Annotated in this window: 38 protein-coding genes (1 of these 38 cut by a window edge); 10 read left to right on the top strand and 28 right to left on the bottom strand. The window is 62.9% G+C overall.

What is annotated here, in order from left to right; genetic code table 11:
* The 3 genes from DBV08_RS26990 to DBV08_RS26980 form a co-directional block, all read right to left on the bottom strand.
* Positions 1-18,298 (bottom strand): non-ribosomal peptide synthase/polyketide synthase (locus DBV08_RS26990; RefSeq protein WP_124569420.1); only part of this gene is annotated, 18,298 nt, incomplete at its 3' end.
* Positions 18,299-18,507: 209 nt separating this feature from the next.
* On the bottom strand, positions 18,508-19,557 hold the full coding sequence (locus tag DBV08_RS26985) for a cation diffusion facilitator family transporter (RefSeq protein WP_124569419.1): 1,050 nt from the start codon (positions 19,555-19,557) through the stop codon (positions 18,508-18,510).
* Positions 19,554-19,976 (bottom strand): metalloregulator ArsR/SmtB family transcription factor, encoded by a 423-nt coding sequence (locus tag DBV08_RS26980; protein WP_148090794.1) that lies wholly within the window; start codon positions 19,974-19,976, stop codon positions 19,554-19,556. Before DBV08_RS26980 ends, DBV08_RS26985 begins: the two co-directional genes overlap by 4 nt.
* A 109-nt stretch (positions 19,977-20,085) precedes the next feature.
* Between DBV08_RS26980 and DBV08_RS26975 the strand changes: the two genes are divergently transcribed.
* A complete protein-coding gene (locus DBV08_RS26975; protein WP_095969972.1) occupies positions 20,086-20,511 on the top strand; it encodes a nitroreductase/quinone reductase family protein in 426 nt (141 codons plus the stop codon).
* 76 nt (positions 20,512-20,587) lie between these two features.
* On the opposite strand, the gene DBV08_RS26970 is transcribed toward DBV08_RS26975, so the two are convergent.
* From DBV08_RS26970 to hisI, 4 genes are all read right to left on the bottom strand, one after another.
* The gene (locus tag DBV08_RS26970; protein ID WP_124569417.1) at positions 20,588-20,974 is read right to left on the bottom strand and encodes a DUF2784 domain-containing protein; all 387 of its coding nucleotides are present in this window, start codon (positions 20,972-20,974) and stop codon (positions 20,588-20,590) included.
* Between the two features lie 73 nt (positions 20,975-21,047).
* Complete coding sequence (locus tag DBV08_RS26965) at positions 21,048-21,674, bottom strand: SRPBCC family protein (protein ID WP_124569416.1); 627 nt, start codon at positions 21,672-21,674, stop codon at positions 21,048-21,050.
* Positions 21,675-21,697: 23 nt separating this feature from the next.
* The gene (locus tag DBV08_RS26960) at positions 21,698-21,991 is read right to left on the bottom strand and encodes a DUF1905 domain-containing protein (protein WP_095969969.1); all 294 of its coding nucleotides are present in this window, start codon (positions 21,989-21,991) and stop codon (positions 21,698-21,700) included.
* 6 nt (positions 21,992-21,997) lie between these two features.
* A complete protein-coding gene (hisI, locus tag DBV08_RS26955; protein WP_050655350.1) occupies positions 21,998-22,345 on the bottom strand; it encodes a phosphoribosyl-AMP cyclohydrolase in 348 nt (115 codons plus the stop codon).
* Between the two features lie 100 nt (positions 22,346-22,445).
* Between hisI and DBV08_RS26950 the strand changes: the two genes are divergently transcribed.
* The gene (locus DBV08_RS26950; RefSeq protein WP_124569415.1) at positions 22,446-22,967 is read left to right on the top strand and encodes a universal stress protein; all 522 of its coding nucleotides are present in this window, start codon (positions 22,446-22,448) and stop codon (positions 22,965-22,967) included.
* Positions 22,968-22,988: 21 nt separating this feature from the next.
* On the opposite strand, the gene DBV08_RS26945 is transcribed toward DBV08_RS26950, so the two are convergent.
* Positions 22,989-24,470: an NAD(P)/FAD-dependent oxidoreductase gene (locus tag DBV08_RS26945; RefSeq protein ID WP_124569414.1), complete on the bottom strand. Its 1,482-nt coding sequence runs from the start codon at positions 24,468-24,470 to the stop codon at positions 22,989-22,991.
* 133 nt (positions 24,471-24,603) lie between these two features.
* Between DBV08_RS26945 and DBV08_RS26940 the strand changes: the two genes are divergently transcribed.
* On the top strand, positions 24,604-25,221 hold the full coding sequence (locus DBV08_RS26940; protein ID WP_172436537.1) for a TetR/AcrR family transcriptional regulator: 618 nt from the start codon (positions 24,604-24,606) through the stop codon (positions 25,219-25,221).
* Here DBV08_RS26940 and hisF read toward each other — a convergent pair.
* From hisF to DBV08_RS26890, 11 genes are all read right to left on the bottom strand, one after another.
* Positions 25,218-25,991, bottom strand: coding sequence for an imidazole glycerol phosphate synthase subunit HisF (gene hisF / locus DBV08_RS26935; protein WP_095969965.1), 774 nt, complete (start codon positions 25,989-25,991; stop codon positions 25,218-25,220). The two genes, DBV08_RS26940 and hisF, sit on opposite strands and share 4 nt — an antisense overlap.
* Positions 25,988-26,821 (bottom strand): inositol monophosphatase family protein, encoded by an 834-nt coding sequence (locus tag DBV08_RS26930; RefSeq protein ID WP_095969964.1) that lies wholly within the window; start codon positions 26,819-26,821, stop codon positions 25,988-25,990. The genes hisF and DBV08_RS26930 overlap by 4 nt, the downstream gene beginning before the upstream one ends.
* A gap of 9 nt (positions 26,822-26,830) precedes the next feature.
* A complete protein-coding gene (gene priA, locus DBV08_RS26925; RefSeq protein WP_003942371.1) occupies positions 26,831-27,565 on the bottom strand; it encodes a bifunctional 1-(5-phosphoribosyl)-5-((5-phosphoribosylamino)methylideneamino)imidazole-4-carboxamide isomerase/phosphoribosylanthranilate isomerase PriA in 735 nt (244 codons plus the stop codon).
* A 19-nt stretch (positions 27,566-27,584) separates the two neighbouring features.
* On the bottom strand, positions 27,585-27,836 hold the full coding sequence (locus tag DBV08_RS26920) for a hypothetical protein (protein ID WP_095969963.1): 252 nt from the start codon (positions 27,834-27,836) through the stop codon (positions 27,585-27,587).
* Positions 27,833-28,468 carry an imidazole glycerol phosphate synthase subunit HisH gene (gene hisH / locus DBV08_RS26915; RefSeq protein ID WP_003942389.1) on the bottom strand — a complete coding sequence of 212 codons (636 nt, stop codon included), beginning with the start codon at positions 28,466-28,468 and terminating at the stop codon, positions 27,833-27,835. The genes DBV08_RS26920 and hisH overlap by 4 nt, the downstream gene beginning before the upstream one ends.
* Positions 28,465-29,598, bottom strand: coding sequence for an MFS transporter (locus DBV08_RS26910; RefSeq protein WP_124569451.1), 1,134 nt, complete (start codon positions 29,596-29,598; stop codon positions 28,465-28,467). The genes hisH and DBV08_RS26910 overlap by 4 nt, the downstream gene beginning before the upstream one ends.
* Before the next feature lie 89 nt (positions 29,599-29,687).
* A complete protein-coding gene (locus DBV08_RS32440) occupies positions 29,688-29,837 on the bottom strand; it encodes a hypothetical protein (protein ID WP_007732248.1) in 150 nt (49 codons plus the stop codon).
* Positions 29,834-30,448, bottom strand: coding sequence for an imidazoleglycerol-phosphate dehydratase HisB (gene hisB / locus DBV08_RS26905; RefSeq protein WP_003942383.1), 615 nt, complete (start codon positions 30,446-30,448; stop codon positions 29,834-29,836). Before hisB ends, DBV08_RS32440 begins: the two co-directional genes overlap by 4 nt.
* Positions 30,445-31,587 (bottom strand): histidinol-phosphate transaminase, encoded by a 1,143-nt coding sequence (locus DBV08_RS26900; RefSeq protein WP_124569450.1) that lies wholly within the window; start codon positions 31,585-31,587, stop codon positions 30,445-30,447. Before DBV08_RS26900 ends, hisB begins: the two co-directional genes overlap by 4 nt.
* 11 nt (positions 31,588-31,598) lie before the next feature.
* Complete coding sequence (gene hisD, locus DBV08_RS26895) at positions 31,599-32,921, bottom strand: histidinol dehydrogenase (protein ID WP_095969958.1); 1,323 nt, start codon at positions 32,919-32,921, stop codon at positions 31,599-31,601.
* A 152-nt stretch (positions 32,922-33,073) separates the two neighbouring features.
* Complete coding sequence (locus DBV08_RS26890; RefSeq protein WP_260395774.1) at positions 33,074-33,556, bottom strand: hypothetical protein; 483 nt, start codon at positions 33,554-33,556, stop codon at positions 33,074-33,076.
* Between the two features lie 132 nt (positions 33,557-33,688).
* Between DBV08_RS26890 and DBV08_RS26885 the strand changes: the two genes are divergently transcribed.
* The 3 genes from DBV08_RS26885 (at position 33,689) to DBV08_RS26875 (ending at position 38,819) form a co-directional block, all read left to right on the top strand.
* Positions 33,689-36,943 (top strand): arabinosyltransferase domain-containing protein, encoded by a 3,255-nt coding sequence (locus DBV08_RS26885; protein ID WP_124569449.1) that lies wholly within the window; start codon positions 33,689-33,691, stop codon positions 36,941-36,943.
* 126 nt (positions 36,944-37,069) lie between these two features.
* Positions 37,070-38,323: a glycoside hydrolase family 1 protein gene (locus tag DBV08_RS26880; RefSeq protein WP_124569448.1), complete on the top strand. Its 1,254-nt coding sequence runs from the start codon at positions 37,070-37,072 to the stop codon at positions 38,321-38,323.
* A gap of 46 nt (positions 38,324-38,369) precedes the next feature.
* Positions 38,370-38,819 carry a hypothetical protein gene (locus DBV08_RS26875; protein WP_124569413.1) on the top strand — a complete coding sequence of 150 codons (450 nt, stop codon included), beginning with the start codon at positions 38,370-38,372 and terminating at the stop codon, positions 38,817-38,819.
* On the opposite strand, the gene DBV08_RS26870 is transcribed toward DBV08_RS26875, so the two are convergent.
* Positions 38,797-39,600 (bottom strand): helix-turn-helix domain-containing protein, encoded by an 804-nt coding sequence (locus tag DBV08_RS26870; RefSeq protein ID WP_124569412.1) that lies wholly within the window; start codon positions 39,598-39,600, stop codon positions 38,797-38,799. The two genes, DBV08_RS26875 and DBV08_RS26870, sit on opposite strands and share 23 nt — an antisense overlap.
* Before the next feature lie 92 nt (positions 39,601-39,692).
* On the opposite strand from DBV08_RS26870, the gene DBV08_RS26865 reads away from it, so the two are divergent.
* Positions 39,693-40,496, top strand: coding sequence for a sulfite exporter TauE/SafE family protein (locus DBV08_RS26865; protein ID WP_260395773.1), 804 nt, complete (start codon positions 39,693-39,695; stop codon positions 40,494-40,496).
* Here the strand turns inward: DBV08_RS26865 and DBV08_RS26860 are convergent.
* Positions 40,493-41,098 (bottom strand): dihydrofolate reductase family protein, encoded by a 606-nt coding sequence (locus DBV08_RS26860; protein WP_124569411.1) that lies wholly within the window; start codon positions 41,096-41,098, stop codon positions 40,493-40,495. The genes DBV08_RS26865 and DBV08_RS26860 overlap by 4 nt on opposite strands.
* Positions 41,092-41,748: a nitroreductase family protein gene (locus DBV08_RS26855; protein ID WP_124569410.1), complete on the bottom strand. Its 657-nt coding sequence runs from the start codon at positions 41,746-41,748 to the stop codon at positions 41,092-41,094. The genes DBV08_RS26860 and DBV08_RS26855 overlap by 7 nt, the downstream gene beginning before the upstream one ends.
* A 110-nt stretch (positions 41,749-41,858) precedes the next feature.
* Between DBV08_RS26855 and DBV08_RS26850 the strand changes: the two genes are divergently transcribed.
* Complete coding sequence (locus DBV08_RS26850) at positions 41,859-42,488, top strand: LysE family transporter (protein WP_095969950.1); 630 nt, start codon at positions 41,859-41,861, stop codon at positions 42,486-42,488.
* A 21-nt stretch (positions 42,489-42,509) separates the two neighbouring features.
* Here the strand turns inward: DBV08_RS26850 and DBV08_RS26845 are convergent, their stop codons facing one another.
* The 5 genes from DBV08_RS26845 to DBV08_RS26825 all read right to left on the bottom strand — a co-directional run bounded on the left by DBV08_RS26845 (position 42,510) and on the right by DBV08_RS26825 (position 48,998).
* Positions 42,510-43,181 (bottom strand): DUF1345 domain-containing protein, encoded by a 672-nt coding sequence (locus tag DBV08_RS26845; protein ID WP_095969949.1) that lies wholly within the window; start codon positions 43,179-43,181, stop codon positions 42,510-42,512.
* A gap of 68 nt (positions 43,182-43,249) precedes the next feature.
* On the bottom strand, positions 43,250-44,569 hold the full coding sequence (locus tag DBV08_RS26840; RefSeq protein ID WP_095970018.1) for a lipase family protein: 1,320 nt from the start codon (positions 44,567-44,569) through the stop codon (positions 43,250-43,252).
* A 20-nt stretch (positions 44,570-44,589) separates the two neighbouring features.
* Positions 44,590-45,921, bottom strand: a complete 1,332-nt coding sequence (locus DBV08_RS26835; RefSeq protein ID WP_124569409.1) for a cyclopropane-fatty-acyl-phospholipid synthase family protein — start codon at positions 45,919-45,921, stop codon at positions 44,590-44,592.
* 117 nt (positions 45,922-46,038) lie between these two features.
* A complete protein-coding gene (locus DBV08_RS26830) occupies positions 46,039-47,604 on the bottom strand; it encodes an aminotransferase class V-fold PLP-dependent enzyme (RefSeq protein ID WP_124569408.1) in 1,566 nt (521 codons plus the stop codon).
* Positions 47,601-48,998, bottom strand: coding sequence for an MFS transporter (locus tag DBV08_RS26825; RefSeq protein ID WP_185564923.1), 1,398 nt, complete (start codon positions 48,996-48,998; stop codon positions 47,601-47,603). Before DBV08_RS26825 ends, DBV08_RS26830 begins: the two co-directional genes overlap by 4 nt.
* Before the next feature lie 123 nt (positions 48,999-49,121).
* Here DBV08_RS26825 and DBV08_RS26820 point away from each other — a divergent pair, with 123 nt between their 5' ends.
* Entirely contained in the window at positions 49,122-49,775 is a 654-nt protein-coding gene (locus DBV08_RS26820) for a GNAT family N-acetyltransferase (RefSeq protein WP_095969946.1), read from the top strand.
* A gap of 41 nt (positions 49,776-49,816) precedes the next feature.
* Positions 49,817-50,386, top strand: coding sequence for a DUF5655 domain-containing protein (locus DBV08_RS26815; protein ID WP_124569406.1), 570 nt, complete (start codon positions 49,817-49,819; stop codon positions 50,384-50,386).
* Between the two features lie 349 nt (positions 50,387-50,735).
* Here the strand turns inward: DBV08_RS26815 and DBV08_RS26810 are convergent, their stop codons facing one another.
* Positions 50,736-50,920: the 3' portion of a non-ribosomal peptide synthetase gene (locus DBV08_RS26810; protein ID WP_124569405.1), read on the bottom strand. 16,030 nt of this gene lie beyond the right edge of the window; only the last 185 of its 16,215 coding nucleotides appear in the window; its start codon lies beyond the right edge, outside the window — the gene reads right to left on this strand; its stop codon occupies positions 50,736-50,738.

The raw sequence follows: 50,920 nt of genomic DNA, 5'->3' as shown, positions 1-50,920 counted from the left end.
CCACAGACTCCACGGCGAAAAGTTCCACTCGCCGATCCGGTTCTGCTACAGCAGTAGTCAAGACCGACTCGAACGCGTACATCAGACGGGAGGCAGTGGATTCCTCGAAGAGATCCGTGGCGTACGTCAGCTGAACGACGAGCCCGGAAGGTCGACCGTCGTTGTCGAACTGTTCCGCCGCGACAAAATCGAGGTCGACCTGAGTGGTCACCACCGTAGGTTCGATGCTCTCGATATGCAGCCCGTTGAGAGTCAACCGTGAATCGAGATGGTTCTGCAGCGCGAGACCGACCTGGAAGAGCGGTGAATACGACTGCGAGCGAACCGGATCGAGCACCTCCACCAGACGCTCGAACGGCACGTCACTGTGAGCGAAAGCCTGGAGGTCGGCGTCGCGGAGGCGGGACAGCAGGTCGAGGAACTGCTCATCTGGATCGACGCTGGTGCGCAACACCACGGTCCCGACGAACATGCCGACCACATCGTCGAGCATGCGTTCTCCGCGCCCGGCCGTCGGCGTCCCGACGGCGAAGTCGTAACTGCCGGTGAACCGCGACAGTACAACAGCCAGAGCCGCATGCAGCACCATGAAAGGCGTCGCACGATACCGTCGGGCCAAATCGGAAATCGCCTGTTGCAGGACAGGTTCGAGATGAGCGTTCAGAACCGATCCACGACCGGAAGCCACCGCGGGGCGGGGACGATCCAACGGGAGTTCGAGGACGGAGGGCAAGCCGTCGAGCATGTCCGACCAGAACGCGAGCTGGCGCGAGATCAGCGAGGTCGACGATTCTTCCGAACCCAACATCTCGAGCTGCCACAACGCGTAATCCGCGTACTGTACCTCGAGCGGCGACCACGACGGCTCCACCCCTCGGGTCCGCGCCTCGTACGCCACCATCACATCACGCGTCAACGGCCCCATCGAGAAACCGTCACCCGCAATGTGATGCACCGACATCGCCAGCACGAACTCGAACTCGTCGAGCTGGAACAGATGAGCTCGCACGGGAATCTCGGACGTGACGTCGAACGACGCACCGAGCACCTCGACCAGCAGGTCGTGGAGCGAATTCTCTTCAATGGCAATGACATCGAGGATCTCGGGAACCTGAGGTGCCTCGACAATCTCTTGGTATCCCATCCCGTCGTACTCCGGGTACACGGTTCTCAAGATCTCGTGACGGGCGATCACGTCGGCGACACTCACGCGCAGCGCCTCGACATCCAGCGGACCTACGAATCGAAGAACCACCGGGATGCTGTACGCCGACGAACCGGGATCGAACCGGTTGAGGAACCACATACGAGTCTGCGCCGGTGAGAGCGGAATCCTCACCGGTCTCGGCTGCGAACCCAGCGCGGGTCGCCGCGAAAGCTCGGCAGTTTCCACTACTGCAGCCAACGCTGCGACGGTGGGCGACTCGAAGACCACACGCACGGGCAGGTCGGTGCCCACCGCGGCGTTGATCCGTCCGAGCAACCGAGTCGCACTGAGCGAATTGCCGCCGCGTTCGAAGAAGTCGTCGTCGACTCCCACTTCGTCGGTCTTCCCGTCACCGAGGATCTCGGCAAAAGCGGTGGCTACCGACAGTTCGGCAGGCGTGGTGGGTGCGCGGAATCGACGTGCCTCGAAGATCGGTTCCGGGAGCGCCTGTCGATCTACCTTGCCTGTACTCCCCAGGGGGAGGGCGTGGAGTGTCATCAGGACAGTCGGCACCATGTAGCCGGGCAGGGTGGCACGCAGTCGGGTCAGGATCACCGACTTCTCGACTGTCGAACCCTCGACCGCGGTAACGTAACCGACCAGGTGTTGCTCGCCGGTGGCTGACGTCGTGACCGTGACTACCGCATCCTGAATCGACGGCTCGGCGCGCAACGCTGTTTCGATCTCACCGAGTTCTATGCGGAAGCCTCGAACCTTGACCTGGAAATCTGCACGCTCGAGGTATTCGAGACTGCCCGCCGCATTCCACCGAACGAGATCGCCGGTTCGATAGAGGCGCTCTCCCGTTTCATTCGGATCGGCGACGAAACGAGTCGCGTTCTGCCCCGGATCCCCGATGTACCCACGGGCCAGCTGAACTCCGGCGAGATAGAGCTCACCTGCAACACCGACCGGAACCGGATGAAGGCGGTCGTCGAGTACATGCAATCGTGTGTTCCATGCGGGAGTTCCGATCGGAACAGTCGCCACGTCGACACCACTCGTTCGGTGTGCCGTGACGCTGACCGCGGCCTCCGTGGGGCCGTACAGGTTGTAGACCTGCGCCGAACTCTGATCTCGCACATCCTTGGCGGTCTGTACCGGCAGTGCCTCACCGATGCACAGGATCCGGGTCAGAGAACTCGGCAGCCGACGCGCGGATGCACTGAGCAGTGACAACATCGAGGGAACGGCATGCAGCGTTGTCACCTGCTCGCGCTCCATGAGCAACGTGAGGTAGTCACCGTCCTGCTGTGCTCCCGACTCGGCGAGAATCAGGCAGGCACCGGTCTGCAACGCCCACCAGTACTCCCAGACCGACAGGTCGAAGGTGGCTGCGGTTTTGACGAGCACACGGTCATCGACATCGAGAGGGAACTGAGCCTGCTTCCACAAGAGTTGATTGGTGATCGCTCGATGGGAGATCGCTACGCCCTTGGGCTTTCCGGTGGATCCGGAGGTGTAAATCGCATACGCGATGTTGTCCGTGTGCAGGGGTGCGAGGCGTTCTGTGTCCCGAACGGGCGACCCGTCGGTACCGTCCAGCTCGAGTGTGTCGACGTCCACGACGCGGTACGGCCCGCCGACTGAATCGTGAGAAGTGTTCAGAACAACGGCGGTCTCGGCGGATTCGAGTATGTGCGCCGTGCGTTCTGCCGCCTGATCCGGGTCGAGAGGAACGTAGGCTCCGCCCGCCTTCACCACCGCGTACATGCACACGACCAGTTCGACGGAACGCCGAAGATTGAGCGCAACAGTCACTTCCGGGCCGACACCGATGCCGATCAGATATCGCGCCAGGCGATTGCTTTCGGCGTCGAACTCGGCATAGGTCAGGCGACGGTCACCGAAAACCAGTGCTTCGGCGTTCGGTGTTCTGTGCACCTGGGCGTCGAACAGATCCGCGAGGGTTGTCTCCGGAACGACCGTGTCGGTGTCGTTCCACGTCTTGACGGTGGCCGCGATCTCTTCGTCGCCGAGCAGAGCGATGTCGCCTACCGTGACGTTCGGGTCATGACCGATCGAATCGAGCACGCGCAGGAGGCGATTGGCGAATGTCGCCACCGTGGATTGGTCGAACAGATCCGTCGCGTAGGTGAACGACGCCGACATCGCACCCGACTCCCCCGGGGTGACTGTCAGGTGGAGATCGAACTTCGCCGTCTCGACTGGGGCGCCAACTGCCGCAATCTGCAGTCCGGGTAGCCCGAACATCGTCGGCGTGAGGTTCTGGAAGGACAGTGCCACCTGGAACAACGGATGGCGTGCCGTCGATCTGACGGGATCGATGATCTCGACGAGCTTCTCGAACGGCAGGTCCGCATGCGCGAAGGCGGCGAGATCCTGATCGCGGGTGTGGTCGAGCAGTTCCGTGAACGGCGCCGCCGTGTTCACCTGGGTTCGAAGTGCCAAGGTGTTCACGAACATCCCCACGAGCGCGTCGAGCGACTCGTGTCCACGTCCCGCGATGGGCGAACCGATAGTGATGTCGGCGCTGTCTCCCAGCCTTGCAAGTAGTACGGCGAACGCGGCGTGGACGACCATGAACAGGCTCGAGCCTGATCCGGCGGCGAGATCACGCAGTCGATCGGCGGTGTCCGAGCCGATCGTGAAGTGAATCTCCTTGCCCCGATAGCTCTGACGGGCCGGACGCTGCCGGTCCGTCGGCAGATTCAACTGGTCCGGAATTCCGGCGAGCGTGGACGTCCAGAACTGTATTTGCGCCTGAGCAACACCTGAAGGTTCGGATTCGGTTCCGAGCAGATCATGTTGCCAGAGAGCGTAATCCGCGTACTGAACGGGCAACGGCTCCCACTGCGGAGCGTCACCCGTAGAACGCGAGACATAGGCGCCCATGACGTCGGCTGCCAAGGGCCCGAGTGACGATCCGTCCGATGCGATGTGATGCATCACGACTGCGAGCACATGCTCGGTCTCGGAGATTCGATACAAAGCGGTCCGCAGCGGAACAGCAGTCGTCACGTCGAATCCGGCGCCGGCCAGAGCGAAGAGCCGTTCCAGCGCTTCGGCTTCGGTGACGTCGTGCTGAACCAGATCGAGATCCACCGACGACGCGGACAGGATCTCCTGACGGGGTCCGTCCGCGGTATCGGGATAGTAGGTACGCAACGACTCGTGACGTTCGACGACGTCACGAAGCGCAAGCGCCAATACAGACGCGTCCAGGGTGCCGCTCAGACGAAGCGCGAGCGGTAGGTTGTCCGTGGCAGCCGCGGCGTCGAATCGATTGAGGAACCACATCCGAGTCTGCGCCGGCGAGAGCGGAATACGTTCGGGTCGCGGTCGCGCTTCCAATCGAGGCTGGTCATCGCGTTCTGCCGAGCCCGCCAGCAGAGCCAGTTCTGCGACAGAGGGTGCCTCGAACAGCGCACGAACACCGAGTTTGACCCCGAACGAAGCGTTGACGCGGGCAATCGCCCGTGTGGCACTGAGCGAGTTTCCACCCAGCTCGAAGAAACTGTCTTCTGCTCCGACGGTGTCGGTACCGAGAACGTCGGCGAAAGCACTCGCGACACGAATCTCCGCGAGTGTCGTCGGCGCCCTGAACGTCGCCGAGGCGATGAACGCCGGAACGGGAAGTGCTGCGCGATCGAGCTTCCCGGCCGGAGTCAGGGGTAGCGAATCCAGCAGGACGACAGCAGTGGGCACCGAGGCTCGGGGCAACACCGCTGCGACGGCGTCGAGGATGTGCTCCGCCGACACCGCACCTGTGACGGTGACATAACCGACGAGTTGATCGCCGAGAGAGTCATGTCGGTGAACGGTGGCAGCGGAGGCGATCACTCCGCGGACGGAGGCGAGAGCTGATTCGATCTCTCCCAGTTCGATGCGGAGCCCGCGAAGCTGAACCTGGGCGTCGGATCGTCCGCAGTAGGCCAGTTCGCCCTGGCCGGTCCAGGTGACCACGTCACCGGTCCGGTACATCCTCGCGCCCGGTGCCCCGAACGGGTTCGCGACGAAGCGTTCTGCGGTCAACCCCTCGCGTCGGTGATACCCGCGAGCCAGGCCTGGGCCCGACAGATACAGCTCACCCCTGACCCCGACGGGGACGGGATTGAGGGCGGAATCGAGGACCAGAACATGGGCGCCTTCGAGCGGTGTGCCGATCGTGACGGACGCGAGTGAACGGTCACCTCCTTGTACACCGTCACCGAACAGCGCCACAGTCTCGGGGAGAGCCCCGGTCTTGGTGATGACGATGGTGCTCTCAGTCGGTCCGTAGCTGTTGAAGAGTCGTGTCGTGTCGTGAAAACGGTCGAGCAGTTGTGGTGGGAAAACGTCGCCACCGAGCACCACGGTTTCGAGGTCGGCGAGCGTAGTCGCATCGACGGTCGTCATCGCCGCCGGCGCTGTCACCACGTGAGTGATGTGGTGACGCCGGATCACGTCGGTGAGTTCGTCACCGGCGATGACCGTCGGCGGAGCGACCACCATCGTCGCACCGGCAGTGAACGCGAGGATCATCTCGAACATCGAGGCGTCGAAACTCGCGGAAGACAGTCGTAATACCCGAGAGTCTCGCGATACCGCCAGATCGGTGCGGGTGCGGGCGGAGAACACGGACAGTCCGCGGTGAGGGACGGCGACCCCCTTGGGGAGACCGGTCGAGCCTGACGTGTAGATCAGGTAGGCAACCTGATCGACGTGCAGTGGACGGATCCGATCGACATCGGTGACCTTCCCTGCGAAATATCGATCGAGATCGAGATCGTCGACCTCGATCGTGTCGATTCCGTTCGGAAGTGTCGGCGCCGTCACGGAGTCGGTGACGACGGCTCGCGCACCGGAGTCTCTCAGCATGTGAGCGATACGCTCGTCGGGGTATGTCGGATCCACCGGAACGTACGTTGCGCCCGTCTTGGCCACGGCCCACAGCGCGAGAATGGATTCAGCCGATCGCGGAAGAGAAACTGCGACAGCCGTTTCGGGGCCTGCTCCGCGCTCGATGAGGAGACGAGCCAGCTGCGAGGATCGCAAATCCAGCTCGCTGTACGTCATCTCGACACACGACTCGGAGACGATAGCCACACTCTCGGATTCCGAATGCAGGGTCAGAAGATCCGCCAGGGTGCGAACTGTTGGCGCAGGCGGACCGAATACGGACGTGAGCCTGGTGTATTCGCCCTCGGCCAGTACGTCGATATCAGCGACGGCCGTGTCGGGAGCCTCCACAATCTGCGCGAGAATCCGGTAGAACCGCTCCGCAAATCCGTCCACGGACTCGCCGGCGAAGAGATCTGTGGCGTAGGTCCAGGTGAGATTCATCGAATCAGCGTGCTCGACCATCGTGACCTGGATGTCGAACTTCGAGGGCACGACTGCGTTGTCCACGGCCTCGATCTCGAGGCCGGGCAGCGCGAATGCCGCGGTTCCCTCCTGCTCTTGCGAGAGCGCCACCTGGAATATCGGCGCGTGGGCCTGGGATCGAGGGGGTTGCAGAATGTCGATCAGCCGCTCGAACGGTAGGTCCGCATTCTCGAATGCAGCGAGGTCGGTGGCTCGCACCTGGGCCAACAAATCCAGGAACGACATCGCCGGCGTGAGACGGCTACGCAGGGCCACCGTGCCGACGAACATTCCGACCACGTCGTCCAGCGCCGGTTCGCCGCGTCCGGAAATCGGTGTCCCGATCACCACGTCATCGGTCGCGGCGAGGTTGGACAGAAGAACCGCGAGGGCCGCATGAAGCACCATGAATGGCGTGGCTCCGTGCGTGCGGCCCACCTGCTTCACAGCGCCGGCCATCTCGGACGTCAGCACCAGTTCGGTGCTCGCTCCGCGCAACGACGCAATCGCCGGCCGCGGGAAATCGGTGGGCAGTTCGAGAAGCTCCGGCGCTCCGGCCAACTGGTCACGCCAGTACTCGGCCTGCCTCGAAGCAACACTGGTCCGGTCACTTTCCGAACCGAGGACCTGGTGCTGCCACACGCTGTAGTCGGGATACTGAACTACCAGGGGCGTCAGCGACGGCTCTGCTCCCGAACGGCGTGCCGAGTAGGCGAGAACCAGATCCCGAGCGAGCGGCGCCACTGACCCACCGTCCGCGGCGATGTGGTGAACCACGGCGGCCAGGATGTGTTCGTCGGCCGAGAGTTCGAACAGATTCACCCGCAACGGGATTTCCCGGGTGACGTCGAAGCCCTCGCTCAGAGCGCCGACAATCAGGTCGGCAGCCTGTTCGGGAGAAACCACCGTGTGACGGAAGGGTATGTCGGCATCTCCGAGAACGGACTGATAGGGCCCAGCTGCGTCTTCGGGGAAGATGGTTCGCAGGGATTCGTGACGAAGAAGGATGTCCGACAGCGCTTCTCGCAGAGCTGAGGAATCGAGCTGCCCGCGCAGGCGAAGGACGAGCGGGATGTTGTATGCGGGTGAGGTGGGATCGTATCGATTGAGAATCCACATTCGTGATTGCGCGGGCGAGAGGGGGATCCGATCCGGCCTGGGCCCGGCCGTCAGAGTGAGACGGGTACTACGGTGCGCTCCGTCGACTGCCGCAGCGAGCGCCGCGACTGTCCTGGCGTCGAAGAGGACCCGAACCGAGAGGGCAACCGAGAGTTCGGTGCCGACTCGTCCCATCACTCGGGTAGCGCTCAGCGAGTTTCCACCGAGGTCGAAGAAGTCGTCCACCACGCTCACCTGGTCGACATCCAGAACGTCGCCGAAGATCCGACTGATCAACGTCTCCGTCTTCGTAACCGGTGCGACGAACGCGTTCCGATGCATCGTCGGCGCGGGTAGTGCTCGGTAATTGACTTTGCCGGCCGGTGTCAGCGGAATCTCCTCGACGACGATCACGGAGCCCGGAATCATATGTGCGGGTAGCAGACTGGAGACGAAGGTGCGTACTTCCTCCGGGTCCAGATGCTCACCAACGACGTACGAGTGCAGCCCGTCGGTCTGGTGTGCGGTCGTCACCGCAGTTCGCACGCCCGCGTGCACGGCGAGCACTGCGTCGATCTCACCGAGTTCGATGCGGAACCCACGAATCTTGACCTGTGAATCGCTACGGCCGAGATACTCGAGTTCCGTTCCACGACGTCGCACGAGGTCGCCGGTGCGGTACATCCGCAGGCCCGAGCGTGCGGGATCGGCAACGAATCGCGCTGCCGTCAGGTCGCCGCGACGGTGGTAACCGCGGGCCAGTCCACGCCCGCTCAGATACAGCTCACCTGTAACACCGTCCGGAACGGGACGGAGGCGAGAGTCGAGAACATGTGCGACGGTCCCGACAACGGGACCACCGATGGTGATCCGATCGGTCGCCGACATGGGTCCCGCGAGGGTAGCCATGACGGTGGACTCGGTGGGACCGTACGCGTTGAACATCTTTCGTGTCGGTGCCCACAGCGCGGCCAACGCAGCGTCGCACGCTTCACCCCCGACGATCACGACACCCAGATCGGGAACGTCCGCCGGTTCGACCGTGGCCAGAGCTGCCGGGGTCACGAACGCATGGGTGATCTTCGACGCGCGCATGAGATCTGCCAGCTCGGCACCGCCGTAAACTCCGGTGGGAACAACAAGCATCGCGGCGCCCGCACCAACGCCCATTGCCAGTTCGAGCACCGAAGCATCGAAGCTCGGTGAGGCGAAATGCATGGTGCGACTGCGGTTGTCGAGTCCGTATCGTCGAACCTGTTCGCCGACCAACGCCGCCAGCCCCGCATGCGAGACGGCGACGCCCTTGGGAACGCCGGTCGATCCCGACGTGTAGATGACGTACGCGGTGTTGTCCATCCGAATCGGTGACGTGCGTTCGGAGTCGACGAGTCGAGCGTCGCCGACATCGGCGCGATCCAATGACACCGCCACGTCGTCGGTCAGCGTCAGGACTGCACCCGAATCGGTGAGCATGTGCTCGATACGCTCGGCCGGGTAACTCGGGTCGACGGGCACGAAAGCGGCTCCGGTCTTGGCGACGGCCCAGGTCGCGAGGACGGACGTCACAGATCGTGGAATGGCAATCGCCACTACCGATTCGGGACCGATTCCTTGCGCGACGAGTGCCCGCGCCCACCGATTGGTGCGCCGGTCTACGTCGTCGTACGAGAGTTCGAGGTCGCCGCACAGCAACGCCGAACCGCCGTTCGACCTGCTGACGCCGGCAGCAAGTATCTCCGGCAGCGTCAGTTCTGCCAGAGCGACCGTATCTGCAGCTTCCTGGCGTTCGATCTCTGGCATCGTCCGCAGATCGAGGTCGCCGACCACTGATTCCGGTTCAGCGACGGCAGTGTCGAGAACGGCGGCAAACCGAGCCGCGATCTCGCGCACGGTCGGTTCGTCGAAGATGTCGACTGCATAGGTCCACGTCGTGGTCACCGACCCGTCCGGGCCCGGAGACGACACATCCAGTTGGAGATCGAATTTCGAGATCCTCGCATCCAACGCGACCTGAGAGACGGTAAGGCCGGGAAGCTGCACGGATGGAGTCGGAATATCGCCGGTGGCGAGTACTACCTGGAAGAGGGGGTGGTGCGCCGACGAACGAGGCGGGTCGAGCACCTCCACCAGACGCTCGAAGGGAATGTCGGCGTGGGCAAATGCCGAGAGGTCGGCGTTGCGGGTCGTCTCGAGCAGTGCGCGGAAAGTTGCGGCCGGATCCACTTGTGTCCGAAGAACCACGGTCCCGACGAACATGCCGACGAGATTGTCGAGGGTCCGATCGCCGCGTCCGCTGACCGGGGTGCCGATCGCGATGTCGGTCTCCCCCGCCATCCGGGACAGCAGAACCGACAATGCGGAGTGCAGGACCATGAACGGTGTGGATCGAGTGCTGCGAGCCAGGGTTTCCACGGCGCTGTAGGTCTGAGCGGAAACTGCCGACGACACCGTCCCTCCGCGATACGAGGCGACGGGCGGATGCGTTCGGTCCGTGGGGAAATCGAGGCGAGTCGGCACGTTCGTCAATGCGCCGCGCCAGTAGTCGATCTGCCGTGACGCCTCCGACCGCGGATCGTCCTCGTCGCCGAGATAATCGATCTTCCAGAGCGTGTAGTCCGCGTAGTGGACACTCAACGGCGTCCACTGCGGCGCCTCGCCCGCCAACCTCGATGCGTATGCCGTCATCACGTCCGCGGCCAGTGGCTGCATCGACCACCCGTCGCCGCTGATGTGGTGAACGACCAGAACAAGAACGTGCTCCCGCCCAGAGGACCGCAGAAGCGCGACCCGCACGGGGACCTCAGTGGTGACGTCGAACCCGCTGCCGACCACTTCGCTGATCACCGCGACTGGGTCACTGACATCCACCGGTTCGAGATCGACCGGCACCTCGTCGAGAATGCGCTGGTACGGCCCCTGCTCCGAATCAGGATAGAGAGTTCGCAGCACCTCGTGCCGGTCGACGACGTCGCTGATCGCCTGGTGCAGAACCTGGACGTTCAGGTCGCCCGACAGCGAGAGTGCTGCCGCAATGTTGTATGCCCCGGATTCCGGATCGAAACGGTTGAGGAACCACATTCTCTGCTGGGCCGGTGAGAGCGGAATCCGTTCCGGTCGCTGCCGTGGAGCGAGCCCTGTGCCCGTGGGCCGATCACCGTCTGCGACAAGTTCAGCCAGCGCACCGACCGTCGGAGCATCGAACAGTTCTCGAACACCCAGCGAGGATCCCAGCGCCGAATTTATCCGCGCCACGGCCCGCGTAGCCGTGAGCGAGTTGCCACCGAGGACAAAGTAGTCGGCGGTGACGCCGATACGGTCCACTCCGAGGAGCTCGGAAAAGATTGCCGCAATGGCTTTTTCGGATTCGGAGGACGGAGCGACGTATTCTCCTGCAGCCACATCCGGTTCCGGCAGAGCTCGCCTGTCAAGTTTACCGTTCGGACCGAGCGGCATCGACGACAAGATCACGAAGACGGAGGGGACCATGTATGTGGGCAACTTCGCCCGCGCATGAGCGGCGAGAAGCGCAGTGTCGGTTGCCGATTCAGCAGTGACGTAAGCGACCAGGCGGTCCTCGTGTACGACGGTGACGGCGGCGAGAACACCCGTGAGTTCCACCAGGACGGCGTCGATCTCGCCGAGTTCCAAGCGCTGTCCGCGAAGCTTCACCTGAAAATCGGTACGCCCGAGATACTCGATCTCACCACGGGCATTCCACATGACGAGGTCACCGGTGCGGTACAAGCGCCCAGTGCCGAAAGGGTTGGCCACAAAGCGATCTGCAGTCAGATCAGGACGATCCACGTAGCCACGGGCGAGCTGCACTCCCGCGAGATACAGCTCTCCCGGAACTCCTATCGGGCTGGGCGTCAGGCGCTGATCCAGCACGTAGGTTCGAGTGTTCCAGACCGGAGCACCGATCGGCACCGGGCCCGTTGCCGCGGAATCCGTCTCGTGGAACGTCACGTCCACGGCAGCTTCGGTGGGACCGTAGAGATTGTGCAGATCTGCACCGATTCGTTCGTGGAAGCGACTCACCGTCGCACGCGGAAGTGCCTCACCGCTTGCGAACACCCTTCGAACGGACTCGAGTTGCGAGAGATCTCCGTCGACGAGAAAGACGTCGAGCATCGACGGGACGAAGTGCAAGGTGGTGACACCTTCGCGAGCGATCAACTCCGACAGGTAACGCGCATCGCGGTGTCCGTCGGGTTCGGCTACGACCAGCCTCGAACCGGTGACGAACGGCCAGAACAACTCCCACACCGAAACGTCGAAGGTGGCCGGCGTCTTGTGCAGCACGACATCCCGAGGCGAGAGCGGGTATTGATGTTGCATCCACAGCAGGCGATTGACTATCGCACGATGCGAGACTGCAACACCTTTGGGTTTCCCGGTGGACCCGGACGTGAACATCACGTAGGCAACGTGATCCGGAGATACGTGACCGGAACGCTCGACGTCCTCGATCCGGTCGGTGGAGTACCCCGAAAGATCGATCTCGTCGAGAAGCACCGGCTCGATCTCCGCAGGCAGAGATGCGGCATCGGCCGTCATCGACAGCACTACCGATGGTGCTCCTATGTCGAGCACATGCCGGATCCGCTCACCCGGGTGTTTCGGATCGATCGGAAGATACGCTCCACCTGCGGCGATGACGGCGTGGACCGCGACCACGTAATGCGCACTTCGTTGCAGCGCGATCGCAACGAGAGACTCGGGCCCGACCCCACAGTCGACGAGGTGGCGAGCAAGAGAGTTGACCTGGGCACGGAATTCACGGTAGCTGACCGTCGCGTCTCCGAAGGTCATTGCAGCACCGGACATGTCGGCGACGTCAGCGTCGGCGAAGATCAGATCGAGCAGCGTCGCATCGACCACAGGGTGGGAAGTGTTGTTCCACTCGTCGAGCACGAGCCGACGTTCGGCATCGTCGAGAGAGTCGATGTCCCGGATGCGGACACTCTCCTCGGTCATCGCAGCAAGTATCGATGCGAGACGTCCGCCCAGACGCACCGTGGCGTCGTGGTCCATTGCGTCGGGTGCGTACTCGATGGTGAGACGGAGGCTCGGTTCGAGGACGGTGACCAGCGCCAGCGGGTAATGAGTCGCGTCTGCGACCTCGATACCCGTGATGCGCATCCCGGCGATGTCCGTCGCGGATTCGAGCGCCGAACGATCCACGGGATACGACTCGAACACCGTCAACGTGTCGAACACCGCGCCGGCGCCCACCGCCGACTGCACCTCGGCAAGACCGACGTGATGGCTGTCGAGCAACCGGACCTGCTCGGACTGAACTTGTTCGAGCAGTTCGGAAACCGAACCGTCCGGGTCCACGCGGACGCGAACGGGGACGGTGTTGATGAACAGGCCGAGAATGTCTTCGACCCCGGTCAGCGACGCGGGTCGACCGGAGACGGTGGCGCCGAACACGACGTCGTCACGCCCGAGCATTCCACCCAGCAGCAGGCCCCATGCTGTCTGGACGACGGTGTTGACCGTGACCCCGGTGCGCTTGGCCAACGCGACGACGGCCTCGGTCGACGAGGCTTCCAGCGGGACGTCGACGTCCACGGGAACTGCGTGCACGGAGGATTCGGCGCGGTGCGGTGCGATCAGCGTCGGTTCGTCCGCCCCCGCCAGCGCGCCGGTCCACCGTTCCAATGCCTCGCCGTTGTCTTGTTCGGCCAGCCAGTCCAGATACGTGCGGTACGACCGAGCAGGAGCCGAGAGCGATGTGTCGGCGGCGTAGAGCGAAAGTAGATCGCGCACCAACAACGGCATCGACCAACCGTCGAAGAGAATGTGGTGATTGGTGACGATCAGGTGCGCGGAGGCCGAACCCTCGCGCACCAGAACTGCACGAAGCAGCGGAGGGGTTGTGAGATCGAAGGGCGTCGTACGCTCTCGTTCCGCGATGGCGTGCGGGTCACCCCCGAGCACCTCCCGCCACGGAGTTGTCACGGAATCGAGAACGAGCTGTGCTGCAACGCCGTTCGAGTCGTAGACGAAGGTGGTCCGAAGCGCGGCGTGACGCTCGAACAGTCTCGAGAGCGACCGGTGTAGTCGCTCGCTGTCGACGATTCCAGCCAGCGACAGAACGATCTGGCCGGTGTAGACATCGACTGTATCGGCGGTGAGGCCGGCGTGGAACTGGAATCCGGCTTGCAGCGGAGAGAGCGACCAGATGTCCTCCAGGTGGCCGAACCGCTTCTCCCACAGTTCTATTTCGTCCTGTGACGTCGAGACCAGAGGCACGTCGGACGGCGTGAGACCGGCATGATCACCGACGGAGGCGACAATCTTCTCCAGGGCATCGCGCCACGACTGTGCAAGCTCCTCGACTTCTCCGGGTTCGAAGATGCCTTCGGGGAAGGCAAATGTCGCCGAAAGGTATTCGCCGTGCGGTCCGTCCACGACCGCGGCGTTGATGTCGATCGCACGGCTGACAGCGAGATCGCTTCCACTGCCGTTGTTGAGATCGATTCCGGCATCGGGAATCCAGCCGGCGGAACGCAGTTCGTCGCTGAACTCCGCGGTGGACAGTTTGCCCAGGTAGTTGAAACCGATCTGTGGCTCCGGACCGGTCAGCATCCCGGCACGGCGTAGCAGCCCGTACCCGATGCCGGACCCGGGTGTAGCTCGCAGCTGTTCCTTGACGGATTTCACGACCGTAGGTACGTCCGCTCCGAGTCCGGTGAGATCCATTCGGACCGGGTACACCGCTGTGAACCAACCGACGGTCCGGGACAGGTCAGCGCCGGGCAGCACGTCTTCGTCACGTCCGTGACCTTCGAGCGCGACGAGCACGCGCTGCGATCCGCTCCAGGTGCGTATTGCCAGGGCAAGTGCGCTGAGCAATCCGTCGTTGACACCGCTCCGATAGTGCGACGGCACGGAGCGCAACAAGTGATCCGTCATGCCGTGGTCGATGTCGATCCGCACCCTACGGAGTGACGACCCTCGGTCCCGTTCCGCATCGAGTGGACGCGAACCACAGAGTGCAGCGGCGGAGTCGAGGACCTCTCGCCAGTACTCGAGTTCCGCCGACGGTGACACGTCGGCGAGTCCGTGCGACCAACGCCGCAGTGACGTACCGACGGGCATCAATACCGGTGTGCCACCGTCAATGATCTGTTGCCACGCAGCGGCGAAGTCGGGAAGCAGAATCCGCCAGGAGACACCGTCTACGACAAGGTGGTGGATGACGATGACCAAGCGGCCCGAACCGAGCACCGAATCGAGCCAGACCATCTGAACTGTGACGCCGCGGTACGGATCGAGCCTCGAGGCGGCGTCTGCGGTCGCCTCGGTGAGAGCGTCCTCGAACTCCGGGTTTCCGGGTGCCGCGTCGGTGACCGTTCGGCGAACCCATGTATCGACGGCACAGGTCGGGGCAATGTCGAGCCCGGAGTGGTCGGGCAGCAAGCGCGCACGGAGCGCGTCGTGCCGATCGACAACCACCTGTAGAGTCGCGACGAGACGCGAAAGATTCACTCCAGCAGGAACACTGACTGACACGGCTTGATAGAAGGCATCGATGCTGCCGGCCGTGCCCAGGATCTCGGTAGCGATCGGGGTCAGGGGGACAAACCCCACTCCCCCACCCGGCAATTCGTCGAGCACAACGGATTCATCTGCCGGACGCGCAATTTCGGCCAATCGAGCCACGGTCTTACGTTCGAACACATCGCGCGGGGTGAAGACGACGCCGGCTGATTTCGCTCGCGAGACGAGTGAGATGGCAACGATGCTGTCTCCGCCCAGTGCAAAGAACGAATCGTCGACGCCGACTCGCTCGATGCCGAGAACTGACGCAGCGGCGTCGGCGATGATGCGCTCGACCGGCCCGCTCGGTGCCCGGTAATTCTGGTCGGCCGACCGAAGTTCCGGTTCGGGTAACGCTTGGCGATCGATCTTTCCGGCCGGGGTCAATGGCACGTCGACCAGCGGCACCAACTGCGACGGAACCATGTGGGCGGGCAGGAATCGAGATGCGTGTGCGGTCAGAGCCTCTTCGTCGAGACTGTAGCCGGCCTTGATCTTCACGTACGAGTACACGGTGCCGCGAGCCAGCGTCACGACGACATCGACGGATTCATGCTGTGCGAGAACAGCGTCGATCTCACCGAGTTCGATCCGAAGTCCATTGACCTGCACCTGGAAATCGGAGCGGCCGACATACTCGAGCGAGAGCTCCGGAGTCCAACGCACTATGTCACCGGTGCGGTACAACCGAGTTCCGCCGCCGAGAGGGTCAGCGACAAAACTCGCAGCGGTCAGGGCCGAACGTGCGTGGTAGCCCTGAGCCAATCCGGGGCCACCGAGATACAGTTCACCGGCCACACCGACCGGCACTGGCCGCAACCAGCGGTCCAGAACCATCAGATGTGCGCCTTGAACGGGTGAACCGATCGTGATGGCGTCGTCGAGTGACAGCGGAGACGTCGTGGTGATGACGATCGTCGATTCGGTGGGGCCGTAGCTGTTGTAGAACCGGCAGATCGGGCCGAAGCGCCGAACCAGATCCGGCGGACACACGTCGCCACCGACAACGACGGCTTCGAGATCCGGGAGAACGGTGGCGTCCACAGTGCTCAGAATTGCCGGCGCACTGATGATGTGGGTGACTCGCTCGCTGCGCAGTAGTTCGGTGAGCTCGTCGCCGCCGAAGACATCGGACGGAGCGATGACCATCGTCGCACCGGCACTGAACGCCTGGACCATTTCGAAGACTGAAGCGTCGAAACTTGCCGACGAGAATCTCAGTACCCGCGAATGCACTCCGACACCGAGTTCAGGACGACCCCAGGCGGTGAAATCGACCAACGCGTTATGCGTGACGGCAACACCTTTCGGCGTACCGGTGGACCCGGACGTGTAGATCAGATACGCGGTGTGATCGCTTCGCAACGGCGCCGTGCGGTCGGCGTCGCCGACAACGGACTCGTCACCGACATAACTGAATCCGTCGATCGAGATCCAGTCCGGATCGCCGGGCAAGAACTGTCGGACAGTCGAATCGGTTAGTCCCACAACAGCATTACTGTCCCGAACCATGTGAGCGATTCGTTCGATCGGGTACGCGGGGTCCACCGGAACACAGGCAGCGCCGGTCTTGGCAACCGACCACCACGCGACGACGGCATCGATCGATCGGGGCAGCGCGATCGCCACACCGGCACCGGGTCCTACTCCGAGCCGGATGAGCATTCGAGCAAGAACGTTGGATCGTCGATCGAGTTCGCGGTAGGTGAGCTGCCGAGCTCCACATTGCAGTGCGATCCCCTCCGGCGACGCCGTGACGCCGGCCGAGAGAATCGAGGGCAATGTCATCGGCTTCAGCGCGGCAGGTCCGCGCGCCGGAACGAGTGACATCCGTTCCTCGTCGCTCAGGATCTCGAGATCGAGAACCCGGGTGTCCGGCAGCGCGTCACCGTAGCGAATCAACAGGTCGACGTACCGACGAACGTGGTCGCTGAGGGTATCCGCGTCGTACAGATCGGGATTGGCCTCGAAATCGATTCTCGGCGCCTCACCCGACGCACTCGGATAGATGTTGACCGACAGGTCTTCCACCGGCCCCGTCGACAGCACGTGGAATCGACCGGTCACCGAACCCAGGACCACTTCGGGGTGAAAGTTCATGATGTTGATCGCGGGACCGAAGAATCCACGCTCGGCGCCGAGGCCTCGATCGCGTCGCATGTCTTCGGTGCGGTATCGCTGATGTCTGAGCGCACCGGTCAATTCCAGCTGGACTGCCGCGCTCAATTCGGCGACGGTGGTCCTCGCAGTCACCGAGACTCGTACCGGAACGACATTGGAGATCATTCCACCCGAACCACGCAGAACTTTGTTCGTTCGAGCAGTCACCGGCAAACTCAGGACCACGTCTTCGGTGCCGGTCACACGGGCGAAATAGAGCGCAAAGGCCGCTACCGCCACCACAGAAGAGAATCCGTCCGCGTTGACCATCGCATTCGCGGCGTCGAGTGGTCGTCCGACAACGACAGCACCCGCTGTGGCGTCCATCCGCCTGCCGGCCAGGCTCGAGGCTGCGGGAAGCTCAGCCGTCTTGGCTGCCCAGTAGTCCCGATCCCTGGTGAATCGCGGCGAACGGCGGTATTCGGCCTCGGCCGCGTACACGGCACCAAGATCGTGGGCCGAGGATTCCGGGACTTCGAGACCGGCAACCTCCGCCGAGTACAACTCGGCGATGCGTGTCATGAAGTTCATGGCGCCGTAGCCGTCGAGTACCAGATGGTGGATCCGGCAGTACCAGTAATGACGGTTCGCGCCGACGCTCAGAACCGCAGATTTCACCAACCGATCAGTGAGTAGGTCGAAAGGGCGGGTGTACTCGTTCCGCATCCACTCGAGTGCGGCCGTCTCCGGCTCGAGTTCGCAGCTCAGATCGACGACCTCGACGCTCTGGCTGAGGTCGGAATCGATCTGCTGAAAAGGTTCGCCGTCCACCTCGAGGAGTTTCAGCATTCCGGAGCCGAACTCATGCGCTGCTGCGACGCAGGCCCTTTCGAGAACCGCAGCGTCGAGAGATCCGTCGACCACGACATACTGCGCGATCGTGATCGGCACATCGGTACGCAGTAGCTGGGCAAACCAGATTCCGCGTTGTGCGTTGGTCAGCGGAAAGGGCTCGAAACGTCGATCAGCATGCACAGCGTCGTTCTCTCATCTGCCGAAAAAAGTACCGACGGCCTGCATCGATTGCTGTGGGCTTGCGGCGCGAGATGACCGAACCGGCTACCACTCGACACAGTCCGCCGATTGATCAAAGATAGGGTTGCATAACCTTCCCATCTCGTCAAATGGCAAAACAAGTTCCGAACTGAACATTTGAAGGATTCCGCGAGGTCTGTTTCTGCAGATCAGGCCTGCGCTCCGACCGCTGCCTCCGAATTCGGCGCATCATGCGCCGGATACGCATGCACCAGGGCAGTGGCGAGCTTGGGCACCGCATGAGTGAGCGAATGCTCGGCGCTGTGCGCGATTGCGTGAGCTTCGGCAAGAGTTGCCCGTGGATCGATGTCGAGTTCCGCATCGGCGTGCAACCGGTGCCCGATCCATCGCATCTTCAGATCACGTACGCCGAGAACTCCAGGCTCGTGTTGCAGCGCATGTTCGGCATCGTCCACCAACTCCGGTTCGACGCCGTCCATCAACCGCCGGAAGACGTCTCGCGCTGCGGTCCTCAGCACTGCCACGATGGCCACGGTGATGACAAGGCCGATGATCGGGTCTGCCAACGGGAAACCCAGCGCAACTCCCCCCGCCCCCAGAAGGACTGCGAGCGAAGTGAATCCGTCTGTGCGAGCATGCAATCCATCGGCCACCAGAGCCGCGGAACCGATCTGCCGCCCCACTCTGATCCGATACAACGCCACGAGTTCGTTGCCGATGAAACCGATCAAACCTGCAGCCGCTACCCAACCGAGGTGCTCGATCTCCACCGGATTGATCAAACGCCGCACTGCCTCCACACCGGCAATCACCGCCGACAATGCGATCATCGCAAGCACGAACAATCCGGCCAGGTCCTCCGCACGGCCGAACCCGTAGGTGTAACGCCTGGTCGCCGCACGTCGGCCGAGCGCAAAGGCAATCCAGAGTGGGACTGCCGTGAGCGCGTCGGAGAAGTTGTGAATCGTGTCCGCCAGCAGCGCCACCGAACCCGAGATCGCCACGATCGCAACCTGAGCAACTGCGGTGACCCCGAGCGCGACAAGACTGATCTTGACCGCCCGGATGCCAATTACGCTCGATTCCAACGCGTCGTCGACACTGTCGGCAGCGTCGTGACTGTGCGGGGAGAACACTTCGCGAACTGCCGATCGAAATCCCTTCGGGCCGTGGCCATGACCGTGACCACGGCCATGACTGTGACCGTGTCCGTGGGTCGTCTTCGGCTCGTGTGTCATGACGCACCTTCTTCTTGATCGGCACGATCGACCTTCGCCGAGCGCTCCGGGTGAATCTCCCGAAGCTCACCTTCACTACGGTGATGCCCCGGCAATCCGGGTCCGGCATGTTCGGCATTGAAGACCGCATCCGTAACCAGTTGGCGCACATGGTCGTTCTCCAGGCGATAGAACACCGTCGTACCATCACGGCGCGTTCGCACCAACCTCGCCATACGCAGTTTCGCCAGGTGCTGTGACACCGAAGGCGCCGGCTTGCCGACACGTTCTGCCAGCTCGTTCACCGAGCACTCGCGGTCGACCAATGCCCACAACACCTGCACACGAGTTGCGTCGGCGAGCATGCGGAACACCTCGACCACAAGGTCGACTTGATCATCGGGAAGCTTGCGGCGACAAACACCACTATCTGCGTTCATACGTAGATAGTAGATCATGGTGGACGCCGAAGATGATCCCTCGTCGATTCACCAGTTGTGCAAAGCTTGGCACCAGAGCCTTTCGCCACTCGCAGACCGGGAGACAACGATGAGTACCGACGATTGGAACGCAGGCATCATTTCGGAGTTTCGGGAAAACGAGGGCAAGGTAGGTGGCCCCTTCGAAGGTGCACCCATGGTGTTGGTCCATCACACAGGACGTAAATCCGGGCGCGATTTCGTCAGTCCCATGATGTATCTGGCAGACGAGCGGGATCCTAAGACCATCTACGTTTTTGCATCCAAGGCCGGCGCCCCGACCAACCCCGACTGGTACTACAACCTCGTTGCCACCGACCAGGCAGAGGTCGAGGTCGGCACCGAAACATACCCGGTCTCCGTCAGCGAAGTAACCGGCGAGAAACGTGACCGCATCTACGACGAGCAGGCCAGTCGATACCCGGGATTTGCCGAATATGCGGAGAAGACAGCTGGGATCCGCACAATTCCGGTGGTGGCACTGACTCGCGCGTAATTCCTGACAGCGCCTCCCTGCCGTTTCCATCCAGAAACGGCAGGGATCGTCACCAAGGAATCATGACACTGAAGAATCATGACACTGACGACGCTTTGACCTCAGCCTTCGAATGCCGTGCGAGCAGCACGTATCCGACCCAGGATCCGACAACCACCGTCGCCGCGAGCGCCTGTACCAGGCCTTCGATACTCACCGGATAGAACACGCCGGTGATGTAGTGCGAGATGAATCCGGTGGACGGCAACTCCGCGATTCCGGCCATCCGGCGGGCCCAGTTCTCGAGATTGGTCAGCGGGCAGTCGTATCCGACCGCTATCGAACCGGCTCCCCAGACCACCGCAGCAAGATGGATTGCGATGGTACGACGCCACTTCCACGCGACAAATCCACCCAGCACCACATAGAGAACAAATCCGAAGTGAACGAACACCGTCACTACTTCGATGAGCCGATACACCATCGTCGTCTCCGCTCGTGGCGCGGAAGTCCCGCAACAACCAGACTATTCCGATGTTAGTCCCCGCAGCGACGATCTACCCGGTGTATGCAGCCGTCGTGCGAGCAGCGGCGGCTGCAGCCGCATCCGGGTCGTCGCCCGATACGATCGCAGCTTCGGCCCACAGTTCACTGCTTCCCGCGATGAACGCCTTGGCCTCGTCGCTCGCCGACCACTCGGGTGTCTCGAGTGGGGTCGCGATCCCCAGTTCCACATGTGTAGCCAGCCCGAGCAGTCCCATGTCCCACCCGATGCCGACGGCACCTGGACCGTACTCGGCCCACCGATCAGGCTCCACGTCCGCAGCGTGTTCGAAGTCGAACAGCGTTGCACCACTGCCTTTTTGGGCGAGATTCACAGCCACATAGCTCACATCGCCGTCATATTCCCAGGTGATGCGAAGAGCCCGAGGAGCATCGCACGCCAAAATCTCGCCGCCGGCGTTGCCCTCGAGCTGATAGTGGCCTCCGATCATGGCTTCTCCCGCGACCGGCATGAACCATTGGGGAATGCGGTCGAACTCGGTTATCGCCGCCCAGACCGTGCCTATGGGTGCCGCGAGAGTCCGCGACATGCGCAGCGTGCGTGTTTTCCCCTCGTCACCGCCGAACGGACTCAGCTCTCGCGCTACCATCTGCAACGAATCAACGGCTCTGTCGACCACAATTCTCCTCGGTTCGGGAAACTTCAGGTCAATCGCTGCTGTAGACGTACCGATACTTCTTCTCCAGCGAGGCTCTTGCCAATCGCCTTGCAGAGCGCCACGCGGAGCGGAAGCCAATGAGGTCCGTCGCCGGAGGGCATCAGCGTCGCCTCGAAGGGATGCTCGCCGTCGAGGATCCCGACCACCTTGACTGCGCGTCTGGTTCCCAGAAGTTCCGCCGAACCGGGCACGGTGAGAAACGTCGCGAACGCCCCGTCTTTCTCGATAGGAGCGGTGAAGGTGTAATCGAGCGGTTGTGGAGTCTTGTCAGCGGCCATGTCGCGTCACTGCTGAGCGGCGAGTAGGACGTCGGTGTCGAAACACGTGTGAGTGCCGGTGTGGCACGCCGCGCCCTCCTGGTCGACGATCAGCAAGACCGAATCGCCGTCGCAGTCGAGTCGCACTTCGTGGACGTACTGGGTGTGCCCCGACGTCTCACCCTTGACCCAGTACTGCTGCCGCGAGCGCGAATAGTACGTCCCCTTACGGGTTTCCAGTGTTCGCGCGAGCGCTTCGTCATCCATCCACGCGACCATCAGCACATCACCGGTCGACTTCTCCTGCGCAACCGCGCTGAACAGTCCGGCGTCGTTACGCTTCAGCTTCGCTGCGATTGCGGGATCAAGACTCATATGACGTTTATACCTTCCACCTGTGACTTCCGTGGAATTCCCCTGCGTGGCCGCCCTAGAATGGGAGTTACGTCGCCGTCGCTGCGGAAGAGGATCCGACATGAACCATCAGCATCATGACGGTCCACACCCGGAGTACACCTGCCACCTCGTGAACCCGAGTACCGATCGCGTCCCTACCCGCCACATAGTTCTCGGCATCGGCACAGGCCTGACCAGCAAGAATGTCGTCAGCTACGGATTGATGCTTGCCGCCAAGGAAGATTCGGCCCTCCACGTCGTTCACTGCATCACTTCCGAGGACTTGCCTGTCGAAATCGACTCACCACAATTCGACACGCGTCTGCACGACGAGATGGTGTCGCAACGCGAGCAGACGACCTCGGCGCTCGCCTCACACACCGATACGTGGACGTACGACTGCACCTACGGCGACCCGGCCGGTGTCATTCTCGCGACTGCCGACAAGTACGACGCCTTCACCATCGTGATCGGATCACCGCGAAAAGGTGCTGCCTCCGCGGTGAGCAAACTGATGCACAGTTCGGTCACGTCCCGACTGAAGCGGCAGAACCGTTATCCCGTGATATCGGTTCCGATCGGAGTCGGTTCGACACGTTAGCCGAACACGGGACAAGCGCGCCTAGATGATCGAATAGTCTTCGAGCGGAAAGCGTTTCGCTTCGACAAACGCGTTGCGCGTAGAGGTGGGCCGCAGGATCGCAGCCTCGCCGTGCTGATTGAAGTAGTAGCTCCGCGCAGTCTGGCAACTACCGCCGTAAAAGACGGAGTCCGCGAGGTTCTCCGTCATCCGGTCCAGGAACTTGGCGTTGGCGGTTTCGGTGACCTCGAAGGTGTCCGCGCCGCGCCGTTTCACCTCGCCGAACAGTCGATCCATGTGCTGCATCTGCGATTCGATCGTCGTGAAGTAGGACAAACCGCTGTACGAGTACGGACTGGCGAGCGTGAGGAAATTGGGAAAGTAAGGAACCGCAACTCCCTCGTAAGCCTGGAAACGGTTGTCGCGCCACCACTTGCCGAGGTTGCGGCCCTCACGGCCGATAACCTCGATGGCCGGAAAGTTCACGTCCCAGAGGTTGAAGCCGGTTGCCAGCACCAAGGTGTCGATCTCGGTCTTGCGTCCGTCAGCGGTGACGATGCCGTCGGCGGCGATATGGTCGATCGGCGTAGTTTCAAGGTGCACGTTCTCCTTGGTGAACGTACGGAAATAGCTGTTGGAGAACGTGGGTCGCTTGCACCCGAAGTCGTAGTCCGGTGTGAGTTGCTTGCGAAGGCCGGCATCGCGGACCTGCGACCGCAGAAACGCTCGCGATGCGGCTGCAGCGCCTTTGTTCAACAGTTTGACCTGCTTGTAGTGCAGGACCGCACTGACCATGATCATTTCGAGTATCGACGAACTGACAGCGCGAGCGATTCGCTGGGTGAGCGGAATGCGCGAGAACAGCCTCTGCACCGCGCTCGGAATGGGGACGTCGATCTTGGGAACTACCCAGATCGGTGTGCGTTGGTAGACGGTCAACTCTGCGGCCTGCCGCGCCACCTCGGGGATCAACTGCACGGCAGTGGCACCGGTTCCGATGATTGCGGTCTTGGTGCCCGACAAATCGTAGGAATCGTCCCAGGCGGTGGTGTGGATGATCTTGCCCGCAAATTCGTCGATGCCGGAGATGTCCGGGCGATGTGGCTGCGAGAGGAAGCCCGTCGCGGTCAGGAGGTATTTTGCGGTGATATCCGGAGATCCCTCGACGGATACGACCCAGTGCGAGGAATCCTCGTCCCAGCGGGCTCCGTTGACCACAGCACCGAACGTCATGTGCCTACGCAGGTCGTACTTGTCCGCGACATGATCGGCGTACTTCTTCAGTTCGGCACCAGGTGCGAAGAGCCTGGACCAGTTCGGATTGGGTTCGAACGAGTACGAGTACGTGACCGACGCGATGTCGACGGCCAAACCGGGATAGCGATTGACGTGCCAGGTCCCACCCAGATCGTCCTCACGCTCGAGGATCGCCAGGTTGTCCAGGCCCATCCGCTTGAGTTGAATGGCCGCACCCATTCCACCGAAGCCCGCCCCCACCACTACTGCGTCGTACTGCACTGCCATCGGAGAATCCCTCTCGTGAACTGCACACCATGAACCCGCGCATCTGTGAACCACGCACCCGTGAACTGCACATCAGAAACTGACATGTCATTCCGTTATTGAGAACGGTATCATTCCTGACGTGACGAAGGCCATGACCAGAGCAGAACGAAAAAAGGCGGAACTGCGCCGCGAGATCATCGACGCATCATTCGAGTGCTTCGCGAAACGCGGCTACCACGCGACCGGAATTGCCGATATCGCAACAACTCTCGGAATCGGTCACGGCACGTTCTACCGATACTTCGAGAACAAGCGCGACATCATCGACCACGTCATCGACGATCTGATCGCAAAAATAATCAGCGCACTCGCCGTCGAGAATGCCCCTGACGCAGCAAACACGTTGGACGAGTACCGCGCGCAGGTCGGTCGCATCGCCGAAGCACTCCCCCGCATCTTCTTCGACGACCCGCGTATTCCGCGGGTTCTCCTCTTCGAGACGACCGGCGTCGACGCCGATCTCACAGGCAGGATGCTCGATCTTCTCGATCAGTCGGCATCGTTGACCGCGGCGTATCTGCATCACGGAGTCGAATGCGGCTATCTACGCGCCGACCTCGACGTCGACAACACCGCGCAGGCCGTCAACGGCATGATGCTGGCAAGTGCAATTCAAGGATTGCGAGCCGATTCGTCCGTCGACTGCGCAGCACTGAACCAGGCCATCAGTCGCCTCATGTTCGACGGAATCCGCGCCGAGAACGCCTAGCGAACGACGATTCCCTCGGCGCGCATCGCATCCTTGACCTGCGGGATGCTCAAATCGCCGAAGTGGAAGACACTCGCTGCCAGAACTGCATCCGCGCCCGCTTCCACGGCAGGAGCGAAGTGTTCGACCAGGCCGGCACCGCCACTGGCGATCACCGGTACGTGGACCGCCGCCCGGACAGCACGGATCATCAGAAGGTCGAAGCCGGCCTTGGTGCCGTCGGCATCCATCGAGTTGAGCAGGATCTCCCCCACTCCCAACTCCGCGCCACGCTCGGCCCACTCGACCGCGTCGATACCCGTCCCGCGCTTGCCTCCGTGAGTGGTGACCTCCCACCCTGACGGTGTGTCCGGCTGCCCCTGTGGAACGGTGCGGGCGTCGACCGAGAGGACGATGCACTGCGAGCCGAAACGCTCACTCAGTTCCTTGAGTAGCTCCGGGCGCGCGATTGCCGCGGTGTTGACGCTGACCTTGTCGGCACCGGCACGCAGCAGACGATCGACGTCCGCCACCGTGCGCACTCCACCGCCGACAGTCAGAGGAATGAAAACCTGCTCGGCAGTACGACTTACGACGTCGAGCATCGTGCCACGATCCGACGTGGACGCGGTGACGTCCAGGAAGGTCAGTTCGTCAGCACCCTGAGCGTCGTACGCCGCCGCGAGTTCCACGGGATCTCCGGCGTCGCGAAGATTCTCGAAATTGACACCCTTGACCACTCGTCCGGCGTCGACGTCGAGGCACGGAATCACGCGAACTGCGAGGGTCATGACTGTGGTCCTCCTGAGGACGAAGCGCGCGGATCACCGAGCGCGTTGAGGATATCGAGAATCTCACCGTGGATGCCCGGGGCGGCGGCGAGCACCGACTCCGATTCTACGGTCCACGGGTTGCCGGCCAGATCGGTGACCACCCCGCCCGCTCCGCGAACGAGCGCGACACCGGCTGCGTTGTCCCACGCATTGCGGCCGTAGACGATCGCACCGCCCAGGATGCCCGCAGCGGTAAACGCCAGGTCGACTCCGGTGGAGCCGTGTATCCGGATCCGTGAGGACACCTTGCTGATCTCGGCGAGGAGGTCGAGCCGGAAACTGCCGGGGATCCGGCCGCGACTGTTGACGTTGAGCGCGCCCAAGCCGACGATCGACGACGCCAGATCGGTTGGCTCCAGCGGAGGTACGGCGATTCCGTTGACCAGCAACGGACCGCCGGCACGAGTCGCGTACGTGTGACCGATCAATGGCAGCCAGGTCAATCCGAGCACCGGGACACCGTCGTCGAGAAGCGCCAACAACGTTCCGGCAGTAGGCAATCCGGCCGAATAGTTGAAAGTTCCGTCGACGGGGTCGAGAACCCAGACAAGTCCCGAACCGACGTCGGGGCCACCGAATTCCTCGCCGTGCACCTCGATGCCGGTCTGCTCGAACAACTCCGCGGTCAACCGCTTCTCGAGCGCGAGATCGACCTCGGTGGCAAAATCGCCCCAACCCTTGCGGACCGCGCTCGGGGCACCGACACCGGAGACGAACTGATCGTGGACGCCGTCGAGAAGCCGACTCGCAATCGCGAGAAGTTCGTCGAGGTCACGCGTCGGAGTCATCTGGAAAATCTATCCGGAAACTGCTGCCAGTGCTTCGGGGAGTGTGAAGCGTCCGGCATAGAGCGCCTTGCCCACGATCGCGCCTTCGACACCCTGATCCACCAGGCTGGAAATGGCGAGCAGATCCTCGATGGTCGACACACCACCAGAGGCCACGACGTGCGCGTCGGTGACTGCGCAGACCTGACTGAGAAGTTCGAGGTTGGGACCGGTGAGGGTGCCGTCTTTGGAGACGTCGGTGACGACGTAACGGGTGCAGCCGTCGCGATCCAGACGCGCGAGGGTCTCCCACAGATCGCCGCCGTCGGTGACCCAGCCGCGACCACGGGTGCGGTACTGGCCGTCGACGAGACGAACGTCGAGGCCGACGGCGATCTTGTCGCCGTACTTGGCCAATGCACGCGCACACCACTCGGGATCTTCGATAGCTGCGGTACCGAGATTCACGCGAGCACAGCCGGTGGCCAGTGCGGCTTCCAGTGAAGCGTCGTCGCGGATTCCTCCCGAGAGTTCCACCTTGACCGTCAGGTCACCGATGACGCCGGCCAGCAGTTCGCTGTTGGACCCACGCCCGAAAGCGGCGTCGAGGTCGACCAGATGCACCCATTCGGCGCCGTCGTTCTGCCACGCAAGAGCAGCATCGCGGGGCGACCCGTAACCGGTCTCACTTCCCGCCTCTCCTTGCACGAGGCGAACAGCTTCACCGTTGACGACATCTACAGCAGGCAAAAGGACCAGGCTCACGTGCGGTAACCCTAGTAGGTCAGGACCTCGAACCGTCTTCCGGGTCACCGAACGCTTTTCGGGTCATCCGCTTGGATACGACGCCCATTGCCGCGATCGCAGCGACGACCCCCACGAGACCGATCGCGAGACCGACACCCGGAGAGGGTTCGAGCACGACGATGACGACGGTGGCGACCGCCAACGCAGCAACAGCGGCGCCGAGCGAGAACAACGCCAGACGAGCGAGGGAAAAGTCGTCGCCGCGGTTCGGGCCGGAACTCCCGGTCACAAACTCTGCACCCAGTTGCTCAGCAACTCGGCGCCTGCGTCGCCGGATTTCTCGGGGTGGAACTGCGTCGCGGACAACGCTCCGTTCTCCACGGCAGCGAGGAACTTTCCGCCGTGATCTGCCCACGTCAGCTTCGGAGGTGCGATGTGCTCGGACGGCGCGAGTTCCCAGCTCTGCACACCGTAGGAGTGGACGAAGTAGAAGCGGGTGTCGGCGTCGATGCCTTTGAACAAGGTGCTGGACTCCGGAGCCTCCACGGTGTTCCAGCCCATGTGCGGGAGAACTTCAGCTTGCAGCCTCTCGACGGTGCCAGGCCATTCGCCGCAGCCCTCCGCCTCGACACCGAATTCGACTCCCCGATCGAACAGAATCTGCATGCCGACGCAGATGCCCAGCACGGGCCGGCCACCGGCCAAGCGTCTGCCGATGATGCGGTCACCCTGGACTGCGCGCAGACCTTCCATGCAGGCCGCGAACGCGCCGACACCGGGTACCACGAGACCGTCTGCCGCCAGTGCAACCTTCATATCGTTGGTCACCTCCACCTGCGCCCCGGTGCGCGCCAGTGCGCGAGTAGCGGAATGCAGGTTGCCGGAGCCGTAATCGAGTACAGCAATCGTGGAAGCGCTCATGCCCCAACTCTATCGGCAACCCTGCTGCCGATCACTTTGCCGCCTGCGGCCAGTGCCGGGAGTAGAGCGACAACGACCGCGGAGACCGCGAACACCCACGCATAGCCGGCAGTCGTGGCCACGAATCCCAGAGCCAGTGCACCGATCCCGGTGCCGGCGTCATAGCCGATGTTCCAGATCGCGCTCGCGGATCCGAGTTGCCTCGGGCCGGCAGCCTGGAAAGCCATGACCAAGGACTCGTTCTGCACTGCACCGAACCCGAGCCCGAAAAGGACCGCCGCGCAGAACAAGACCAGTGTCGAACCGCCGTCGACGTTGACAGCGAAGAGCACCAATCCGATGGTCGACGACGCCAGCGCCGGCGCGAGAGTTCGGCCACTGCCGACACGATCGGCGATCAGCCCCGCCGAGAATCGACCGACCAACATCGACCCACTGGCAGTCGCCAACACCACACCTGCAACAGCCGCGCGCTTCGAAATGGCGATCGGCAGCAACGACGACAATCCGCCGAACGACGCGGACACGCACGCCAGAGCGAGCACCGGAACCAGGACGGCGAACACACTCAACCGGGCGGATTCCCCGGTCGGCTGGGCGAAAATCTTCGGCAACCCGGCAATGGCCACCAGCGCGAGCGCCGGGATCAGCGCACCGAGGACGAACACCGGTGTCGCCGACCACCGTTCCATGATCGCAAGCCCCAGCGGAAGCCCCGCCATTTGTGACGCAGCGATCGCAATTCCCTGAGCGCCGGTGGCACGGCCCAGAATTCGCTTGGGCGCCAACTCCGCCACCAGTGCGCTGCCGGCCACCGTCAGCATGCCGAAACCGATACCTCGCACCGCGGAAACCGCCAGGACAGGGCCGGCGTCGGCCGAGCTCAACAGCACCAACGACGGTGGACCGAGGAGCAGACATCCGACCGCCAACACGCGCCGGTAGCCCTGCGTCCGCAACAGCCGAGGCACGAGCAGTTGCGTCACGACCGTGGCCGCCATGAAGACACCGGTCACCGACCCGGCAAGCGCATCCGATCCGCCGGATTGCGCAACCAGCAACGGCACCACCGGCAACAGCAACGACCAGCCGCCGAAAGCTGCTGCTGCCATGATCAGGACACCGACCATGCCCGGAGTACGAAGCAACCCCGACCCCGCCTCTTTCCCCGTCACAGACGCCGTAACTTTTCGCGTCACAGACGCAGTAACCTTTCGCGTCACAGACGCAGTGCGCCCGCTACCGCCGCCAGAACCGCCAACGCCAGAAGGATTCCCGACGCCAGCTTGTTGACCTTGAACATCGAGTAAGCGCCGCCGACGGCAATTCCCGCACCGATGAACAGCAGATAGGTGAAGAGGACGCTCACAGTGTTCCCTTCGTCGACGGCACGCCGCTCACGCGCGGATCCGGCTCGACCGCCTCACGCAAAGCACGCGCAACGGCCTTGTACTCGGCCTCGGTGATGTGGTGCTGATCGCGGCCGTACAGAACCCGAACGTGCAGTGCGATACGTGCATTCAATGCGATCGACTCGAACACGTGGCGGTTGATCACCGCGTGATACGGAACGCCCGGGTACCCGCCGATAACGGAATGCACCATGTAGTCGGGCTCACCGGTGTGCACGCAGTACGGGCGACCGGAGACGTCGACCGACGCGTGCGCCAACGTTTCGTCCATCGGTATGAAAGCGTCGCCGAAACGGCGGATGCCCTTCTTGTCGCCGAGTGCCTGGCCGAGTGCCTGGCCGAAAACGATCGCGGTGTCCTCGACGGTGTGGTGAGCGTCGATCTCGACGTCACCCTTCGCCTTGACATCGAGATCGAAGCTGGCGTGGGTACCCAAGGCGTTGAGCATGTGGTCGAAGAACGGAACGCCGGTGGAGACGTCGACGATGCCGGTCCCGTCCAGATTCAGTTCGACGACGATGCTTGATTCCCGAGTTGTTCGTTCGATCCGCGCGATGCGATCGCTCATGCCGTCTCTCCTGAATTCGTGTCGACCAGCTGGGTGCCTGCGATTTCGTCACTGGCCTTGATGAACGCGTCGTTCTCGGCTTCGAGTCCCACTGTGGCCCGCAGGTATCCGGGGATGCCGATGTCGCGGATGAGAACCCCGCGATCGAGGTATTCCTTCCACGCCTGTGCACTGTCGGCGAACTGACCGAACAAGATGAAGTTCGCGTCACTGGGAATCACTCGGAAACCGTTGTCCGCCAGTGCCTTCGACACCCGATCACGCTCGGCAGACAAGGCATGGACACTGCCGAGGGTCTCGTCGGCGTGACGCAGTGCGGCACGTGCCGCAGCTTGCGTGACCACCGAGAGGTGATACGGCAAGCGCACCAACAACAGTGCGTCGATGAACGCGGGGGCAGCGGCGAGGTAGCCGAGTCGGCCACCGGCAAACGCGAACGCCTTGCTCATGGTGCGGGTGACAACCAGCTTGGCCGGGAACTCGTCGATCAGCGTCATCGCGCTGGGGGCAGCGGAGAACTCCGCGTACGCCTCGTCGACGATCACGATGCCCGGCGCCACGTCGAGAATGCGTCGCAGTTCCGCAATACCGACGCTGTGTCCGGTCGGGTTGTTGGGGCTGGTCACGAACACGACGTCCGGTCGACGCTCCTCGATCACTGTGACGGCAGCATCCACGTCGAGTGCGAAATCGTCCCGACGGAAGACCTCGACCCACTCGGTATCGGTACCGTCGGCGATGATCGGGTGCATCGAGTACGAGGGCACAAAACCCATCGCGCTGCGCCCCGGACCTGCGAACGCCTGCAACAACTGCTGCAGAATTTCGTTCGATCCGTTTGCCGCCCAGAGATTGTCGACGGTGACCGGCACCCCGGTCTGCTTCGACAGGTACGCAGCCAGATCCGTCCGCAACGCCACAGCGTCACGGTCTGGATAGCGGTGCAGTTCCTTCGCGGCTTCGCGCACGGATTCGGCAACATCGTCGATGAGCGCCTGCGTCGGCGGATGCGGGTTCTCGTTCGTGTTGAGCTGAACCGGAACCGTCAACTGCGGGGCGCCGTACGCCGACTTTCCACGCAGGTTCTCGCGAATCGGAAGGGCGTCGACCGAAATCGATCCTCCGGGAACACTGCTCATCGCAGCGCTACTCATCGCAAGGCCTCGAATCGCAGACGCACAGCCTCGCCGTGAGCGGGCAGGTCCTCCGCATTGGCGAGCGTGATGACGTGTCCGGCAACGTCTTTCAGAGCCGACTCGGAGTAGTCGATCACGTGGATCCCACGCAAGAAGGTCTGCACGCTCAGACCGGAGGAGTGACGTGCACACCCGGCCGTCGGCAGAACATGGTTGGAGCCGGCGCAGTAGTCGCCGAGGCTGACCGGCGCCCATGGGCCGACGAACACGGCACCAGCGCTGGTGACCTGAGCTGCGACACCGGTTGCGTCCTCGGTCTGAATCTCGAGGTGCTCGGCCGCATAAGCGTTGACGACGCGCAGACCAGCGGAAACATCGGAGACCAGCACGGTGCCCGACTGGCTGCCGGTCAGCGCCGTGGTGACGCGCTCGCGGTGCTTGGTGATCTCGAGCTGCGCGGCCAGAGCCGCATCGACGGCGTCGGCCAATTCGACGCTGGTCGTGACGAGGACGCTGGCGGCCATCACGTCGTGCTCGGCCTGACTGATGAGGTCGGCGGCAACGTGAACCGGGTCAGCGGTGTGGTCGGCGAGGATCGCGATCTCGGTGGGACCGGCCTCCGCATCGATGCCAACCAGTCCGCGGCACAGACGCTTGGCCGCAGTGACGTAGATGTTGCCGGGGCCGGTGATGAGGTCGACCGGTACAAGTTCGGTTCCGTCGGTGTCGGTTCCGCCGTACGTCAGCAAGGCAACGCCCTGTCCGCCGCCGACGGCCCACACCTCGTCGACACCGAGCATGGCTGCGGCGGCAAGGATCGTGGGGTGCGGCAATCCGCCGAACTCGGCTTGCGGAGGCGAGGCGACTACGAGCGATCCGACGCCGGCCGTCTGAGCCGGCACGACGTTCATGACAACACTCGACGGGTACACAGCGTTGCCACCGGGGACGTACAGCCCGACGCGCTCGACGGGAACCCAACGCTCGGTGACCGTGCCACCCGGGACCACCTCGGTGACGGTGTCCTTGCGACGCTGATCGGCGTGCACCTTGCGGGTGCGCTCGATCGCAACCTCGAGGGCTTCCTTGACGGCCGGGTCGAGTTCACGAAGTGCGCGCTCGAGCTCCGCCGCTGGAACCCGGACCGAGGACGGACGAACGCCGTCGAACTTCTCGCCGAACTCGAGCGCGGCTTCGGCCCCACGATCACGAACGGCTTCGACCATCGGGCGAACCTGATGCAGCACCGCGTCCACATCCACTCCACCTCGGGGAAGCGCGGCGCGAAGTTCGGCCGTGGATGGGGTACGACCACGCAGGTCGGTGCGGGCAAGCATGAGAGTTCCTCTCGTACGCAAACGGGGTGCCTGTGCAAGCGGCAGCAAACCGGTCCGGCATTTCGGGCCCGATCAACGGGTCCGAAACACGGAACTGACGTCAATTATCCAGGATAGGCGCACCCAATTTTTCACCGGTCCACCAGCGACGCTCACTGCAGGTCCGGCGCTCGCCGCCGGGCAAGTTCGATCAGCTCGTCCCTTCGGTCGGTCGCCACCGAGATTTCGCGGCCGTCGTGGAGACGAAAGCGGACCCCGTCGCCGGGTGAGGCGAGAATTACCCGCATACCTGGGCCGGTCATCCGATAGCCGATTCCGGAGCCCATCCCGATATGGACCGCAGTTGCCGACACAACCTCGTCCCACCGAAAAACCTGACGCAATCCCGGAGACAGTGCGATTGTCACTCGTTCGGCGTCTGTGGTGATGATCACGCACACCTTCCACATGTACGCGGCCAACCCGAAGGAAAGGATCGCGGACAACACGGCGCCGACGTAGCCCGCCGGGTCGCGTTCCACGATCGCCGCGAACCCACAGACAATCACCATGACAATTCCGAGGACGACGCACAATGCAGCCGTCGATCGCCGCAGTAGTGGGCTCAGCGGAATGGACTCGTGAACCTCGTGCACCGCACCCCCGCCTCGATCGCCGACAACCCCGGGCAGTGGAACGGCACCGGGAACACGACCATCCCATTACTCGCGCTTTTATAACAAACACGTCACGCACAGCTAGGGTCCAAAGTCGTGACAGACAGTGACGTGGCCACGACCGCACCTCCGGCCTTGCCGACCCCTCAGCGATCCAGCGGACCGAACCGAGCACGGATCGTTGCGATTGTCGCATCGATCCTCGGCATCATTTTGTGCGGATCAGTGCCGTTCCTGCCGATCGAGCAGGATACCGCCACCGTCAACTGGCCGCAGGCCGGATCGACGACAAGCGTCGAAGCACCATTGGTCTCGTACACGCCGCTTCGTATGGAGGCATCCATTCCGTGCGCGTCGATCAACGAGTTGACCGCCGGCGGCGGAACACTCGTCTCGACTGCTCCCCCAGGTGCCGCAGACGCCCGGCGATACGGATTCGTCGCGACGGTCTCCCCCGAGTCCGCCGACGCCCCCGCTCGGGTCGAGGCGGTCCTGCGCGATCAAGTGTTGCTCTCGGCACCCGTCGCTGATCTGCAGACTGGCTGCGCGCTCACGCTCGTCGCCGAGCCGACTCGAACCACCTTCAGCGCCACTGGTTCCGAACCGCGCGTCATCGAGGGCGACAGCCGGCCACAGGTGGTCGGTGTCTTCAGCGACCTCGATTCGGCGGCAGCCGGTTTGAACGTCTCGATCGAGGCGGACTCTCGCTTCACGTCGAGCCCGTCGGTGATCAAGACCCTCGCCATGATTCTCGGGGCACTCACGGCGGTCGTGTCCCTCTTCGCGCTGCACCGCCTCGACAACCGCGACGGCCGGGGAACACGCAAATTTCTGCCCGCTCGATGGTGGAAGTTCACCGTCCTCGACGGTGTCGTCGTCGGAACTCTGGTGCTCTGGCACTTCATCGGCGCTACCACCACCGATGACGGCTACCAGTTCACGATGGCCAGGGCCTCGGAGCAATCGGGCTATATGTCCAACTACTTCCGGTGGTTCGCGGTTCCCGAAACCCCGTTCGGAACGCCGTACTACAACATTCTCGGACTCCTGGCACACGTCAGCACCGCAAGCCCGTGGGTCCGCCTGCCCGCTCTGTTGGCGGGCATCATCACCTGGCTCGTCATCAGCCGAGAGGTTGCGCCTCGGCTGGGCGCCGCCATTCGCGGAAATCGACTCGCCCTCTGGACCGGCGCGCTCGTCTTCCTCGCATTCTGGCTTCCGTTCAACAACGGACTGCGCCCCGAACCGATCGTTGCTCTCGGTGTCCTGCTGACGTGGTGCTCGATCGAACGCGCGGTCGCGACGAGACGACTTCTACCGGTCGCAATCGCGATATTGATCGCCGGATTCACCTTGACTGCCGGCCCTTCCGGACTCATCTGTTTCGCCGCTCTCATCGCCGGAATACGCCCGATCATGCGCATCATCATCGAACGTGCCCGCACCACCGGTTACGTCGCGGCTGTCGGGCCACTGCTGGCTGCCGGACTGTCGATCCTCATCCCCGCGTTCGGTGATCAGAGTCTGGCCGCCGTCATCGAGATGCAGCGTGTCCACTCGATCTCACCGAATCAACCCTGGTTCGACGAGTATCTCCGCTATCAGTACCTCTTCAACATCTCCGTCGACGGTTCCCTGACCCGCAGGTTCGGTGTGTTCGTCATGGTTCTGTGCCTTGGCGTCTGCACCGCGATGATGCTGCGCAAGGGGGGCCGGATCCCCGGTTTGGCCGCCGGTCCGTCACGCCGCGTCGTGGGGCTGACGATCGGCGCGCTGCCACTGCTGATGTTCTCGCCGACCAAGTGGACGCACCACTTCGGGATCTTTGCCGGGCTCACTGCAGTTCTGGCGATGATGACGGCCGTCGCCGTGGGAACGAAACTCCTGCGCTCGCCGCGCAATCGGGCCCTCTTCGCGGCAGCCGTCCTGTTCCTCCTGGCGGTCGCATTCACCGGCAGCAACAGCTATTACTACGTGTCCAGTTACAGCGTTCCGTGGTGGGACAAGCCGGTGTCGATCAGCGGACTCGGCGCGAGCACCGTCCTCCTCGGGCTGACCGTGCTGATGCTCGGCGTCGCTGCGTGGTACTTCTTCCGTGAGCCGTACACCGCCGGAAAGGAACTGTCCGCGAGGCACGCTCGACTGCTTGCCATCTCGCCGCTGACCATCGCCGCGGGCGCGATGGTCCTCTTCGAGGTGCTGTCCATGGCCAAGGGCGCGATCACCCAGTACCCGGCATATTCGGTGGGCCGCGCGAACGTCGACGCCGTTCTCGGCCAACATTGCGGACTCGCCAACGACGTCCTGATCGAGACCGATCCGAACTCGTCGATGCTGACCCCTCTCTCCGGCAACGTGGCCACAGCTCTCTCCGCCGGTGGGGCGACGGGATTCGATCCCAATGGCGTGGCCTCCGACCTTCGAGCCGACAAGGAGGCCACCGCTACCGGTGGCGCGAACACCGTCGACACGGCCGAGGACACCGCCGGCAACTCGGCCGGAACCGGCGGTGGCGCCGGACAGACCGGCGTCAACGGCAGTTCGGTCGCGTTGCCGTTCGGCCTCGACCCGGCGACGACACCCGTCATGGGTAGCTACGGTCAGCCCTCCCCGGGCACTCTGACCAGTGACTGGTACCAACTCCCCGACGTGGGTGAGAACGCCACACGCGGAGACATCATCTCGATTGCCACGGCGGGTCGTGTTCGATCCGTCGACAAGGACGGGATCGTCACCTACGGCCAGAACGTCGAGGTCGAGTACGGCACAGCGCGCGGGGTCGACGATGCCGAAACAGACGCTGTGGAAACACTCGGAAAGATCGCACCCCTCGACATCGGGCCGGCACCGTCATGGCGGAACCTGAGAGTGCCGCTGGACCAGATTCCCGTCGAAGCCAACAGCATTCGACTTGTGGTCAGCGACTACGACAGCAAGGCCGACCAATGGGTGGCCGTTACGCCGCCACGGGTTCCGAAGACCCAGAAGCTCAACGACGTCGTCGGTTCGCAGGCGCCCGTCATGCTGGATTGGGCTGTCGGACTGGCATTCCCGTGCCAACGCCCCTTCGACCATCGGGTCGGAATTGCCGAGGTCCCCGAGTACCGGATCCTTCCCGACCATTCCGGCGCACTCGTGACCAGCGCATGGCAGGACCACTACGGCGGCGGACCGTTGGGGTGGATCGACCTGCTTCTGAGCGCTCAGACCATTCCGTCGTATCTCGACAACGACTGGGCTCGCGACTGGGGGTCGATCGAGAAGTACACACCGATCGATCCGAGTGCCGTGCCTGCCCAGGTCGACGAAGCGACCGTTCAGCGCTCCGGGACGTGGAACCCCGGATCGATGACCATGGTTTTCTGAGCGGCAGGTGACTGAGTGACGCGGTCCAGTGGCAGGCGGATCGGACGAAACGCCTGCGACTGGACACTTGTATGACTTAGTCTCCCAGGCATGGGAGCCCTGTCACGGTCTATTGCGCCTGCGCTGATGGCACTGACGTGTCTGTTCGGGGCGCTGGCCCTTCCCGCTCGCGCCTCGGCGGAGGCACCGGATGACTTCCTCTGGGGTGTTGCCACCTCCGGATTCCAATCGGAAGGTTCGTCACCGGACAGCAACTGGTCTCGATACTCCGATTCCGGACGAACCCACGACAAGATCGGTGACTCGGTCGACTTTCGCCATCGCTACGCCGAGGACATCGACCGGGCGGCCGATCTGGGATCGAAGGTTTTCCGATTCGGCGTCGAGTGGGCGCGAGTTCAGCCCGCCGCCGGGAGCTGGAACGAGACCGAATTCGCGTACTACGACGACGTGGTGGCTCACATCCGCGCGCGGGGCATGACTCCGATGATCACGCTCGACCACTGGGTGTATCCGGGATGGGTTGTCGATCAAGGCGGCTGGACAAATCCGAAGACGGAAGCCGATTGGCTGGTCAACGCAGAGAAGGTAGTCGAGCGGTACTCCGGAATCGGGGCGCTGTGGATCACGATCAACGAGCCGACCGTGTACGTTCAGCGTGAATTGACCTACGGCGGAATCGCACTCACCCAGGCGCCGTCGATGTTCGACTCATTGGTCCGAGTCCACCGGGCGATCTACGACCGCATCCATGTTCTCGATCCCGGTGCTCGCGTGAGCAGTAATTTCTCCTTCATTCCCGGCGTGTCCGAGGCGATCGATTCGGTATTCACGGATCGGGTACGCGACAAGCTCGACTTTCTCGGGATCGACTACTACTACGGTGTGGCCCTGAACAATCCGACTGCCGCGTACGCCGCACTCGACGAGTTCTACAACGTCACGCCACAACCCGAAGGCCTGTACGACGCATTGATGCGGTACTCCGGCAAGTATCCAGAACTCCCCCTCTACATCGTCGAGAACGGCATGCCCACTGACAACGGAGCGCCGCGCGCCGACGGATACACACGCTCGAATCACCTACGCGATCACATCTATTGGATGGAACGCGCCCGAGAAGACGGCGCCGACGTGATCGGCTACAACTACTGGTCGATTACCGACAACTACGAATGGGGTTCTTACCGACCTCGATTCGGGCTCTACACGGTCGATGTTCTCGGCGATCCCACTGCGGTTCGAATCCCGACCGACGGCGTCGACACCTACCGCCGAATCATTCACGACAACGGCGTCGGCGCCGACTACGTGCCCGTCATGGCTCCGGCTTTCTGCTCGCTCGTCGATCCTCCCCGCAGCTGTACGGCTACTCGATGAAGGCCGTTTTCCGAATTTCCTGCCCTCTCCGTCGTTAGGATGCCTCATGCGAACACTGCGAAATATCGCCGGAACTGCCGCTGCCACCGCTGCCCTGATCCTGCTCGCCGGGGGCGCTGCGACCGCAGCCCCCAACCCGGCTGATTCACCCCGCGAGGCGCAGGCACGTGCCTACATCGACGCCCTGGTCTCCCATGACGTCTCCGATGTCCACTTCGCCCCGGATGCGACGCGCGTCGAAGCCGGAATCAAGACCGGCTTCTCGGGACCACAGATGTCCGCAGACCTCGAAAACGGCATCCAATACCGCGTCATCCAGGGTGTTCGCGACCTCGAGATGTCGGAAGCCGGGGACATCGTCTCGACCACCTACCTGCTGGACGCGGGAATCGGTGGCACGCGCCTGATGACCGTGGAGATTCGTGAAACCTTCGAAGTCCGTGACGGTCTCATCCACGACGTCGTCGCCGACATCATTCCGGTGTCTGTGTCGTGACGCGCGCCCGATAGCTACTGGGCGGTGCACCCGAGACTCGGGTGCACATCGCGGTGAAGGCGGCCGGCGTCGAGTATCCGAGTTCAGACGCAACGGCTGTCACACTGGCACCGGCAGAGAGTTTCGGAAGCGCATGAAGAATGCAGGCGCGCTGCATCCACGACGACGCGCTGATCCCCGTTTCCGAGATCAGCAAGCGGTGCAGTGTTCGTTCACTGATATGGAGTTGCTCGGCCCACCGCGTGGGTGAGTCGTGAATCGACGGACCTGTGAGATACCTCGTGCACAACGCCCGCAATCCCGGGTGCCGCGGCAGCGGGAGTTCCACCGGCAGGGGCGCAAGATCACGAAGTTCGTGCAGGATCAGCTGAAATACCGCGGCGCCGCGCCCGTGGGCGGGGAAGTCGTCCGCCACGTTCAACTCGACGTCCATGTCGACTGCAGCGACCAGGAGCTCACGCAGAAGCGACGACACCGCGACGACTCGACACCTGACCGGGAACCACGGCGCCGCGGACGGTTCGATGTAGAGGCTTCGCGTGCTGACGCCGTCCATCGTCACCGCATGAGCGACACCGGCGGGAATCATGACCGCATTGGACGGCAGAACCGTCCACTCACCGTCTTCGGTTTCGACGTTCATCGCACCGTTCACAGCGAAGAGAAACTGGGCTCGTCGATGTTCGTGGGCGGCCAGCACATGACCGGGCGGGTAGTCGGTTCCGATTGCGAGAACACTGCGAGGTGAGTGATCGACGTCGTTGATCGAGATGTTGCGCACCGGAGGAACCTACCGAGTCCGTGTCTGATTGACAATGGAACGTGGCGAACCTTCGAATGTGCGCCAACGGCGAAATCGCTACCGTTCATCAAGTGCTTCACTACGCCCTCATCCTGCTCGCTTTCGGCGCCTTGACCGGAGTCACCACCGCTCTTTTCGGGTTCGGTGGCGGATTTGTCACCGTCCCAGTCGTTTACGCTGCATCCACGCTTCGGCCGGACGTCGTCGATCCGATGCATGTCGCCGTCGCATCCTCGGCGGCCGTGATGGTGGTCAATTCACTCAGTGCCACAGTCGCATTCAGGAACTCAGGACGGCTTCGGACGGAGTACATCCGGCCTCTGATCGGCCCCGTCGCAGTCGGAGCAGGCCTGGGAGCGGTCGCGGCGGGCCACGTCGACGACGCCGTCATCCGGATTCTGTTCGTGCTCTACCTCGTCGTGACGATCCTGGACAGTCTTCTGCGACAAGGATTTCTGACACCTCACGTACCTCGGGACCATCGAGGCCCGCACGGTCTCCGCACAGCCGGAATCGGAATCGGCGCCGTCGCAAGTTTCCTCGGCGTAGGCGGCAGCGTCATGACGGTTCCGATGATGCGACGCGGCGGAGTTCCGATGGCCGACGCCGCCGCTAGCGCAAACCCGTTGAGCCTGCCTGTCGCTGTCGTCGCGACTGCGGTGTACGCGGCCGCATCAGGGGGCATCACGGCCTCGGATCTGTCGGCGGGCAGAGTCGGCGCCGTCGACCTTCTGGCGGTCTGTGCGTTGCTCGCCGGCTCTCTACCGGCGATTGCGCTGAGCCGACGATTTGTCGGCGTCATCCCGGACCGCGTTCATGCCTGCGCCTATATCGCTCTACTCTGTGTCGTCACGACGGTGATGGTGATTGCTTAGCGCACGGCGTACCGCAGATAGATCACGCCGCCGTCGAATGTCTGCTCCTCGAGCAGTCGCAGGTCGAGCCTTCCTTCAGGGAGAGCGCGCAGTCCGCCCCCGACGCTCACCGGGCAGAGGAAGAGCCTGCATTCGTCGACCAGTCCCGCCGCGAAAGCACATGCTGCAACGGTCGGACCGCCGATCGAGATATCTTGTACCGCTTCACTCTGGAGCGCACGAACGGCGTCGGCGTCGAAGTCTCGGACAATTGTTGTGCGCGCCGTCGACACCTCGGTCAGCGTCGTGGAGTACACGACTTTGTCGATACCGCCCCAGATTTCGGCGAACTCGACAGTCGCCGCCTCGATTCCGGCAAACTCTTCCGGAACCGAAGAACCTCCCGACACCGAAGAGCCGTGAAGGCCCCCGTGTGCCATTGCTTCCCAGGGAATCATGGTCTCGTACATCTTGCGCCCGAGTAGGTACGTGCCGACTCCCCGCTCGAGCTCGTTGACGAACGAATGGACCTGCGCGTCGGGAACCGCCCAGTCGAAGTTCCCCTGCTCATCAGCCACATACCCGTCGATCGAACAGATCGCCGAGTAGATCAGGCTCACCATCGGTCCACGTGCAGCACATTGTCGACCGGTTCGCGGGCGGCTGGTTTGAACGTCTCTCCGGTGAAGTACGCCGTGGGAATCAATGCCGCTTGATGGAATCCGGCCGGAATGCCCAGCAGCTCGGCAACTTCCGCTTCACGCTGCAGGTGCAATGTCGTCCACGCCGTACCGAGTCCACGTGCCCGCGCGGCCAGGGCGTAACTCCACGCGGCGGGAAGGAGCGACCCCCACAACCCTGCCTGATTTCCCTCCGGCAGTGTCTTTCCTGCCTTGATACATGGAATGAGAAGAACCGGTACCTCGCCCATGTGCTCACCGAGCCACGCGACGCTGGTGCCTACGCGCTGTTGGATCGGCGCACGATCGGGATCGTCGGCGAAGAGTTTTGCCGCCGAACCATGAGAAGCGAGGTACTCGTCGGTGACTTCCTTGTAGATCTGCCCGACAGCCGCTCGCAGTGCCGGATCGGTCACCACCATCCATTGCCACCCCTGACGATTCGAACCGGAGGGTGCTTGCAAGGCGATCTGGAGGCACTCCTTCACCAGATCCAACGGCACGGGACGGGTCAGATCCAGACGCTTTCGAACCGTGCGCGTCGTGGTCAGTAATTCGTCGGGTGTCAGGTCGAGTACGGGGTACGGCGTCATCTCCCGATCATTGCACTGCAGCGAGCAGTGAGCAGGACAGTCCGTCTACACTTTTCTGATCCCGTGCGTGCTGGTTGTCGGGAGTATTCCCCGATCAAAGGACATTCGACATGAGTTGGCACGTCTGGTTGGCCTTCTTCGGAGCAAGTTGGGTGATCAGCCTGTCACCGGGAGCCGGCGCCATTGCGTCGATGTCGTCGGGGCTTGCCTACGGCCTGCGGCGAGGTTACTGGAACATCTTCGGGTTGCAATTGGGATTGTTGCTGCAGATCGGAATTGTCGCGGCCGGGGTCGGTGCAATTCTCGCCAGTTCGACCGTGGCCTTTTCCTTGATCAAGTGGTTCGGTGTCGCATACCTCGTCTATCTGGGAGTCAGGCAGTGGCGGTCAGCGCCCACCGAAGTGGAGACCGACGAAGCAACCGCGAGCAGTTCCGGCCCGATGATGATGCTTCGCGCATTTCTCGTGAACGCGAGCAACCCGAAGGCCGTCGTTTTCATGCTCGCAGTGCTCCCACAGTTCCTGGACCCTGCGGCACCGCTGCTGCCGCAGTATCTGATCATCGCCGCCACGATGTGCGCAGTCGACGTGATCGTGATGACCGGATACACCGGGCTGGCCGCACGGGTACTTACCTTGATGCGCTCCCCCAAACAGCAACGAACCACCAATCGAGTGTTCGCCGGACTGTTCTTCGGAGCCGCCGGCTTCCTCTCGAGCATCGGACGCGCAGCGGCTTGATCGCTCACACGGCTTGATCGCTCACAGGCCTGCAATCAAGTTGACGACGGACGCCACGATCACCGAACCGAAGAGGTACGACAGCAGTGCGTGGCCGAGCGCCATCGCGCGCATGTCCGACGACTTCAAGTTGGTGTCGGAAATCGCGAAGCTCATCCCGACCGTGTACGCCACGTACGCGAAATCGCTGTATCTCGGCGGTTCTTCCTGATTGAAGTCGATTCCGCCGTCAGGGCCGGAGTAGTACAGCCGCGCATATCCGAGGGCGAAGAGCGTGTGGACCGCCAGCCACGAGATCACGACGCTGCCGACAGCAACCGATGCCGCCACGACTTGGTAGTGATGTCCGTCGGGTGCCGCCAAGAGCAGGAACGCGATACCGACCAGGCTCGCGACGGCAGCGCCGAGAATCAGCAGGTGTGCGACGTTGCGCGCCGGTTCTTCCCGCGTTGCGTGGCTCGCGGTGAGCGTCGCATCGAAGGGCCAGACCAGAATCCACGTCCACACCGTGAACACCGTCGCCGCGACATCCCAGCCGATCAGGAACGCGAACCGCGGGTAGCCGACCCATGCCATCACGACACCTGCCGCGACACCGAGCAGCAGTCCCGTCGACACTCTCAGTGCGGGGCCAGCACCTAGCGCGCTGCGAGGAACGGGTTTGATCGGAAGGTCGTGCGATCGATCGTTCACGGGGTCAGTCAACCACCGTTCGCAGTGAGACGGTGGTTACGCCGCAGGGTAATCGAGAAGCAGGTGTCTCAGGCGTTGCACGTGTCGACCAAGGGCTTACCGTTGAATCTGTCCAGCACGTACTGCAATCCGACACCGAAATCCGCTACCGCCGGCGCGAGGTGGTTGTTACCGCTCCCCGGATTCACTGCAGGCAGGGTGTCGGTGAACAACGTCGCCTCGGCTCCGCGCGCGCACCAGTCCTGAACCAGGCGCCGGGTTTGCTCGTACGGGATGAAGTCGTCGTTGAGCGCCCCGTTGACCAGGATCGGCGACGCCGGGGTTCGCCGCCCGATGCGTTGTTCCTCGATCACCTGCTGGATCTCCGGTACCGATTCCACAACATCGGCGAGGGGTCGGCCGTCTGTGGTCCACGACGCCGTCGACTGCTTCCCGTACTTGGTTCGGGAATCGATGAGGCATTGCCCGGCGACGTCGGCGAGCACGGACCGGCCGTAGTCGTTGAGTCGAGACTCGATTGGCTCTCGGGCGGCGGGATATCGGTCGAGGACGCCGTTGATCGTGTAGCCGATCGCAGCCATCAGACCGGTACCGTCGATATGACGCAGAACGCTTGCCAGGTCCGCCGGGGGCGCGCTCGCGTAACTCCCGACCAGATTCAACTCAGGCGCGTATTCGGGTGCGAGTTCGGTTGCAGCGGCAGTGGCGCCGCCGCCCTGCGAATGGCCCCACAGCGCTATCGGATCGTCCACTCCTGCCTTCGCCAGGGCTCGGGCAGCGCGTGCACCGTCCAACATCGCATGGGCTTCCTCGGCGCGATTGACGTAGGTATGGACGCCGGGTGTTCCGAGTCCGATGTAGTCGGTGACGAACACGCGAACGCCCTGAGCAAGAAAAGCAAATGCAAAAGCGGACTCGTAGTTGACACCGACACTGTCCACACCGGCACCGTAGTTCGACGGATTCCCGGGTTCCGCCAGGCGGAGTTGACCGGCAGTGGGAAACATCCTCGACGGCGCGCACTGATCACCTTGGCCCTGCGTGCCCGGACCGATCACGACGGTCGGGCGCGGGCCCGCTCCTGACCACGGGGCAGCCGGCTCCAGGTACGAGCCCGACACAGCAACCTTGGAACCGTGGGTATCGGTACTCGAATACAGAATCCGAGTCCCCACACCAGGCACTCCGCCGACTGCACCGGCAAGCGGAAGTGGTTCCGTCCGAATCACCGAACCCGGATCACCGACCTCACCCGGACTCGCGTCGTAGAAATCGTTCGCAGGTTCGGCGTTCGACATCGGTGTGAACAGCAGCGACGTCGGCAGAAGCGCCGATACCGCAACGGCCGAAATCTTCACTGCCGCGAGGACAACCTTCCGGGTGCTCATGGACATCCAACGTATAGGCCTCAGTCGATACGCGGACCGGTTTCGATCTGCGGGACTTCAATCGGTCGGTACCAACTCTCACGTGAGCGGGCCATGCCGCTGGCCCCCCGATCCCCTGTTTTGACGGCCAGAACCTGATGAATCGTAAGCCGGTGCGGCTCCTCGAAACCCAGCGCACTGGCCGCGAGGTACAGCAACCAGGTTCGGACCCGGGGAGCACCGACTTGAAGGACTGCCGCGTCCCAGTTCTCGCGCAGGTTCTCGACCCATGCGCGCAGCGTCAAGGCGTAATGCTCGCGCAATGCTTCGCTGTCACGCGTCTCGAACCCTGAAAGTTCCAGCGCATCAATGGTTTTACTCAGCGGAAGTATCTCGCCGTCCGGGAAGATGTACCGGTCGATGAAACTGGATCCGTCATCGACCTTGTCCGACAACGACTTCACCGCCGCGATGGCGTGATTGAGAAGACGCCCCTCGGGCACGAGCAGCTCATGGAGTTTTGCCGTGTACACCGGCAAATTGGCAAGGCCCACATGCTCGGACATGCCGATGCTCGAAATCGCGTCGTACGGTCCGTCGTCGACGTCGCGGTAGTCCTGCACTCGAATCTCGATACGATCGGTCAGACCCGCGTCGGCAACTCGTCCCTTGGCGTACTCGACCTGCTCGTTACTCAGTGACACCCCGACAACGTCGACGCCGTAGTTCTGGGCAGCATGCAATGCCATCGATCCCCAACCGCAGCCGACGTCGAGCAGTCGCATTCCCGGCTTCAGATCGAGCTTGCGGCAAATCAGGTCCAGCTTCGCGAACTGAGCGGCTTCGAGGGATTCGACCCCCTCCGGCCAGTACCCGCACGAATAGACCATGCTCGGCCCGAGAAACAGTTCGTAGAAGCGATTCCCGACGTCATAGTGATGGGAGACGGTAGCCGAATCCCGTGCCTTGCTGTGCCGCGTGCCGCGCTTACGACGCATCTCGATCGACGGAGGTGATGGCGGTAGACCCAGTGCCCCCAAGCCGGCGAACGTACCGGCGGCGCGCACGATCGAGCGCAGCGGCAAGCCCGACAATCGATTCTCACCGAGCCGCGTGACCAGATCCGGGACATCGAGGAGCGCAAAGATATCGCCGTCTACGTCCAGATCACCGGACACGTACGCCCTCGCCAGCCCCAATTCGTTGGGAGAGTACAGGACTCGGCGTAGGGCACGCCGATTCCGGAAATGTACCTGCGCAGCGGCGTCAGGCGGACCTGCTTCCGAACCGTCCCAACACCGCACCCGAATCGGAAGCGGAACCCCGATCACGTCCTCGAAAACCGTCAGAATCTTGGTCGCGGCGCCAGTCACAAATCAACCCTCCGACAAAAGATGGTTAGCCGATGACAGAAAACTTACGCCCGATTCGCAAATCTTTCGCGCCATTTGTCCGAGTTTCGGGCAGTGTTCATCGAGGTTTCCCGTTCCTCACGGCTCCACCAGTCCGGCCAGGAATTCCACCAGCAGGCGCTTCGTGACCTCGCGGGGCAACGATTCCACCGCCGCGAGGACTGCCGCCATGTCCAGCGGAGAATCAGAAGAACCCCGAGGATCCAGCCCCGCCGACGTCAACGCCGCCGCGACGGCGTCACTGGGCAACGCGAGAACATCGGCCACGGTGACATCGCCACGTTCGAATGCTCCGGCCAACTCTGCCAGGGCCGGCGGCGCCGAGGCTGCCGCCGAGCCGCGAACGTCGTCGGCGCCGAGGACGAGCGCGCTAGTCAACTCGCCGAGCACGGACTCCGTCACCGGGGTGACGGTCAGGTGGGTGGTTCGAGGCAACGTCGTCCCGTCGGATTGCGTCGACGCCGGCTGCCCCTGAAGGACGAAACCCCGGGCACCGACGGCACTCACCCAGCGATGCGGATCGACTCGACGTTCGAGCGGCACGGAATCGTCGGTGGCGACCGCGAACAGCGGCCCCACCGGCGTGCCCACGACGCGAAGCCCGTCGATGCTCTGGACCGTGTCGATCAGCGCGCGCGTCGCCCGCTGAGCTCGGGACACCAATTCGGCGTATCCCGATTGACCGAGAACTTGCGAGATCGCCCACGCTCCGGCCAGCGCAGCAACGGATTTGGAACCGAGAAGGGTGGGATTGACCACCGGATACCCCGGCCAGTCCGTGAGTCCGAAATACTGCTTGCGATGCAGGTCGCGCCCTCGGTGCAGCAAGACCGAGACGCCTTTGGGTGAGTATCCGTACTTGTGGAAGTCGACCGACATACTGGTGACACCAGGCACCCGGAAATCCCAGGGCGGCAGATCACCCCACCACGGCAACGCAAGGCCACCGATGCAGGCGTCGACATGCAGTGGAATCGACTGTGCACGGGCAACTTTCGCAACCTCGGCGATCGGGTCGAGCGCCGCGAACGGGTAATTGGGCGCAGAGACGACGATCAGAACCGTGTCCTTCCGAACTGCCGTCGCAATATCGTGTGCGCCCACGCGCCCCGACGTGGGATCTACAGGTACCAGGATGAGTTCCAGTCCGAGTAGGTGCGCTGCCTTGTGGAAAGCGGCATGCGCGGTGGTCGGAAGAACCAGCGAACCCTCACCCGGCGGGAGCCCACGAAAGTCGCGAGCTGCCTTGACGGCCAACACACAACTCTCCGTTCCGCCGCTGGTGACATTGCCGACAACCACCTCACCGCCATCTGTGTCTGTATCCGCGGATCTATCTGCGGCTGTGCCTGGAGCTCCATGGAGGAACTCGCGAGCGAACGCAACCAACTCACGCTCCATCACCGCGGTGGACGGGAACACGGTCGGGTCGAGACCGTTGACCGGCTGAACCAGTCGAGCTGCGTCCGCTGCCAACTCGTCGAGCGCTGCGAGGCCGCTGTCGTACACGTACGACAGAACCCGGCCGCCGTGCGTCGGAGCGTCCTGCTCACGAAGCGAACGCAAACGAGTCAAGATGTCGGCCGCCCTCTTCTCGAGGTTTGCGCTCTTGCCCTGAAGTTCCTCGGCCTGAGTGGAACTCATCGTTCACCTACGTTCTCGTGAGTGGATTCTTGTTCGGTGCGGTAATTCCGCAATACGAGCAGGCTGATCGCAACCAGGATCGCCGGCACGACCGAGAAGCCGAGAGCTATTCCGGTCAGCGCTGATTGCGGTTGCACGACAGTCTCGCCCGCAGTTTTCGAGACGAAGCCGGTGACCGCGAGTACACCCAAGAACACCGCGGGCCCCAGGGCAAGGCCCGCGGTTTCCGAGGCGGTCCAGATACCGCTGAGCGAACCACCACGCTGGCGTCCACCGATTCGCGCGTCGTCCTCGATGACGTCCGGAAGCATCGCCAGCGGAAACACCTGCATCCCTGCGTAGGCAACGCCGGCAAGAGCGACGGCACCGTAGATCCACGACCCGGCGTCGACAGCCGCCAGCGTCAACAACGCAGTCGCGACGACAAACAGGATGGAAGACACGACGTAACCGCGAAGCTTTCCGTACCGATGCGAGAACCGGTACCACAGAGGCATGACGACGAGAGCTGGTCCGACGAGTGCAACGAACAGACCGGTGAGCGCGCCTTCGTTGCCCATCACGTAGGTCGCCAGATATTGCGCACCCGCCAACATCACAGCGGTGGCAAGAGCCTGAAGCACGAAGACGATGACCAGCAATCGGAACGCGCGGGTACGTCGTATCGCGTCGAACCCGTCCCGGTATTGCGCGAGCAACGAACCGACCGGCGCGTCCGCTTGAGTCACCGTGTGGCGCGCCGCTCCGCGAACTGCCCAGATCATTGCCCCACACATGAGCGCCGACACCCCGATCGCCATGACCAGATAACCGCGTGCTCCGCCCCCGGCAGCATCGCGAAGTTCCGGTCCACCAGCGCCGATGACCAGAATTGTCAGGGCCAGCACCGCAATTCGAACCGATACCAAACGAGTGCGCTCGTGGTAATCGCCGGTCAGCTCGGTCGGCAACGCGATGTACGGAACCTGAAAGAGGCTGTAGGCACTGGCCGCGAGCAGGAAGAAGACGAGCACCCACAACGCACCGACTCCGGGGCCGGCAGACACGGGGGCTGAGAACGTGAGGATGAAGAGCAACGGCAGCCCCAGAGCGCCTGCGAGCATGAGTGGCACTCGCGTACCAGTTCGATGGGAGCTTCGATCGCTGATCGACCCGATCAGCGGATCGATCAGCACGTCGGCGATTTTCGGGACGATGACCACGAGCGAGGCGAGCGCCGCGGCTACCCCGAGCGTGTCGGTCAGGTAGTACGCCAGTACCAGACCTGGAAGCACGCCGAAGCCGCCCGTACCGACACTTCCCGCTGCATATCCGGCTACCACGCCGCGCGAAAGCCTGTCAGGCGATCTATCTTCACGAAGACGTACCGGTTTGTCTGTAGTCACCGTCCACACACTAATGTCACGACTCGGCACCGCGAGGGCAAAAGAATCTCGATGACCAGAAGTCCCTCACTCGGACGGGCCCGGCATGCCAGACTGTGACCCGATTCGCACACGAACGAAAGCCTGCAGACGATGGTTGATCCACTGACAGAGATCTGGCCTCCGTACGGAGTCACGATCACGTGTGGGCCCGTCAGCTTGGTCCCCGTGCGCGACGACCATTTCCCCGAACTCGCTGCGCTGGTGCGGGCCGGCATTCACCCTGCCGAACAGATGCCGTTTCTCGTCCCCTGGACGGTGGGCACTCCCGACGAAGTGTCGCGAAGATTCATCCAATACCACTGGTCGGTCCGCGGAGCGATGACCATGGCCGACTGGAAATTCGAGACAGCCATTGTCGTCGACGGAGAAATCGTCGGCTGCCAGGCGTTCGCCGCGACGGACTTCCCTGAAAGTCGTACCGGAGAAACCGGCTCGTGGATCGGGCGAGGCTTCCAAGGCCGGGGTATCGGCACTCTTGCCCGACAGGCAATCTGCGCATTCGCATTCGACTCTTTGGGCGCACGAAGCGTCGTGTCGTCGGCGTTCACGGACAACCCTGCCTCGATCACTGTGTCGGCCAAAGTCGGGTACCGCGCGGACGGCACGGTCGAGGAGTTGTCCGCCGACGGTCGTATGACCGTACGTCGACTTTTCACCCTCAGCCGCGAAGATTTTGTCGCACCGCCGTATCCCGTCGAAGTGACCGGCGCAGACGCGCTCAAGGCGATGCTGGGCATCGATTGAGCGAGCTACCCGTGCACAGCGACAACCGGTAGAACGGACGCATGGAACCCTCCGACATGATGGCCGCAGTCACCTCGTCCATGCGCGACCGTACCGGGCGCACTCTCGAAGAATGGGTCGAGGCTGTACGGACGTCCGGGGTCGACCCGCTCGATCAGAACAAAGTCCGCAAGTGGCTGAAAGCAGAGCACGGTGTACCGCAGAATACGCAGTGGGCAATCGCGTTCGAGGCCGCCAAACAGGCTGGATGGGTGGAGCCGACCGTCGAGCAGTACATCGACCAGCAGTACAGCGGCCCGAAGGCGGCGCTGCGACCCATCTTCGATGCAGCCCGACGTCTGATCGAAGAACTCGGAACCGATGTTCGAGTCGAAGGCCGCGGAACCTACACGCCCTTTGTTCGCGCTCGCCAATTCGCTGCCATCGCAGCGGCCACCAAAGCCCGAGTCGACCTCGGACTACGTTTCGTCGAGGCCCCCGGTTCCGAACTTCTGGTGCCGGCCAAAGCACCCGGGCAGTCGAGTCACAAGATCGGGCTCACCAGCACCGAGGACGTGAACGACGAAGTCGGATCGCTGATAGCGATCGCGTATCAGCAGAACGGCCGGTAGGACACTCACTCACCGCCACGCAGCCGCTGACCGGCAGGCTGCACGAAAGTCCCTGTTCTCCTTGTCGGAGAACAGGGACTTTCTTCACCGCGGGGAAGGTCGCTGCGACGTGTCAGCTCAGGCCGAAGAGCGCGCCGATGATGGTCCGAGCAGCCTCGAAGAGCGCGTCGACGGACGGGACACCGATTTCAGAGCTGATGGAAAAAAGGGAACCCAACATACGATCCTCCGGAGATAGTTTCTGAATGGCTTACTGCCACAAGGGAAATGCTACAGATTCTTCTCGCCAAAGATAAGTGGGGGGACCCTGAGGGTGACAATTCCGGACCAAAGTCCCGGCCCGTTAGATCTATTGCACCCCACTATGATTGCGATCCTTCGAATCGGAATCGTCACCGCCATGATCGCCGACGAGAACGTGGGCGACCTCCGCCAACACCTCCGTGCTCGACATTTCCGAGTGAGAGCAGTCGACCAGGTACGCCCGCAACGGCCCTACCAGTTCGGACCACTTTTCGACCAGGTGACGATGCT

The organism is Rhodococcus sp. KBW08 (assembly GCF_003852455.1).
Classification (GTDB): domain Bacteria; phylum Actinomycetota; class Actinomycetes; order Mycobacteriales; family Mycobacteriaceae; genus Rhodococcus_F; species Rhodococcus_F baikonurensis.
The sequence above is the reverse complement of the archived record's forward strand: the minus strand, read 5'-3'. Positions and strand labels throughout refer to the sequence as shown.

Bases quoted from the DNA above. Each gene is read 5' to 3' on its own strand.
- DBV08_RS26985 (WP_124569419.1), bottom strand. From the start codon at position 19,557: ATGACACACGAGCCGAAGACGACCCACGGACACGGTCACAGTCATGGC.
- DBV08_RS26980 (WP_148090794.1), bottom strand. From the start codon at position 19,976: ATGAACGCAGATAGTGGTGTTTGTCGCCGCAAGCTTCCCGATGATCAA.
- DBV08_RS26975 (WP_095969972.1), top strand. From the start codon at position 20,086: ATGAGTACCGACGATTGGAACGCAGGCATCATTTCGGAGTTTCGGGAA.
- DBV08_RS26970 (WP_124569417.1), bottom strand. From the start codon at position 20,974: ATGGTGTATCGGCTCATCGAAGTAGTGACGGTGTTCGTTCACTTCGGA.
- DBV08_RS26960 (WP_095969969.1), bottom strand. From the start codon at position 21,991: ATGGCCGCTGACAAGACTCCACAACCGCTCGATTACACCTTCACCGCT.
- hisI (WP_050655350.1), bottom strand. From the start codon at position 22,345: ATGAGTCTTGATCCCGCAATCGCAGCGAAGCTGAAGCGTAACGACGCC.
- DBV08_RS26950 (WP_124569415.1), top strand. From the start codon at position 22,446: ATGAACCATCAGCATCATGACGGTCCACACCCGGAGTACACCTGCCAC.
- DBV08_RS26945 (WP_124569414.1), bottom strand. From the start codon at position 24,470: ATGGCAGTGCAGTACGACGCAGTAGTGGTGGGGGCGGGCTTCGGTGGA.
- DBV08_RS26940 (WP_172436537.1), top strand. From the start codon at position 24,604: ATGACCAGAGCAGAACGAAAAAAGGCGGAACTGCGCCGCGAGATCATC.
- hisF (WP_095969965.1), bottom strand. From the start codon at position 25,991: ATGACCCTCGCAGTTCGCGTGATTCCGTGCCTCGACGTCGACGCCGGA.
- DBV08_RS26930 (WP_095969964.1), bottom strand. From the start codon at position 26,821: ATGACTCCGACGCGTGACCTCGACGAACTTCTCGCGATTGCGAGTCGG.
- hisH (WP_003942389.1), bottom strand. From the start codon at position 28,468: ATGAGCGCTTCCACGATTGCTGTACTCGATTACGGCTCCGGCAACCTG.
- DBV08_RS26910 (WP_124569451.1), bottom strand. From the start codon at position 29,598: ATGGTCGGTGTCCTGATCATGGCAGCAGCAGCTTTCGGCGGCTGGTCG.
- hisB (WP_003942383.1), bottom strand. From the start codon at position 30,448: ATGAGCGATCGCATCGCGCGGATCGAACGAACAACTCGGGAATCAAGC.
- DBV08_RS26900 (WP_124569450.1), bottom strand. From the start codon at position 31,587: ATGAGCAGTGTTCCCGGAGGATCGATTTCGGTCGACGCCCTTCCGATT.
- hisD (WP_095969958.1), bottom strand. From the start codon at position 32,921: ATGCTTGCCCGCACCGACCTGCGTGGTCGTACCCCATCCACGGCCGAA.
- DBV08_RS26880 (WP_124569448.1), top strand. From the start codon at position 37,070: ATGGCACTGACGTGTCTGTTCGGGGCGCTGGCCCTTCCCGCTCGCGCC.
- DBV08_RS26875 (WP_124569413.1), top strand. From the start codon at position 38,370: ATGCGAACACTGCGAAATATCGCCGGAACTGCCGCTGCCACCGCTGCC.
- DBV08_RS26860 (WP_124569411.1), bottom strand. From the start codon at position 41,098: ATGGTGAGCCTGATCTACTCGGCGATCTGTTCGATCGACGGGTATGTG.
- DBV08_RS26855 (WP_124569410.1), bottom strand. From the start codon at position 41,748: ATGACGCCGTACCCCGTACTCGACCTGACACCCGACGAATTACTGACC.
- DBV08_RS26850 (WP_095969950.1), top strand. From the start codon at position 41,859: ATGAGTTGGCACGTCTGGTTGGCCTTCTTCGGAGCAAGTTGGGTGATC.
- DBV08_RS26840 (WP_095970018.1), bottom strand. From the start codon at position 44,569: ATGAGCACCCGGAAGGTTGTCCTCGCGGCAGTGAAGATTTCGGCCGTT.
- DBV08_RS26830 (WP_124569408.1), bottom strand. From the start codon at position 47,604: ATGAGTTCCACTCAGGCCGAGGAACTTCAGGGCAAGAGCGCAAACCTC.
- DBV08_RS26820 (WP_095969946.1), top strand. From the start codon at position 49,122: ATGGTTGATCCACTGACAGAGATCTGGCCTCCGTACGGAGTCACGATC.
- DBV08_RS26815 (WP_124569406.1), top strand. From the start codon at position 49,817: ATGGAACCCTCCGACATGATGGCCGCAGTCACCTCGTCCATGCGCGAC.